Source organism: Telluria sp. ZT3P39, assembly GCF_059685935.1.
Window position 1 is genome coordinate 115344 of sequence record NZ_JCASIH010000004.1, and the last position, 57671, is coordinate 173014.

The following is a 57671-nucleotide window of genomic DNA, read 5'->3' on the forward strand; positions in this document are numbered from 1 at the left end:
CTGCGCACCGTGCCGGCCGTGTCCACCGTGGCCGAGTCCACCGCGCCCGACATCCCGCTCCACGGCGCCCCGTATGTCGAGCTCAGCGACCTGCATGAGTGCGCCGGCCTGGCGCTGGGCTCGCCTACCCGCTTCGGCAACATGGCTTCCAGCGTCAAATACTTTCTCGACGGCACCGCCGCCGACTGGGTCAACGGCACGCTGTCGGGCAAGCCGGCCGTGGTATTCACCTCCACCGGCAGCCTGCACGGCGGCCAGGAATCGACCCTGCTGTCAATGATGATACCCTTGCTCCACCACGGCATGCTGGTGATGGGCCTGCCCTACTCGCACCCGGAGCTGATGAACACGGCCAGCGGCGGCAGCCCCTACGGCGCCTCGCACTGGGCCGGCGCCGACGGCAAGAAGGGCCTCACCGAAGACGAGCGCGTGCTTGCCGTCGCGCTCGGGAAACGCCTGGCCACTGCCGCGGTCAAACTGCACGGGATGCAATGATGGATAGCGCAAAAGTCTTTCACGCCGGGGCCATTGCCAGCCTGATCTGGCTGATCTGCTGGCTGGTGGCCTGGGAAGTCTTCGTCGCGCCGCTGCGCCCGGGCGGGTCGCTGCTGGCGCTCAAGGCCTTGCCGCTGCTGCTGCCGCTGCGCGGCGTCATCAAGCGCGACCTGTACACGCTGCAATGGTCGTCGATGGTCATCCTGATTTATTTCGCCGAAGGCGCGGTGCGGGCCTGGGCCGACACCCTGGCCGCCTCGCGCATGATGGCGCTGGGCGAAGTCTGCTTCGTGCTGGTGTATTTCGCCTGCGCGCTGCTGTTCCTGCGCCCGTACAAGAAAGAAGCCAAGCGCCTGGCGAAGGAATTGCTCGACAAGGTCAAAGTACCGCATGACTGATCCGCTGCCGGCTGCGCTGGCGGAAATCGTCGGCGCAGCCCACCTGGTGCTCGATGCGGCCGCGATGGCGCCCTACCTGGCCGACTGGCGCGGGCGCTTCACCGGCCGCGCGCGCGCCGTCGTGCTGCCCGCCGATACCGCCGAGGTGGCCCGCGTCGTGGCCGCCTGCGCCGCCGCCCGCGTACCCATCGTGCCCCAGGGTGGTCGCACCGGCCTGGTGCTGGGCAGCGTGCCCGATGCCGGCGGCGAGGCCATCGTGCTCTCGCTGCGGCGCCTGAACCGCATCCGCGACATCGATCCGTTCAACCGCACCATGACGGTGGAAGCCGGCTGCATCCTGTACGACATCCAGCAGGCGGCCATGGAAGCCGGCATGCTGTTCCCGCTGTCGCTGGCCAGCGAAGGCAGCTGCACCATCGGCGGCAACCTGTCGACCAATGCCGGCGGCACCGCCGTGCTGCGCTACGGGAATATGCGCGAGCTCTGCCTCGGCCTCGAAGTGGTCACCGCCCAGGGGCAGGTATGGGACGGCTTGCGCGGCCTGCGCAAGGACAATACCGGCTATGCGCTGCGCGAGCTCTTCATCGGAGGCGAAGGCACCCTGGGCGTCATCACCGCCGCCGTGCTCAAGCTCTTTCCGCAGCCGAAGGCGGTCTTGACCGCACTGGTGGCGCTGGAGTCGCCGCAAGCGGCCCTGAGCCTGCTGGCGCTGATGCAGGAACGCTGCGGCGCCTCGCTCACTGGCTACGAACTGATGTCGGATTTCTGCCTGCGCCTGGTGGCCGCCCAGTTCCCCGACCTGCCCCGGCCCTTCGCCGCCCACTATCCGCAGTATGCGCTGGTCGAGCTCTCCAGCAACGAATCGCAAGACCACGCCGCCGACCTGGTCGAGAACGCGATCGGCGCGGCGCTGGACGCCGGCATCGCGCTCGATGCGGTGCTGGCGACCTCAAGCAGCCAGTCGCTCGGCCTGTGGAAGCTGCGCGAGCACATCCCGCTGGCCCAGGCCGCGGCCGGCAAGAACATCAAGCACGATATCTCGCTGCCGGTATCGCGCATTCCCGCCTTCATCGAGCAGACCGATGCGGCGCTGCAGGCCGCCTTTCCCGGCTGCCAGCTTGTGTGCTTCGGGCACTTGGGCGACGGCAACCTGCACTACAACGTCGCCCCTCCCGAGGGCATCGGCCACGATAGCTTCCTGGCCCACCAGGAGGCGGTCAACCGCATCGTCCACGACAGCGTCGCCGCGTTCAAGGGATCGATCTCGGCCGAGCACGGCATCGGCGCGCTCAAGCGCGACGAGCTGGCGCGCTACAAGAGCGCGGTCGAACTGGACATGATGCGTGCCGTCAAAGCCGCACTGGACCCGCTCGGCATTATGAACCCTGGCAAAATCTTGTGAGGGGGAAGGCGATGCGCAAGCAGGTTTCCATGGCAGTGCTCTGCCTGCTGGCCGGGATGGCATCCGGCGCCAATATCTATAAATGCACGGAGGGCGGCAAGGTCAGCTACCACGACCGGCCCTGTGGGACCACGGCGGTCGTACTGGCCGCGCCCGGCGCGCCGGCCGATGCCGCCGAGGCAGTCGAACGCCTGGCACGCGAGCGCGCCCTGCTGCAGGGAATCGAGAAGGAACGCGCAGAGCAGACAGCGGCCCATGCGCGCGACGCCGCCCGCGCCGAGCGAGCCGCTCTCCTGGAGCGCCGCCGCTGCGACAAGCTGCGCCTGCAGCGCAAATGGGCCGACGAAGACATCGCCCGCGCCGGCCGCGAGGAAGCGGAACGCGCGCGCATCAAGGCCAGGCGCCAGGGCGAGGCATTGGCGGTGGAATGCCCGGCCTGACTCTCCTGTCACGCTGGCTGCTGCTGGGCGAATGGCGCGCCCATCCGGTGCGCGCCCTGCTGGCAATCGCCGCCATCGCGGTCGGGGTGGCGATGGGCTTCGCCATCCACCTGATCAATGCCGCGGCCTTCAATGAATTCTCCGCCGCCGTCAAGAGCCTGTCGGGCCAGGCCGACGTGCAGGTGCTCGGTACCGAGCCCCTGTTCGACGAAGCCATCTATCCGCGCCTGGCCGGGCGCCCCGATGTCGTGGTGGCCTCGCCGGTGCTGGAACTCTCGGCCGGCGTGGCGGGTGCTTCCGGTGCGCTGCGGATCGTCGGCATCGATCCGTTTCGCGCCGGATTCATCTCGCCCGACCTGACCGGCGTGCCGGTTGAAGGCCGCATGACCGACGTACTGGCCGACGATGCGATTTTTCTCTCGCCGGCCGCCGAAAGCTGGCTGGGCAAGCGCCGCGGCGACACGCTCGTGCTGCGCGCCGGCACCGAGGACGTTCTGCTGCGCGTGGCCGGGCCGGTGGCGCGCGCGCGCGCCGGGCAGCGCATCGCCGTGATGGATATCGGCGCGGCCCAATGGCGCTTTCGCCAGCTCGGGCGCCTCTCGCGGGTCGACCTGAAGCTGCGCGACGGCGTCGACCGCGCCGCTTGGCTGGCCGCGCTCCGGCGCGAACTCGATGCCGCCTACCCGGGCCGCTTCGTGGTGCGCCAGCCGGACGACAGCGACCAGGAAGACCGCAACGCCAACCTGAGCCGCGCCTACCGCGTCAACCTGACCGTGCTGGCGCTGGTGGCCCTGTTCACCGGCGCCTTCCTCGTGTTCTCGACCCAGGCGCTGTCGGTGATGCGGCGGCGCGGCCAGTTCGCGCTGCTGCGCGTGCTGGGATTGGAACGAGCCCGGTTGCTGCGCCAGGTGCTGCTGGAAGGCGCGAGCCTGGGCGTGCTGGGCGCGGCGCTGGGCATCGCGGCCGGTTATGCGCTGGCCGCGCTGGCGCTGCGCTTTTTTGGGGGCGACCTGGGCGCTGGATACTTCCCCGGCATCCGGCCGCAGGTAGCGTTCACGCCCGTCGCCGCCGCCGTCTTCTTCATGCTGGGCCTGGGCGTCGCCCTGCTGGGCTGCCTGGCGCCGGCGCTGGAAGCGGCGCGGGCCCGGCCGGCCGTGGCGATCAAGTCGGGCGCCGACGAAGCGGCCCTGTCGGGACTTGGCCGCATCTGGCCCTCGATGGTCTGCCTGGTGCTGGCGTCCATGCTGGCGTTTGCGCCGCCGGTGTTCGAGCTGCCGCTGTTCGGCTATTTTTCGATCGCGCTGCTGCTCATCGGCGGCATCGGCCTGATGCCGCGCCTGGCCGCGAGCGCCTTCCGGCGCCTGGAAGGCGTGGCCCTGCGCATGCGCCGCGCGCCGCCGGTCCTCTCGCTGGCGCTGGCGCGGCTGGCCAACGCCCCCGGCCAGGCATCGATCGCGCTGGGCGGCGTGCTGGCCAGCTTCAGCCTGATGGTCGCGATGGGGATCATGGTGTCGAGCTTCCGGGTATCGGTGGACGACTGGATGGGCCATATCCTGCCGGCCGACCTGTATGTGCGCACTTCCCTGGGCGGCAATACCGGCTTCTTGACGCCGCAGCAGCAGGCCGCCCTGCGCGCGGCGCCCGGCGTCGCCCAGGCCCAGTTCCTGCGCACCCGGCCGGTATCACTGGCGGCTGATCGCCCCAACGTGATCGTCATCGCGCGCGACATCGACGCGGGTGCGCCCGGCAAGCTGCTGGCCCTGGTGGGCGACACGGCCCCGGCGCCGGCGGGCGGCCGGCCGGCCTGGGTGTCCGAGGCCATGGTCGACCTGTACGGCGCACGGGTCGGCCAGGAGCTGGCGCTGCCGCTGGGCGGCGGCCAGGCGCGATTTTTTGTCGCCGGCGTATGGCGCGACTATGCCAACCAGAGCGGCTCGGTCGTGATCCGCCTGGACGACTACCGCGCGCTCACCGGCGAAGCCGACGTCACCGACGCCGCCCTGTTCGCGGCGCGCGGCGGCAGCGCGCAGCAGCTCGAACAGTCGGTGCGCGCCCTGCCCTTCGGCGCGGCGCTGCAGACCATGTCGGCCGGCGACATCCGCGCCATGAGCCTGCGGATCTTCGACCGCAGCTTCGCCGTCACCTATTTGCTGGAGGCGATCGCGATCGCCATCGGGCTGTCGGGCGTGGCGGCCAGCTTCTCGGCCCAGACCCTGGCGCGCGCGAAAGAATTCGGCATGCTGCGCCATGTCGGCGTCACCCGCGCTCAAGTGCTGCAGATCCTCGCCTTCGAGGGCGGCCTGCTCACGCTGCTGGGCGTGGCCTGCGGATTCGCTTTGGGGCTGGTCATCAGCCTCATCCTGGTTTATGTTGTAAACCCGCAGTCCTTCCACTGGACCATGCAGCTGCACCTGCCGTGGAATTTGCTGGGCGGCGTGGCGGCGACCCTGGTGGGAGCCTCGGTCGCCACGGCGCTGGTGTCGGGACGCTATGCGCTATCGGGCGGTCCGGTACGCGCGGTCAGGGAGGATTGGTAATGCGCGCTGCGCTGTTGGGCCTTTTGCTGTTGATCTGCCAGTGCTGCCATGCGGCGCCGCCGGAATTCGCCCCCGTCACGCCGGGCGCGAAGCTCTCTTTCCCGCGCGACTACGGCGCCCATCCGGAATTCCGCACCGAGTGGTGGTATGCCACCGGCTGGGTCGACACGCCCGACGGCAAGCCGCTCGGCTTTCAGGTGACGTTCTTCCGCAGCCGCACCGAAATCGACCAGAAGAACCCGAGCGCTTTTGCCCCGCGCCAGCTGGTGATCGGCCATGCCGCCTTGTCGGACCCGGAACTGGGCCGGCTGGTGCACGACCAGCGCAGCGCGCGCGAAGGCTTCGGCCTGGCCTGGGCCCGCACCGGCAACACCGACCTGAAGCTCGACGACTGGCGCATGGTGCGCGAAAGCTCGGGCAGCTACCGCGTCACCATCCGCTCGAGCGAACTGACGCTGGAACTGCGCCTGCAGCCGACCCAGGCGGTACTGGTGCAGGGCGAAGGCGGCTATTCGCGCAAGGGCGCCAGCCCGCAGCACGCCAGCCATTACTACAGCGAGCCGCACCTGAAAGTCAGCGGCAGCGTGGGCCGTACGGGCAGCGCGCAGGTCGCGGTCACGGGCAGCGCCTGGCTCGATCACGAATGGTCGAGCGAAGCCCTGCAGCCGGAGGCCACGGGCTGGGACTGGGTCGGCGCCAACCTCGATGGCGGCGGGGCCCTGATGGCTTTCCAGATCCGCAAGGAGGGAGGTGGTAAACTATGGGCGCACGCGACCCATCGCGACGGCGCCGGCAGGATCACCCGCTACGCGCCCGACCAGGTGGTGTTTACGCCGATCACGCACTGGACTTCCCCGCGCACCAAGGCCGTGTACCCGGTCGCGATGGAGATCGCGCTTGGGGGCTTGCGCTGGCAGCTCAGTCCCCTGCAGCAGGACCAGGAACTCGATTCGCGCCGCTCGACCGGCGCGGTGTACTGGGAAGGCGCGGTGACCATCAGCCGCGACGGCAAGCGCCTGGGCCGCGGCTACCTGGAAATGACGGGCTATGTCCGCCCGATGAAGCTTTAGACGAACGCATTTTCGAACAAGAACGCGCAAGCAGACGATGACCTCACGCTCCACCGGCAGCACCGGAAATATTGACACCGACACCTCCCGCAAAGGCAGCCTCCCGGCCCTCAAGGGCCTGCTTCCCTTCCTGCGGCCCTACCGCCGCCAGTTCCTGCTCGCCGGCATCGCGCTGCTGCTGGCGGCCGGCGCCACGCTGGCCATTCCCGCCGCCTTCAAGCGCATGATCGACCTCGGTTTCGGGGCCGGCTCGGCGATCACCAGCATCGAGCACGTGGACGCGACCTTCCTGGCGCTGTTCGGCGTGGCCTCGGTGCTGGCGGTGGCCACCGCCGCGCGCTTCTACATGGTGTCGTGGCTGGGCGAGCGCGTGACGGCCGACGTGCGCTCCGCCGTCTACCGCCACGTGGTGCACCAGAGCCCCGAATTTTTTGAAACCACCCGCACCGGCGAAGTGCTGTCGCGCCTGACCACCGACACCACCCTGATCCAGAGCGTGGTCGGCACCAGCATCTCGCTGGCGCTGCGCAATACCCTGCTGTTCGTTGGCGGCCTGGTGATGCTGTTCGTGACCAGCCCCAAGCTCACCGCCATCATCCTCGGGATGCTGGTGCTGGTGGTATTGCCGATCGTGCTGTTCGGCCGCCGCGTGCGCAAGCTCTCGCGCGACTCGCAGGACCGCATCGCCGACGCCTCGGCCATGGCCGGCGAGATCCTCAACGCGATGCCGACCGTGCAGTCCTTCACCCACGAGGACATCGAATCCGGGCGCTTCCAGGCATCGAGCGACAGCGCCTTCCAGACCGCGATCCGCCGCATTCGGGCGCGCGCCACCCTGACCATGCTGGCCATCGTGCTGGTGTTCGGCTCGATCGTGTTCGTGCTCTGGCTCGGCGCCCACGCGGTATTACAGGGCAGCATGACCGGCGGCGAGCTGGGGCAGTTCATCCTGTATGCGGCCATCGTCGCCGGCTCGGTCGGCGCGCTGTCCGAAGTGATGGGCGAAGCCCAGCGCGCCGCCGGCGCCACCGAGCGCCTGATGGAGCTGCTCGCCGCCCGTTCCGATATCCAGAACCCGACCAATCCCCGGCAGCTGCCGCCGCGTACCGCCAACGGCGCGCGCGTGTCCCTGGAGGACGTCAGCTTCAGCTATCCCTCGCGCCTGCAGACGGCCGCCCTGTCGCACCTCAAGCTCGACATCCGCGCCGGCGAAACCGTGGCCCTGGTGGGACCCTCGGGCGCGGGCAAGACCACTCTGTTCCAGCTGCTGCTGCGCTTCTACGATCCGCAGGCGGGCGCGGTGCGCCTCGATGGCGTGGATATCCGCGACCTGTCCCTGCACACCCTGCGCGACGCGATCGGCATCGTCCCGCAGGACACCGTGATCTTCTCGAGCAGTGCGATGGAAAACATCCGCTACGGCCGTCCCGAGGCCAGCGACGACGAAGTGATCGCGGTAGCGAAAATGGCGGCGGCCCACGAATTCATCGAGCGCCTGCCGGAAGGCTATGCCTCCTTCCTGGGCGAGCGCGGCGTGCGCCTTTCGGGCGGCCAGCGCCAGCGCATCGCGATCGCGCGCGCCCTGCTGAAAAATCCACCGCTGCTGCTGCTGGACGAAGCCACCAGCGCGCTCGACGCCGAATCGGAACGCCTGGTGCAGCGCGCGCTCGAGGCGGCCATGATCGGCCGCACCACCATCATCATCGCGCACCGCCTGGCCACCGTGCAGCGCGCCGACCGCATCGTCGTGCTCGACGACGGCCGGGTGGTCGAATCGGGCACCCATGCCTCGCTGGTGGCGCATGGCGGCGTGTACGCCAACCTGGCGGCGCTGCAGTTCCAGTCGGCGGCCCCGGCGGAACAGCTGGGATGATCGGCGACGAGGCACCCGAAGCCGTGGCGCCGACCCGCCGTCCGGTGCTGACCCACGGCTGAGCTTCACCTTCCGGGGCGGCGCCCTTCGGTGTAGAGTAGCAGGCTCGCCAGAATCCCGGAGCCTGCCTTGACCGACGCCGCACTACAACGCCGCTGCCACACCGTCTTCCCCGGCCACCGCGCCCGCCCTCCCGCCGAACTGTTCGCGGCGATGGCGGCGTGGTGCGAAGCGAACGGCGTCGAGCACGACGTCTACGGGGCCGGCAGCCTGCTGCAGGAATTCGAAGCCAGGGTCGCGCGCCTGCTCGGCTTCGAGGCGGCCGTGTTTTGCATCAGCGGCACCATGGCCTCGGCGACCGCCCTGCGCCTGGCCTGCCAGGACCGCGGCCGCGACCTGGTGGCCCTGCACCCGACCTCGCACATCTTCGTGCACGAACGCTCCAACTACCAGCTGCTCGGCCACTTCAAGGCGCTGCAGGCGGGCGATCGCCATCGTCCCTGGCTTGCCGGCGACCTGGCCGCGATTCCCGACCGCCTGGGCGCGGTCGGCCTGGAACTGCCGCTGCGCGAAATCGGCGGCCAGCTGCCAGGCTGGGACGAGCTCGAGGCCATCAAGGCCCACTGCGCCGCGCGCGGCGCCCACCTGCACATGGATGGCGCGCGGCTGTGGGAAGCGGCCGCCGGCTACGGCAAGCCGGTGAACGAAGTCGCAGCGGGCTTCGATTCGGCCTACGTCTCGCTGTACAAGGGCATCGGCGGCCTGGGTGGCGCGATGCTGGCCGGCTCGCGCGAGTTCATCGATCGCGCGGCGGAATGGTTCCGGCGCGAGGGCGGTAACGTCATCCACCGCTCGCCCTATGTCGTGGCCGCGGCGATGCAGTTCGACGAACGCCTGGCGGCAATGCCGGACTACCTGGCGCGCACCCGTTTCCTGTACGACGCGCTGGCCGCACATCCCGTCATCCGCGTGAACCCGGCCGCGCCGCAGGTCAACATGCTGCACCTGCATCTGCCGGTGTCGCCCGAGCGCGCGCTGGCGATCCGGCAGGCGCTGGCCGAGCAGCACGGCATCTGGATGTTCAACCGCATCGCAAGCAGCACCCTGCCCGGCACCAGTTCGTTCGAGCTGTACGTGGGGGACAACCTGCTGGCCGCGTCGGACGAAGAGGTGCGCGAGGCGCTGGCCCGGTTTGCGCAGGCCTTGGCGGCCTGAATATTTCCCTTCTTCGTGGCCGGAATTATCAGGCGCCCTACGTTACAATATGGCATTGCACCCATTAGCTACCGCAATGCACCAATACCTGGAATTCATGCGCCATGTGAAAGAACATGGCGCCGTCAAGACCGATCGCACCGGCACCGGCACGCTGTCGGTGTTCGGCCACCAGATGCGCTTCGACCTGGCCGCCGGCTTCCCGCTGCTGACCACCAAGAAGGTGCACCTCAAGTCGATCATCCATGAACTGATCTGGTTCCTGCAGGGCTCGACCAACATCGCCTACCTGAAGGAAAACGGGGTCAGCATCTGGGACGAGTGGGCCGACGAAAACGGTAACCTGGGTCCGGTCTATGGCTGCCAGTGGCGCAGCTGGCCTGCTCCCGACGGCCGGCACATCGACCAGATCTCGCAGGTGCTGGACCAGATCCGCAACACGCCGGACTCGCGCCGCATGATCGTGTCAGCCTGGAACGTGGCCGACATACCTAACATGAAGCTGCCGCCCTGCCACGCCCTGTTCCAGTTCTACGTCGCCGACGGCAAGCTGTCCTGCCAGCTCTACCAGCGCAGCGCCGACATCTTCCTGGGCGTGCCCTTCAATATCGCCTCGTATGCGATCCTGACCCACATGATGGCCCAGCAGGCCGGCCTTGAAGTGGGCGAGTTCATCTGGACCGGCGGCGACTGCCACCTGTACAGCAACCACCTGGAGCAGGTGGACTTGCAGCTGTCGCGCACACCGAAAACCCTGCCGCGCCTGGTCATCCACCGCAAGCCGGATTCGCTGTTCGACTACCGCTTCGACGATTTCGAGGTCACCGGCTACGATCCGGACCCCGCAATCAAGGCGCCGGTGGCCGTATGAACCCGACACCGCACCTGACCCTGGTAGTGGCGATCGACGCCCAGCGCGGCATCGGCATCGACAACCAGCTGCCCTGGCACCTGCCGGAAGACCTGGCCCATTTCAAGCGCGTCACGCTGGGCAAACCCATCGTCATGGGCCGCAAGACCTTCGATTCGATCGGCCGTCCGCTGCCCAAGCGCCGCAACATCGTCATCACCCGCAACCCGGACTGGTCGCACGAAGGCGTGGAAACCGCGGGCTCGCTGCCGGCCGCGATCGCGCTCCTGGGGGGCGAGCCGGCCAGCATCATCGGCGGCGCCCAGGTCTTCGGCGAAGCGATGGCCGTGGCCGACGCCATGATCGTCACCGAGATCGACCACAGCTTCGCCTGCGACACCTTCTTCCCGCCGGTCGACCCGGCCGCGTGGGTCGAGACCGCACGCGAGACCCATCATTCGGAAAGCGCCGGCTACGGCTACGCTTTCGTGACCTATGCACGCAAGGAGCAGCGCTAAATGACGGAACAGGCAATTCGTACCCCGGGTACCCGCGGCGGCGACGGCTTCGCGGGCAAGGTGGCGGTCCTGATCGCCATTCTCGCCACACTGGGCACCATGTTCGGCTTCATCGGCAGCGCGTCGCACAACAATGCGGCGCTCTACAAGAGCAATGCGGCGATCGAGAAGACCAGCGCGGCCAACGCCTGGGCCCATTACCAGGCCAAGTCCAGCCGCCAGAACCTGGCCGAGCTGGCGTCGAACCTGCCGGGCGTGAACCAGGCCCATTACCGCGACGAGATCCGGCGCTACGGCGTCGAGAAGGATGGCATCCGCAAGGAGGCCGAAGCCTTCGAAGCGGCCACGACGAAATGGAACGAGCTGTCCGACCAGGAGCTGCACCGCCACCGCCAGTGGGCCGCCGCCTCGGTCGCCCAGCAGATCGCGATCTCGCTGGCCGCCATCACCCTGCTGTCGCGCCGCACCTGGCTGCTGACCCTGACCTGCGCGGTCGCCGCCTTCGGCATCACGCTCGCTTTCTTCGCCGTGATCAAGGCCGAACCGATGTCTTTCTCGGCCGTGCCGCTGCTGGCCGCGCTGGGCGCCGCCGGGCTGACCGAGATGTTCCGGCGCCTCGGGCGCAAGCTGACCAGCTAGAGTGCGCCGCGATTGCGGCGCAACCGTTAGTCTCTGGACTGGCTCGTCGAACAAGATTGCAAAAATAATCGCACCGGCGCCCGCGATTTCTGCGAAAATCCGTTTCCTCTTTTTCCCGGTGCCGTGGCCGGCGGATCGACCCATCCGGGCCGGCCGCTTCCACGGCGCTTCGCTTTGGAGCTGTCCATGAAATTTCGTTTCCCCATCATCATCATCGACGAGGACTTCCGTTCCGAGAACACCTCGGGTCTCGGCATCCGCGCCCTCGCAGCCGCGATGGAACAGGAAGGCATGGAAGTGCTCGGCCTGACCAGCTACGGCGACCTGTCCCAGTTCGCCCAGCAGCAGTCGCGCGCCTCGGCCTTCGTGCTGTCGATCGACGACGAGGAATTCGGCAGCGGCTCGATCGAAGAGACCGATACCGCGCTGACCCGCCTGCGCGCGTTTGTAAAGGAAATCCGCCACAAGAACTCGGACATCCCGATCTACATCTATGGCGAAACCCGCACCAGCCGCCACATCCCGAACGATGTCCTGAAGGAGCTGCACGGCTTCATCCACATGTTCGAGGACACCCCGGAATTCGTCGCGCGCCACATCATCCGCGAAGCCAAGTCCTACCTGGACGGCCTGGCGCCGCCCTTCTTCCGCGCGCTGGTGAACTACGCCTACGACGGCTCCTACTCGTGGCACTGCCCGGGGCACTCGGGCGGCGTCGCCTTCCTGAAGTCGCCGGTGGGCCAGATGTTCCACCAGTTCTTTGGGGAGAACATGCTGCGCGCCGACGTCTGCAACGCGGTCGAGGAACTCGGCCAGCTGCTGGACCACACCGGCCCGGTGGCCAAGTCCGAGCGCAATGCCGCGCGCATCTACGGTGCCGACCACTGCTATTTCGTCACCAACGGCACCTCGACCTCGAACAAGATGGTCTGGCACTCCACCGTGGCGCCGGGCGACATCGTGGTGGTCGACCGTAACTGCCACAAATCGATCCTGCACTCGATTATCATGTGCGGCGCGATCCCCGTGTTCCTGATGCCGACCCGAAACAACCTCGGCATCATCGGCCCCATCCCGCTGGAAGAATTCACCGCCGAATCGATCGCCCGCAAGATCGAGGCCAATCCGTTCGCGCGCGAAGCCGTCAACAAGAAGCCGCGCATCCTGACCATCACCCAGTCGACCTACGACGGCGTGGTCTACAACGTCGAGACCCTGCGCGAGATGTTGGACGGGAAGATCGACACCCTGCACTTCGACGAAGCCTGGCTGCCGCACGCGACCTTCCACGACTTCTACAAGAACATGCACGCGATCGGCCGCGACCGCCCGCGCGCCAAGGAATCGATGATCTTCTCGACCCAGTCGACCCACAAGCTGCTGGCCGGCCTGTCGCAGGCCTCGCAGGTGCTGGTGCGCGAATCCGATTCGGTCAAGCTCGACCAGGACGCCTTCAACGAGGCCTACCTGATGCACACCTCGACTTCGCCCCAGTATTCCATCATCGCGTCCTGCGACGTCGCGGCGGCCATGATGGAAGCGCCGGGCGGCACCGCGCTGGTCGAGGAATCGATCCTGGAAGCGCTCGACTTCCGCCGCGCCATGAAGAAGGTCGACGCCGAATTCGGCGACGACTGGTGGTTCAAGGTCTGGGGCCCGGACGTGCTGTCCGAAGAAGGCATCGGCGAGCAGAAAGACTGGATGATCCATGCCGACGACGACTGGCACGGCTTCGGTCCGCTGGCCGAAGGCTTCAACATGCTCGACCCGATCAAGGCCACCATCGTCACCCCGGGCCTCTCCCTGGACGGCAAGTTCGGCGACACCGGCATCCCGGCCTCGATCGTGACCAAATACCTGGCCGAGCATGGCGTGATCATCGAGAAGTGCGGCCTGTACTCGTTCTTCATCATGTTCACCATCGGTATCACCAAGGGCCGCTGGAACACCCTGGTGACGGCGCTGCAGCAGTTCAAGGACGATTTCGACCGCAACCAGCCGATGTGGCGCGTGATGCCGCAGTTCGCCGCGGCCAACCCGCGCTACGAAACCCGCGGCCTGCGCGACCTGTGCACCGAGATCCACCTGATCTACAAGGAGCACGACGTGGCGCGCCTGACCACCGAGATGTACACCTCGGACATGGTGCCCGCGATGAAGCCGTCGGACGCCTTCGCCAAGATGGCGCACCGCCAGATCGAGCGCGTGGCGATCGACGAGCTGGAAGGCCGCATCACGGCCATCCTGCTGACGCCTTACCCGCCGGGCATCCCGCTCTTGATCCCGGGCGAACGTTTCAACCGCACGATCGTGGATTACCTGCGCTTCGCACGCGACTTCAACGAGCGCTTCCCGGGCTTCGAGACCGACGTGCACGGACTGGTGAAACGCGAGGTCGATGGCAAGCGGGGGTATTTCGTGGACTGCGTGATGCAGGACGCGGCGTAAGAAAACAAAAAGGGGCGAAAGCCCCTTTTTTCATGCGCTCACCGCAGAGCTAGCGTCGCTTGAGCTCGACCGGCGCCGCCGGCGCCATCTCCCGCATTTCCCCGCGCGCCTGATTGATCACCGTGCGCGCCGCCGACAGCCCCAGCAGCCCCATGATGGTCGCCACCAGCAGATCCGGCACCCCGCTCCCCGTCTGGAACACGCCCAGCGCGGCGATCAGCACCGCCACGTTGCCGATCGCATCGTTGCGCGTGCACAGCCACACCGAGCGCATGTTGGCGTCGCCGTTGCGCCAGGCGTAGAGCAGCACGCCAACCAGGCAGTTGGCGGCCAATGCGGCCAATCCGATGAGACCCATGGTATGCGCCTGCGGCACGATGCCCGTTTGCAGGTGCCAGAAGGCCGTGCCGAGCACGAAGACGCCGTAGGCGCCCATGGTCGCGCCCTTGAACAGCGCGGTGCGCGAGCGCCAGACAGGCGCCAGGCCGAGGACGAACAGGGAGATGCCGTAGTTGGCAGCGTCGCCCAGGAAGTCGACCGCATCGGCCAGCAGCGCGACCGAGCCGGCCGCCCAGCCGCCGACGATTTCGACGCCGAACATGAGCGCGTTGACCCAGAGCGCGATCCAGAGGATGCGCCGGTAGCGCGGATCGGCGGGCGGCTTAGCCGAAGAACAGCCGCCGCTGCAACAATCGGACATGGCACTATCCTGTCAAAGCGAACCCATCAATATGATTCAGTTCTGACAGCCTAGCACGAAAAAATGTATCAGGTTTTCGGCAGCGTGACGCCGTGCTGGCCCTGGTATTTGCCGCCGCGGTCCTTGTACGAGGTTTCGCAGACTTCGTCGGACTCGAAGAACAGGACCTGGGCACAGCCCTCGCCCGCATAGATCTTGGCCGGCAGCGGCGTGGTGTTCGAGAATTCGAGCGTCACGAAGCCCTCCCACTCCGGCTCGAAGGGGGTGACGTTGACGATGATGCCGCAGCGCGCATAGGTCGACTTGCCCAGGCAGACCGTCAGCACGTTGCGCGGGATGCGGAAGTATTCGATGGTGCGGGCCAGCGCGAACGAATTCGGCGGGATGATGCAGACATCGCTCTTCACGTCCACGAAGGAATTCGAATCGAAGTTCTTCGGATCAACGATGGTGCTGTTGATGTTGGTGAAGATCTTGAATTCGTCGGCGCAACGGATGTCGTAGCCGTACGAAGAGGTGCCGAAGGAAATGACCTTACGGCCGTCGAGCTCGCGGACCTGCTGCGGCTCGAAGGGTTCGATCATTCCGGTTGATTCCGCCATGCGGCGGATCCATTTATCGCTTTTGATGGCCATTGTCGAAATTCCAAGAAATCAATTCCGCGATTTTAAACTAATTGACCGCCCCTGGTGATGTGCCGATGCTTGTCGGCAAACTCGAGCCCAGCAGACGCTCGATCATCTCGTGCGTCAGGCGCGCCGTCGTTTCCGGTTTTTCCAGCGGATACAGGTGGCCGCCCTCGATCATGACCAGGTTCTCGCCGACCAGGCGGCGCGTGGCCTCGAGCCCGGCCTGGCGCAATTCTTCCGACGTGGTGCCGGCGATGAAGCCGATCGGCAGCGGATAAGGCTCGCGCAGGAAGTCGCCCATGTGGTGCGGCAGCGTGTTGTAGATCAGGGTTTCCACCGCGCGGTCGAAGCGCAGCTGCACGCCGTCCGGGTGCGGCGCCAGGCCGTGGTCGAGATAGTCGTCCAGCGCGCCCGGCGACCAGGCCTGGAACATCGGCTTGGAGATGAAATGCTGGTAGGCGGCCTGACGGTCGGGCCAGACGTTGCGGCGGCGCTCGGAAAACTTCGCCGGCGAGAAGCGCGAGCCCATGCCGCGGCTTTTTACCAGGCGCCAGAGGAAAGCGCGCCAGCCCGCCACCACCGGCGAATCGAGCATGATCACGCAGCGCGCCAGTTCCGGCCGCTCCCGTGCCGCCATCATGCTCAGCATGCCGCCCAGCGAATGCCCGACCAGGATCGGCGGCTGCTCGTAGGCCTCGAGGTGATGAATCAGTTCGTCCACCAGCGCATGCCAGCCATCGCCCACCGGGAAGCGCGGATCGTGGCCGTACATGTCGTGGGCATGCACTTCGTAATGCGTACCCAGCGCCTGGAACAGCCGGTTGTAGGTGCCGGCGGGATAGCTGTTCCCGTGGGAGAAATGCAGCAGGGGTTTGCTCATGGACGGACTGGCTTCAATGACAACGGATTTCCATTGTAATGAAAGAAGCCGCTTTCAGAACTTTGTTTAGAAGGAAACACCTAGGGGCACGGGCCTGACAAACATCCGGTTCGCCGTCGCCGCGCTGGCCGGCGTGCTCGAAGGCGGTATCGCCTACACGCCGTTCGGCTGATTGCCGGTGTAAAAGCGGGTAAAACTTCCTTTTCCGCAACAGGCCGGCGGGTGCTGTTTGCTATCCTGCGTCTCATGAACCATGTGCTGCTGATTGACGACGACGTCGAACTCGTCGGGATGTTTTCCGAATACCTGGTCCAGGAGGGTTTCCGGGTCACGTGCGTGTACAACGGCGACGACGGTGCGCGCGCGGCGCTGGGCGGCGAGCATGCGATCGCCATCCTCGACGTGATGATGCCGGGGACGAACGGCATCGAGGCCCTGCGCCGGATCCGCACCACGAGCCGCATCCCGGTGCTGATGCTCACCGCCCGCGGCGACGACGCCGACCGCATCCTCGGCCTCGAACTGGGCGCCGACGACTACGTGGCCAAGCCCTGCACCCCGCGCGAACTGACGGCCCGCGTGCGCGCCATCCTGCGCCGCACCCAGGCCACGCAGGGCGACAGTCCGGCCGCGGCCATCACTGTCGGCAAGCTCACCATGTACCCGGAACAGCGCCGCGTGACCTGGGACGGCGTGCCGGTCGACCTGACCAGCACCGAATTCAACCTGCTGGAAGTGCTGGCGCGCCAGGCCGGGCGCCCGGTGAGCAAGAACGAGCTGTCCGAACAGGGTCTGGGACGGCCGCTGGCGCGCTTCGACCGCAACATCGACGTCCACCTGAGCAGCCTGCGCCACAAGCTGGGGCCCCTGCCGGACGGCCGCTCCTGCCTGCAGACGATCTACCGCCAGGGCTACCAGCTGATCCGGGACTAGCATGGGACGCCTGTTCTGGAAATTCTTCCTGAGTATCCTGCTGGCCCAGGTGGCCGCCACCATCGGCATCGGCGGCGCCTTCTGGCTGTATGACCAATCCCGCAGCCGCGCGGCCGAACTCGATACCGGCCCGCCCGCCTTCGTCGCCCTCGACGCCGCAGCCGCCACGCTCAAGCACGGCGGCATGCCGGCGCTGCGCGGCATGATCGGCGAACTCAAACGCCCGCAGGTGTTCGTGCTCGACGCGCGCCGTCATGAGCTGCTGGGACGCGTGGTGCCGGCCGAACTGCTGGCCGAAGTCGACCGCAAGCTGGCCTCCGGCGACGCGCTGCGCGGCATCCGCTATCTGAACGGCCCCAACGGTGCGCGCTACCTGGCATTCGTGCAGCGTCCCAACCACAGGATGGGCATGGGCGCACGCGTGGCCAGCTCTCCCGTGCTGGTGAGCACGGGCGGGCGCCCGTCGCCCGGTTTCGGACACGGCCTGAGCCGCGGCGTCGGCCAGGTGACCGGTATCGTCGCGGGCACCCTGGCCAGCCTGCTGTTCGCCGCCCTCCTCGCCTGGTATTTCTCGCGCCCGATCCGCGCCCTGCGCAGCGCCTTCGAGGCGGCATCGGCCGGTGACCTGGCGCCGCGCTTTACCGGCACCGGCCGGGGCGGCGCCCGCGGCGGCGACGAGTTGAGCGACCTGGGACGCGATTTCGACCGCATGAGCGCGCAGTTGCGGGCCGTGATGGACGGCCAGCGCCGCCTGCTGCACGACGTCTCGCACGAGCTGCGCTCGCCGCTGGCGCGCCTGCAGGCGGCGGTCGGCCTGGCCCACCAGCAGCCCGACAAGATCGCCTCCTCGCTCGACCGCATCGAGCGCGAGAGCATGCGCATGGATAAACTGGTCGGCGGCCTGCTGACCCTGTCGCGCCTGGAAGCCTCGCCCGCGATCGTGCGGCGCGAGCAGATCGACCTGGCCGAACTGATGGACGAAATGGTCGCCGATGCGCGCTTCGAGGCCGGCAGCGATTTGCCCGGCGCCCCCGCCTTGCGCACGTGCGTCGAAGCGCCCGGCCCGGTGATCGTGCAGGGCGACCCGGACCTGCTGTGGAGCGCGCTGGAAAACATCGTGCGCAACGCGGTCCGGCACGGCGGCAGCGGCGGCGAACTGCGCGCGGTGCTGCGCTGCGACGGGCAATCGGCCCAGGTCGAGGTGCTCGACCGCGGCCCCGGCATCGCCCCGGCCGACCTGGCCTCGGTGTACGAGCCCTTCTTCCGGTCGAATCCGGGCGGCGCCAGCGTCGACGGCCACGGCCTGGGACTGGCGATCGCCCAGCGCGTCGTGCTGGCCCACGGCGGCCAGATCCGCGTGGCCAACCGCGACGGCGGCGGCCTGCAGGTGACGGTCAGCCTGCCGATGGGAGCTTGACGCTTAGCGGCCGTGCCAGTACCTCGGATGCTTGCTTCGGAATTCCTCCAGCTCGACCGTCTTGTCGAAGCTGATCGTCACCGCTCCGGATTCGTCGGTCCGGATCCGGCGGATGCCGAGGGCATGGTAGCGTGCATAGACCTCGGTCTTCGGATGGCGGTAGCGGTTGCGGTAGCCGACCTGGAAGACGCCGACACCGGGCCGCACGGCCGAGAGAAAGCCGGTGGTGGACGACGTGCCGCTGCCGTGGTGCGGGGCCAGCAACACGTCGGCGCGCAGCGATTCCGGCGCCTGCGCCACCAGCTGCGCCTCCTGCGCCGCTTCGATATCGCCCGCCAGTACGATCGCCTTGCCGCCTGCACTCACGCGCAGCACGCAGCTGCGCGCATTGGGCGTCAAGCCGGCATCCGCGTACGAGCCGGGCGCGGGTCCCAGCATCTCGAAGCGCACGCCATCCCAGTTCCAGGCCTGGCCGGCGCTGCAGCGGGTGTGCTTGCGCGCCTCGCGCACGACAGGATGTCCGTTCGACAGCGAGGAATGCACTCTACTCACCTCGATTCCTTTCAACAGCGTGCGCGCGCCCCCTGCGTGGTCGATATCGCTGTGCGAGACCAGCAGCGCATCGAGCGCCCGGATCCCGCGCCCGCGCAGGTAGGGCAGGATGATGCGGCCGGCGGCGTCGGCGCCCGGCGCATACTGCGGGCCGGCGTCGTAAAGCAGGCGGTGCGCATGCGTCTCCACCAGCAGCGCCATGCCCTGCCCCACGTCGAAAGCCGTCACCGTGAAGCTGCCCGGATCGGGCGTGGCTGGCAGCTGGGTCAGCATCGGCGCCCAGGCCGTCAATCCGGCCCAGCGATGCGGCCAGCCGCGCGGCGCCAGCATCCAGGCGGTGCCGGCCATCGCCAGCACAAACACCCATGGCTGCGGCGCCGGCGCGCTCCACACGGCCAGCGGGCCGGCGGCGAGCCAGGCCAGGGCTTGCGCCAGCAGCTCGACGAGCAGGTGCGCCAGACCCAGCACCCATCCCGCCAGCGGCGCCGGCAGCAGTGCGCCACCGAGTGCGAGCGGCGTCACCACCAGGCTGACCACCGGAATCGCCACGGCGTTTGCGATAGGGCTGACGATCGACACCTGCGAAAACAGGAACAGCGTCAGCGGCACCAGGCCGACCGTGACCGCATACTGGGTCCGGGCAGCCATGCCCAGCGTGCGGCGCCAGCCTTCGCTAGCTTGCACGCGCCCGAGGTTCGCGTACACGATGACGGCCACCGCGCCGAACGAGAGCCAGAAACCGGCCGACAAGACGGCCCACGGATCGAGCACGACGACCACGGCCAGCGCCAGGCACAGGACCTGCGACAGCGCCGCCACCCGGCCGCTCCAGAGCGCGACGGCGACGGCCGCCAGCATGTAGAAGGTGCGCTGGGCCGGGACGCCGAAGCCGGCCAGCAGCACATACAGCAGCGCGGTGAACGCACCGGCCAGGGCCGCGGCCTTTTGCGCCGGCAGCGCCAGCGGCAGCGCCGCGCCCTCGATGAAGAAGGAGCGGCGCCACAGCCACGACATCGCCCATGCCGCCAATCCCGCCACCATGGTCACGTGCAGGCCCGAAATCGACACCAGGTGGCTGATGCCGGTGCGGTTGAAGACGTCCCAATCCGACTGGTCGATGCCGCGCTGGTCGCCGATGACCAGCGCGACAATGACACCGGCGTAGCGCTTGCCCTCGAGCTGCGCGAGGATGTGGCGCCGCAACGATGCGCGGGCACGCTCGACAACATGGCTGGCGGAAGGCACGAAGCCGGCGAGGCGCTGGTTTTTGCTCCCTGCGGGACGCACATAACCGGTCGCGCGCACGCCCTGCTCCAGCAGCCAGGCCTCGTAGTCGAAGCCGTGCGGATTGGCGTTTCCATGCGGGCGCTGCAGCCGCACCACGAGGCGCCAGCGTTCGCCCGGTTCGACCTGCGCGCCTCCGGCTGGCGCCGCCATCCGGCCGTACCACGACAGGGCGATACGCTTGGGGATCGCCGCGTTCGGCGTGACGACCTGCTCGACCTGGAAATTGAAGCGCGTGCCGCCGTCGAAGGCGTGCGGCAGGCTGGCGACCGTGCCGATGAGCTCGACGTCCTTGCCTTCGAGCGCGCGCGGCAGCCCGTCGGCGAGTGCCAGCGTTGCAATGAATGCGGCCCAGGCAGCGCCGAGCAGTCCGGCGGCAAGCAGGCTGGTGATGCGGCGTTTGAGGGCGGACAGGAGAAAGGCGATGGCGCTTGCCGCGAGGATTGCTTTTGGCGATGGCAGCGAGGCGGCCATCTGGAGCATGCAGGTGCCGGTCAGGAATGCGAGGGTGGCGCAGCGCATGGGCAAATGGGCGGTCGGGCGCTGCTTTCCGGCGCTGCCCTATTTCCCGAACTGGGTTGGCGGCCGCTCTAGCTGGCCCATCCGTTGCGGTGTTGCTGCGTGCAAGCGAATGCTGGACGTGATCCTATCCCATAGGTCAAGTGCGGCGCCGTCCGATAATGAAGATGGAACCGTTCCGGCAGTGCCGGTGCCCGTGCTCATCCTGAAAACAAGATGGGGAATGAGCACATCGTCCTCTCTTCCGCTTACTTCCCACCAGAAGCTGTGTACACGCGCCTTGTTTTCCTCGACAACCGATTCAAGTAATTCTTCGCCGGCCACGCCGTTAATTTGCCGCGGCGCCGCCCGTAAATTCGAAATGCGCATTCTTTCGCCAATGGACAGCCGACCAAGCGCGGACTTTGACCTGGCCAGAAGGCCATGCTCATCGGGCTTGAGTCCGGCTGACAACGTCAGCATGAGTTCAATATCGGGGTGGCTTGGCAAGCGAGCCAACATCATTACTCGTTCGCCCTGATTGGCCGTGAGCAGACCGCGGAAATAAGCGCGACCGACGCAAAAACCGGGCTCCATGGGAATGTCGTTCCTCGGGTTTGGAGCCAGCTGCACGACAAGCCTTGCGAGCTTGTCAACCTGGTCAGGGTAGTAATCGTCGGCCGCAAGGTCGATACTGATTCCGGAGACGTGTACAAGCGCCTCAGCCGCAACACCTTCATACCGGTAGCGCTCAAGTTGCAGACCATTCGTTGCAGTGCCTTCCGTCACAGCGCGGCTGTGAACAAATATTTTTCCGACAACACCGCTGTCGGTCCTTACGTCTTTTGCCGATTCAAGATTTCTGTTACCGCCAAGCCGGTCGGGTTTGGCCTTGATCTGCGCCTCTCGTTCGGCGAGGCGCTTTTGAAACTCGCCGGTGCTTTCAATGAAAGCCGCGATCTCAAAGCCATCAATGCGAGCCTGGGAAAGCTCCACCTGTGCTGCATCAGGTAGGTCAATGAGGAACCTGCCGACACAGGCCGACTTCATTTTCCCGGTCGCTCCGGCCAGCTTTTGTACCTCCAGGGGCGTCGCCTCATGCTTATCCAGCATTTGACCCGCGGCCCAAGTGGCGGCCAAGGCTGCACAGGCGATTCCGATCGATACTCTCACCATCTTCCTACGGAGAATCCGGTGCATTTCCGCTCCTCGAAATCGGTACGTGCAAACAGGCATTCGTCCATTTCCGCCGTCCCTCACCTCTTGTACAGGCGCGGCTCCGAATTACTTCGCTACGCGTTGCGCGTTGCGGCGTCGTCTGCGCGGTATGCGCCTTCGTCGCCGTTCTGTTCGTGTCGTACCAGTTGCCACGCGCTGCGCCGATGGATGTGTTCGGGATGGGAAGTTCCTTTCAGCGGCACCGGCGCCCGAAAGGTAGCTGGCGGAAGCAGACTTCCCGCGGCGAACCATCGTGTCCCATCGAGTGCGTGACTGTCCTCGCAACGCCACCAACCGGACGCAGGACAGGTCGTACCCGTCTTCGCAACGCTGCCGATGAGTGCTTGGGACAATCCATATGGCACGACGCCGGCAGGCACACTCCCGCTTTCCGACCCAGTCATCGCGTGCGCCAGCATTGGAGACGGTGGCAATCGCGCGGTGCTGCGTTTATCGGCCAACTTCCACATGGTCGGGCTGCTACTTTCGTAACTCGGTTGTACACCGCGCAATCGTTCCCAGAGCGTCTGGGGTGGCAGCAACAGCGCTTGCGGCATGTGCTGTCCGGCGCGGAGATACTGGCGCTGTCCGCCCAGGACATCCATGCCGCTTCCGCCGTCGCAGCATTGCCACCATCCGGTGTGTGGACAAGCTTCCCCCGAAAAGGCAGTCGTTCCCAGCGCCGTCACGACTGGCTTTGGCGCCGCGGCCTGGGAATCTTCAGTTGGTCTGGGTCTGATACTACCGGCGATGCGTTCCCATAACTCGAAGAGTGCTTCTTCCGATAGCGTCGACTGCACCGGTTTGCCGCCACTAATGGGATTCGTGCCCGAGTCAAGCTCCAGGGTCAGGAGCGGAGCGTAGATGTCCTTTAGCTTGCCAGCCATCTCCCATTGAAATGAATATCCGGTCGTAAGGTTCGGTTCACGTACGCGCAGCACAAGCTCCTGGCCTTCCAGGCCGTTTATTGCACGTTCACTTTCTCGCAAGGTCGTGAATGCAAGCCGCATATAGATCGGCTCTCTTTCAGCCGCTTTCGCATTACGCTCCAATAGCCCAGGCGCTGAGACCATTCGTGACATTGACGAAAAGACGATGTTGACGTCCGCATGACCCGGTAATCCAGCAAACAGCACCAGACTCTCGGTACCCAGATGTTCGTATGGGTCCAACACGATGGCACGGTCAAAACAAAATCCGGGCTGGCGCGGCACCTGTTCGGCCTCGATCGGGGCGACCTGGGCCAAGAGACGCGCCAGATCGCCTACCTGATCCGGATCGATCCAGTCGACATTGGCAGTGATGCTTACTCCGGGAAGCCGTAGCATGCTGCGAGCACTGACCGTCTCGCTGATGGTCATACGGTCACCTTCAGGAACCTTGGTGCGCTGGCGGTTATAGACGAATATTTTTCCTTGCGCCGTTCCGATCGCGAGCTGTTTTACGGATTCAAGGCTTGGACGACCGTTTTCTCCCTGCTGTTCCTTCAGATGGGTCTCAGTTTGGCGAAGACGAGCTGCAAACTCCTCGTCTGTTTCGTCGGCCGTGCTCGAAATGTCGTAACCTCCGACAAAACCGCGTCCGATACTCACCTGCGCTTCGGCCGGAAGATCAATCAGAAACCGCCCCAGACACACTGTTTTCATCTTCTTCGTCATTTGCGCGACCTTTTGCCTGTCTTGAACCGCTTGCATCGAACTTGCGAGAACGGATACAAACGTCATTACCAACGCCAGAAGTCCTGCAGTCCATCGTGCTTTCCGGCTGCCAGGCCACTTCATTGCACATCCTGCACAATCTTGACGATGAGATGACGTGTCAAGACGAGCATGTCTTCATGCTCGAAGCTCTCCTGGTGGCGAAACCCGTCTGCAGAAAAGACCTGGCGCACATGCGACTCTGGCCCTGCGCCCGATTGCACCGGTACTGTTTCATCACCGTGAGCATCCTGCGGCCAGACTTTGAAGCGCAGGCGCAGGACTTGATCGATCTCGACTTCCCGCGACCCGTCCTCGCCGAGGGCAATCAGCTTCCCCGAATTCACGCTGCCTTTCGTCAATGCAATCGAATTATTGCGGGACTCGCGCGCGACCCATCGAATCTGGCCGTACGTCTTGAGCGAACGATCGCTGCCGTGAAATGTGTAGGTATTCGGGTGGTAGTATGGTTTGCCGGTTTCCTTGCCGCTTCCGCCCACCGTCAGGGTTTGCGTGTGAAAGCGCTCAGCCGCATCGATGCTCTTCAGAATCGCTTGCCGGACACCGTTCTTTGATTTGGCATACTTGCCGGAGGGGTCGGCAAGCGCGGGATCGATCATGCGGTACCATGACTGCATGTCGCGGTAGAAGTCGTACGGATTACCGACGGGCAGCTCTATCAAGTCGCGCACTTCGTCATTCTTGTTCACAGTTCGCACTGTTTTAATCGTCAGCCACGGTTTCGGATAAAGGTGGTTTGGAAGCAGCTGCAGAACCCCGCTTGACAGCGCCATCACCGGTGTCGTTTCAGCACTCGTATCACCCGCGATCTCCGCAAATTTCGATGCCCGGATATTGTCGGTGAGTCCGTTAGCGAAATTTCCCCCTTCGGTGCCGCACGCAATTCGGCGATAAGCGACCGGAGCGCCCAATGCCGGCATGACACCATGAACAATGCCGGCGATATCTGGTGCGCTTCCATCCCCCGGCGGGCTTTGCCTGGCGCATGCGCGCGCCACTAGCCCTCCCATGGAATGGGTTACCAATATCACCTGCCGACAATCGTGCTTTCGATCAGTCCAAAATTTCTTGATCTTGTTGATACGCTGACGCAGGGCCACGGCGGAGAGTTCGCACGAGTCCAGCCAGTTGTAGCCAAAGGCGTAGACGGGGTACTGATACTCGGCGTATTTTTTTAGCTCCGGTTCGGTGACTCGGGCAATATTGCGTACGCCCCAGCGCTTTGGATCATACTGCATGACCTGGCGCCAGGATGGTCTTACTTCATATACTCCCTGAGGTGAACGCCAGTAGGTTTTGTCGAGATGGCGCTGCAATCCGCTGAGAAGCTTGCCGTAGGATGCTGCATGGATTTCGCCCCATCCGCGTTCACGCATGACTGAATCGTCCAGGGCGCAGGCCGGATAGTCCAGGTCACCACCATCGTCGACCTCGAGAATTCCAGCATCGAGAATGCGTTGCCGTTGCACAGGGTCGCGGCGCGACCATTTCCTGGCCTCGCGATACCCGTCCAGCGCCCCGCCAGGCGGGCGCCATGCAGGTTCGCCAGGTTGCAGCGCGTTGTTGGGACCGGGCTTCAGGTCGCTGCGGGCGCGCAAATTCGTACCCATCATCCCCGGCACGAAAATCACCGGAATCACCTTGCGCGACCCAACCGTGACGCGCGCGCGCACCTTGAATGAAGTCGGCGTCGCAACCGTATGTGCCACCAGGCTGCCATCGGGGTCGACTCTCGGCTGGTGGATGGGGCGGGTCGGCTCGCTCATGCCTGGCCTGCACCGGGAGGATCGTTGTCGTCGTCCGGCAGCAGGCGAACTTCGATGTCGCCCATCGCATAGGTGTGAAGGACGTCGGTGCGCCCTTCGTCGTCGGTCACGCCTTCGATGGTGGTGCCGTCTTCGTGGCGCGCGATGTAGCGCCGGCCCTTGGCGGGCATGCCGGTCTGGCGGTCGAGCACGATGACGCGCTCGTCGGTTTCGAGTTCCGTGGTGGGCAGCGACAAACCGACCGGCGCGCCTCCGCCGCCGACCACATGCTCGATCGTCGCGGCCTTGACCACATGGCGGTTGGTGGACTGGTGGGTGATGGTGCCGGCGTCCCAGTTGGTCTGGGTGCCTTGCGACACGATCTTGACGCTGGAGGCTTCGAGCTCAATGCCGCCTGCTGCGACCAGGCTGATACGGCCGGCCGACTTGATCTCGACGTCGCCGCGATGGGTCTGTACCACCACGTTGCCGCGCCCTGCGATCAGGCGCAGGCCCAGCTCGTAGGCAAACAGGCTCATGGCGCGCGAGGCCCGGAGGAACAGGCTGCGGCCGGCGGCCACCTCGGTATCGCCGGCGGATACCACGTCGATCTTTTGCTGGGCGCCGAGGGCGATGCTGTCTTCGCTACCCAGGATGATGCCGGCGGGACCGGTTGCCGCAACCAGCGGCGCGCCGCCGTCGGCGCCGCCCGGGGCCACGTTGGAGCCGGCGTGCCAGCGCCGCAGTTTATTGTTCAGCTCGGCCAGCCGGGGCTTGGCCTGCTCGTCTTCGCCGTGCTCGGTCGCCAGCCGGCCCAATTCGTCGAGCACGCCCTGCATGAGTTCACCTATGCCGACCAGGCCCTCGCGCTCCAGTTGCCCGGCGCCTTCGTTGTCCTTTCCGCCGGCGCTGATCAGGACGCCCTTCCCGCCGCGCAGTGCGACGGCCTCGTCGCTGCGCAGTTCGGCGCCCTCGCCGCGCGCCCCGGCCTTGCCATTCGTGCGCGGCTGGGCCAGCCAGCCGAGGTTCAGGCTCGATGCGCCGTGCTCGCTCGCGAGCTGGACGCCGATTTCGGCGGGGGTATCGTCGAACATGAGTTGCCCGGCGCGGCCGGCGCCGACCTCGCGGCTGCGCAGGCCTGACAGATAGCGGTTGCCGGGCAGCTCGCCCTCGCCGCCCAGCGCCGGCGGCTGCGCGCGCTGGTTGAACAGCTGCGACAGGATGACGGGCCGGTCCGGGTCGCCGCCCATGAAGGCCACCAGGACTTCGGTGCCCACGCGTGGCAGGCCGAGCGCGCCGCATTGCTGGCGGCTCCCGGGCCCATTACCGGCCCAGCTCGACGACACCCGCACCCAAGCCGAATCTGCCGGCGTATCCGACACCCCCGCCCCATGCGCATGCTTGTGGTCGGCCGCGCGCATGCCGGGAAAGCGGATCTTGACCCGCCCCAGCGAATCGCAATGCACTTCCTCGCCCGGCGGCCCGGTAACGATGGCGCTTTGCAGCTCCGGGTGCGGCAGGTCGACCCGCGGATCGAAGGCCGGCACCAGCGGGATGCCGCGGCGTACGGCGTCGAAGCGCATCCGCACGCGCACGCCGTCGCCGGCCACCGGCTGCTCGTTCGGGGCCAGCATGGCGCGGTCCGGGCTGTAGGGCCCCATCAGGCGGCGCACCCGGCTCGAGAGGTCCGCCGGCAGGTTGTTCTCGGCTTCCATCCACACCGCGGTAACGACGAAATCGCGCTCGGATTCCGTGTGGCTGTCGATCTCGGGATGGCCCGTGAGGGTGAAGTATTCGCCCGCGCACAGGTCGCGCACGCTGCCTTCGCCGTGGAAGCACTTGGTGTCGAATTCGTGGCGGTTCATGCGCACCTGGCCGAGGCGCCAGTGGTCTTCGACGTCGTTGCCGGCGTGCGGGATCTCGACCAGGTAGTCGTCGAGAGTGGCGGCCAGCGCATTGCCGCTGCGGCCCTGGTCGGCCATGCCGCGCGCGGTGGTGGTCATGAACTGGGCACCCAGGGGGTTGCGGTAGTCCCAGCTGTGGCGGGTGATGCTGCCCGGCTGCAGGCGGCGCGCGGCGCACCAGGACACGATGGTGTCGCGTTCTTCGGTGGCGTCAATGCGGTGGTAGCGCACGCTGCCGGCGGCGCTGCGCGGCAGCGAGGCGCCGTCGGAGAACATCACCAGGGTGTGGACGGGGGTGTCGTCGGATTCCTGCTCCGCGGCGCCGGCGCGGGCACGGCCGGGACGGAAGGTCCAGGCGATGCCGCGCCGCTTGAGCAGGCGCCGCACGAAGGACGCGTCGGACTCGTTGTATTGCATGGTCTGTTCGCGCGGCGGGAACTGGCGCATGTCGAACAGCGGGTCGAGTTCGTAGTCGAAGGCGCTGGCCATGACGCTGTTCGATTGGCGCCACTCGTCGAACAGGACCTGCACGATCTCCAGTTCGTTCTGGTAGCGGAACACCCGGCTGTTGACGCGCTTTTCCATGACCGCCAGCGCGTCGCGCATGACGAGCTGGTAGACGGCCAGGCCGCCGTCATGGTCGCCGGCTCTAGCCTCGGCCACGATGCCGCAGATGCTGCGCAGCTGGCCGCGGTCGGTCACCAGCTGGAGTTCGGCGGGAAGCGCGATGAGTTCCTTGAGCGGGATGCGTGGGGTTTCGGCGACGCAGGTAATGACATATTCGAATCCGCCGCAGACGGATTCATGGCCCTGCACGCGCTGGGGCAGCAGCAGTTCGTCGGAGAGGTGGTCGGCGTGGCCTAGGCGCAGCCGGATGGGCCGATGGGCGCTCGTCAGCGATTTCTCGTGCCTCAGCATCCGCAGGAATTCGCTCGCACTGTCCAAGTCCGTCTCCCGGTTCTCGTGGCTGCCGTCGCAGCGAAGAATGCATATTGGCAGAACGGAAGAGCGCGGGCATTGCGGCCCGTCATCAAGAAAAACGAACTTCCCGGCGGGTGGACGGTCGGGAAGCGGTCAGCCGGGCGACAGCCCCGGGAAGGATGCCAGCCGCGGAATCGCAGCGAGGCAATTGCGGTGCACGGCCTCGCGCAACTCGGCTTCGCCGATCCCGCGCAGTTCGGCCAGGGCGGCGCCGATGCGCGGCAGCTGGTCGGGGGTGTTCCGGCCCGGGTGAATCCAGCTCGGCGCGATGTCCGGCGAATCCGTCTCCAGCACGATGGCGTCCAGGGGCAGCTCGGTGGCCAGGCGGCGGATCTGGAGGGCGCGGGTAAAGGTCATGGCGCCGCCGAAGCCCAGGTGCAGGCCCAGGTCGATGAAGTTCGAGGCCTGCTGGAAGCTGCCGTTGAAGGCGTGGGCGATGCCGCCTGGTGGGCGGATCTGGCGCAGGTGCTTGAGCACCTGGTCCTGCGAGCGCCGCACGTGGGTCATCACGGGCAAATCGAAGTCGCGGGCGATGCGCAGCTGGGCGCGAAAAAAACGCTCCTGCTTCTCGCGCATGTCTGGCTCGCACAGCAGCGGAATGAAGTAATCCAGGCCGATCTCGCCGATGCCCACAAAGCGCGGGTCCTTCATTGCCGCCTCCACCGCCGCGCGCAGCACCTCGAGGTCTTCGTCCCGGGCCTGGGGCACGCAGATCGGGTGTATGCCGAGCGCATAGCTGACGTTCGGGGCCCTGGCTGCGAGATCGGCGACGGCGCCGAAATTGCCGCGCTCGACCGCCATCGCCACGATCACCGACACCCCAGCCCTTGCCGCCTGCGCCGCCACATCCAGCGACTGCGCGCCGAATTCACGGGCATCGAGGTGGCAGTGGGTGTCGATCCACATGGTTCAGGCCTCGGCCGGCTGCAGCCCGTGTTCGGTCAGGCGCAGCACGCGGTCGCAGCGGCGCGCCAGTTCCATGTCGTGGGTGACGATGACGAAGGCCGTGCCGAGGGTGCGCGAGAGCTCCAGCATCAGGTCGAAAATGGTCTGGGCGGTGCTGTGGTCGAGGTTACCGGTGGGCTCGTCGGCCAGCACGCAGGCCGGCTGGGTCACCAGGGCGCGCGCCAGGGCCACGCGCTGGCGCTCGCCGCCGGACAGTTCGCCCGGACGATGCACCACGCGCTTGCCGAGGTTCACTCGTTTCAAAATCGCCTCGGCCTTCTGCAGCGCCGACTCGCGCGCTTCGCGGCGGATCATCAGCGGCATCATGACGTTGTCCAGCGCCGAGAATTCAGGCAGCAGGTGGTGGAACTGGTAGACGAAGCCCAGCGAGGAGTTGCGCAGGTCGCCGCGGCGGGTCTCCGACAGCGTGGCGAAGTCTTCGCCCAGCAGGGTGACGGCGCCGGTCGATGGGGTGTCAAGCCCGCCCAGCAGGTGCAGCAGAGTCGACTTGCCCGAGCCCGAGGCGCCGACGATGGCGACCCGCTCGCCGCGGTGGATCTCGAAGTCGATCCCGTCCAGCACCTTGACCGTGTAGTCGCCCTGCTTGAAGGTTTTACCGAGGCCGCGGCAGGACAGCACAGGAGAATTATTCATAACGCAGGGCCTCCGCCGGTTTCACACGCGAAGCCGACCAGCTGGGATAGATGGTCGCCGCAAACGCCAGCAGCACCGAGACGCCGCCAATCCTGGCCACGTCCGGCCAGCGCAGCTCGGACGGCACGGCGCTGATCAGGTAGATATCTTTCGACAAGAACTGCACTCCCAACAAATGTTCAATAAACGGGACGATGGTATCGATGTTCAGGGCCACCAGCACGCCCCCGCCGACGCCCAGCAAGGTGCCGAGGATGCCCACCAGCGCGCCCTGCACCATGAAGATCTTCATGATCGAGCGCGGCGAGGCGCCCAGGGTGCGCAGGATGGCGATGTCGGCCTGCTTGTCGGTCACGGTCATCACCAGCGTCGACACCAGGTTGAAGGCGGCCACCGCGATGATCAGGGTGAGGATGATGAACATCATCTTCTTTTCGGTCTGTACGGCAGCGAACCAGTTGGCATTGAGCCTGGACCAGTCGCGCATTTCCAGGTCGCCCGGCATGCTCTTCTTGAGCTCCGCGGCCACGACCGGCGCCTCGTGCATGTCCTCGATTCGCAGGCGCAGGCCCATCGGCGCGTCCAGCCGCTCCATGCGCTCGGCATCCTCGATGTGCACGAACGACAGGGCCGCATCGAATTCGAAATGGCCAGCCTCAAAGATACCGGCGACCGTAAAGCTGCGGCTGCGCGGCAGCAGGCCGGCCGGCGTCACCTGGCCCTTGGCCAGCAGCATGGTCACCTTGTCGCCGATGCCCACGTTCAGCGCGCGCGCCAGCGCATAGCCCAGCACGATGTTGAACGAGCCGGGCTTCAAGGCATCGAGGCTGCCGGCCTTGATCTGCTTGCCGATACTGGATACCTGCGCTTCCTGGCCGGGCAGGATGCCGCGGATGACGGAGGGCCGCATCACGCCTTCGCCGACCAGCATGCCCTGGGTCTCCACAAAAGGCGCGGCGCCGCGCACGGCCGGGTTGCGGGCGGCCGCCTGCGCGGCCTCGCGCCAGTCCGGCATGCTGCCGCGGTTGTCGAACACCTCGATGTGGGCCAGCACCGACAGCATGCGGTCGGTGACTTCTTTCTGGAAGCCGTTCATCACCGACAGCACGATGATCAGGGCGGCCACGCCCAAGGCGATGCCGGACACGGAAATCAGGGAGATGAAGGAAATGAAGCTGTTGCGGCCACTGCGCTTGCCGGCGCGCGTGTAGCGCAGGCCGACCAGCCATTCATAGGGCAGGTTCTGGGTGATACTCATGCTGTGCAGCCTTGGTTTTCGAGGCCGCAGTGTGCCATACAAGCCGGGTCCGCGACAGGGGTCTTCGGGAGCTCATTCATAGCGCAGCGCCTCCGCCGGCCTGGTGCGCGAAGCCGACCAGCTCGGGTAGAGCGTGGCCAGGAAGGCCAGCAGCACGGCCACGCCGCCGATCCAGCCGACGTCGCCCCAGCGCAGTTCGGACGGGATCTCGCTGATCAGGTAGACCTCCTGCGACAGGAACTGCACCTTGAAGCTGCGCTCGATGAAGGGCACGATCACGTCGATATTCAGGGCCACCAGCACGCCCAGCCCCACGCCCATCAGCGCGCCCAGCACGCCCACCAGTGTGCCCTGCACCATGAAGATGGTCATGATCGAGCGCGGCGAGGCGCCCAGGGTGCGCAGGATCGCGATGTCCGACTGCTTGTCGCGCACCGTCATCACCAGGGTCGAGACCAGGTTGAAGGCGGCCACCGCCACGATCATGGTCAGGATGATGAACATCATGCGCTTTTGCGATTCCACGGCGGCGAACCACATCGCATTGACCTTCGACCAGTCGCGGATGAACAGCTCGCCCGTCATGCTGGCCTGGAGCTCGCTGGCGACCTGGGGCGCGCGCTGCATGTCGGCCAGGCGCAGGCGCAGGCCGCCTGGGGCGGTTACGCCGGCCAGCTCCTGCGCATCCTGGATGTTGGCGAAAGCAAGCGTCGAGTCGAACTCGAAATGGCCGGCCTCGAAGATGCCGGCCACGGTGAGAGGCCGCGTGCGCGGCATGGTGCTTGCCGCCTGGCCGGGCACGCCGCCGCCGCTCGAGGCCATGAGCAGCGTGATGCGGTCGCCCACGCCCACGTCGAGCGATTTCGCCAGTGCGCGGCCGATGATGATGTTGTAGGAGCCCGGCGCGATGACGTCGAAGCGGCCTTCGCGCATGTGTTTCGCCACGTCCGACACGGTGGTTTCCTGGACCGGGTCGACGCCGCGCAGCAGCACCGGCTTCATCACGCCCTCGCTGAGCAGCATGGCCTGGGTCTCGACAAACGGCGCAGCGGCGCGCACTTCCGGGTTGCGCAGGGCTTCCTGGCTCGATGCGCGCCAGCCCGGCATGGCGCCGCTGGCGTCGAATACTTCCACATGGGCCAGCACCGACAGCATGCGGGCCGTCACTTCCTTCTGGAAGCCGTTCATCACGGACAGCACGATGATCAGGGCGGCCGCGCCGAGCGCGATCCCGGCCACCGAGGCCATCGAAATGAAGGAAATGAAGCTGTTGCGCCCGCTGCGCTTGCCCGCGCGGGTGTAGCGCAGGCCGACCTGCCACTCGTAGGGCAGCTTGTGGGTGATGCTCATGAAATCCGGTTGTTGGTTTGCCAACCCGACAGTTTGCCAGACATCGGCGCTTCCTGTCGCAAAAACGTGTGCCCGGCCTCTCGCCGGGCCGCGCCGGGCCGCTGCACCGCCGTCGCGATGCGCGTATTTGCCTTAAAATGGCGGTATGTCCCACATAACGCTTGTCCTGCCCCACCTGCTCCCGCTTCCCGAATTCGCGCCCGACCTGGTGCGAGCCTTGCAGACCCCGATGCTGGCCTCCCTGCTCACCCGCACCAGTTCGCACGAGCGCAGCGCGGCGGTGGATACCGCACGCGCCTTGCCGCACGAGCAATGGCTGTCCCGCTCGCTTGGCCTGGCCCAGGATGGGCAGCCGGCCTTTGCCGCCGCGGCCATGCGCGGCTTCGGGCTCGATCCGGAAAACGGCACCTGGTTCATCGTCAACCCGGCCCACGTGCAGATCGCGCGCAGCCATTCGATGATGGCCGACCTGCGCCACCTGGCCTTGAGCGACGAAGAAGGCCGCGCCCTGTTCGAGGCGGCGCAGCCGCTGTGCGAGGAAATTGGCCGTCCCCTGCGCTATGGCGACGCCCAGACCTGGTTCCTGCGCGCCGACGACTGGGCGCATATCGAGACCGCCACCCCGGACACCGTGGTGGGCATGGACCTGACCGACTTCGTGCCGCGCGGTCCGCGCGCGCTGGCCTACCGCAAGCTGCAGAACGAAGTGCAGATGGCCTGGTACACCCATCCGGTGAACGCCGCGCGCGAGGCGAAGCGCCTGCCGGCCGTGAACGCCTTCTGGCTGTGGGGCGCCGCAGCCGCGGGCACGCATCCGGCCGCGAACATCACCAGCGTCGATGCGCCGGGCTGGATCCGGGCGCTGTCGAACCGCAAGACCGACGCGCTGGACGACATCGAAGGCGCGCTGGCGCAGGACGGCCTGCTCTACGTCGGCAGCCTGGCCGACGCGGCGATCGCCGCCGACTGGGGCGCCTGGCTGCAGCAGGTCCAGCACCTGGAAGACAAGCTGTTCACTCCCCTGCATGCGGCATTGGTGCGGGGCCGCGTCAAGCGCCTGCAGCTGGTACTGAGCCACCGCGACGCCCTTGCCGAATTCACTACCACCGCCATGGCCCAACGCAAGTTCTGGCGCCGGCCGACCCTGGATCGACTGATTTGAACCCTGCAAGCCTCGACAAAAGTACCAACACCGGCACCATGACCCGCATCACCACCCGCCCCTGCCCATTCCGCACCTCCGAGATGCTGCGCCAGGGCGGCGTGCACCCGGTGCTGGCGCGCATCTACGCCTCGCGCGGCCTGGTCGACGCGCGCGAGCTCTCGAGCGAGCTGACGGCCCTGGTGCCGCCCGGCGCGCTGATGCAGATCGATGCAGCAGCCGGGTTCCTGGCCGACGCCATCGCAGCGGGCAAACGCATGACCATCGTCGCCGACTACGACTGCGACGGCGCCACGGCCTGCGCGGTCGCCCTGCGCGGCCTGCGCATGATGGGCGCGAACGTCGACTACATCGTGCCGAACCGCTTCGAGTACGGCTACGGCCTGACCCCGGAAATCGTCGAACTCACGGCGCGCGAAAAGGCGCCCGACATCATCATCACCGTGGACAACGGCATCGCCAGCATCGACGGCGTGCTGGAGGCAAACCGGCGCGGCATCGAAGTGGTCGTCACCGACCATCACCTGCCGGGCGACGCCCTGCCGCCGGCGCGCGTGATCGTCAATCCGAACCAGCCCGAATGCGGCTTCCCGAGCAAGCACCTGGCCGGCGTGGGCGTGGTGTTCTACGTACTGCTGGCGCTGCGCGCCGAATTACGCAAGCGCGGCGTGTTCGATGCAGGGACCCAGCCCAAGCTCGACAGCCTGCTCGACCTGGTGGCGCTGGGCACGGTGGCCGACGTGGTGCGGCTGGACGCCAACAACCGCATCCTGGTCGCGCAGGGCATCAAGCGCATGCGTGCGGGCCGCATGCATGCCGGCGTGGCGGCCCTGTTCCGGGTGGCGGGCCGCGAAGCGCGCTGCGCCTCGCCGTTCGACCTGGGCTTTGCGCTCGGCCCGCGCCTGAATGCCGCCGGCCGACTGGAGGACATGTCGCTCGGGATCGAATGCCTGGTCACCGACGACCCGGGCCGCGCCTGGGCCATCGCCCAGCAGCTCAACGACATCAACCTCAAGCGCCGCGAAATCGAAGCGGACATGCAGGACACCGCCCTGCTGCACCTGGACAGCTTCGAGCCGGCCAGCAGCAGCACCATCAGCGTGTTCGACGCGGGCTGGCACCAGGGCGTGATCGGCATCGTCGCGTCGCGCCTGAAAGAAAAATTCTTCCGGCCGACGATCACCTTCGCACCGGGCATGGACGGCTGGATAAAAGGTTCGGGCCGTTCGATCCCGGGCTTCCACCTGCGCGATGCGCTCGACCTCGTGTCCAAACGCGTGCCAGGGCTGATCGACAAGTTCGGCGGGCATGCGATGGCGGCAGGTCTCACCATCCGGGCCGACCATTTCGACACCTTTTCGCAGGCCTTCGAAGCGGTCGGCAATGCCTGGCTGAGCGCGGCCCAGCTCGAGCGCATCGTCGAGACCGACGGGCCGCTCGAGGACGAGTATTACTCGACCCAGTTCATCGAGCAGATGGATAATCAAGTCTGGGGCCAGGGCTTTGCGCCGCCGGTGTTCTGCGACGAATTCCGCGTGGTCAGCCAGCGTATCCTGAAAGAGCGGCACCTGAAACTGCTGCTGGAAAAGAACGGCCGCCGCTACGACGCGATCTGGTTCGGGCATACCGACAGTCTGGCGGACCGGGCGCGGGTGGCGTTCAGGCTCGATGCGAATGAATACAACGGCGTCACCAAGGTTCAGCTATTGGTGGAACACGCGGAATCCGTGTAAATCGGATGGCGGGCGCGGGCCCGCCCTTCATTATTTTTTCGGCGGCGGCGGGCCGAAATCCGAGCCGCGGTCGAATACCACTTCCCATTGTCCCGGCGCCTTCAATCGCCAGATCGAATTGAAGCGCCCGATGCGCTTGCCCGCGGCATCGAGTACCGGCCCGCCGCTATACGCCAGCGTGCCCGACTCCACCACTTCGACTTCTTCCGGCTCCCACGAGAACGGCGCCTGCGGCCCGGTGTAGAACTGGCGCCAGCCCTTGACGATCGCGCCCTTGCCGCGCAGGTTGCCCTGCGCCGACATGAAAACCGCCTCATCGGCCAGGAACCGGGCAAAACCGTCGAGGTCGCGGGTTTTCATGGTCGCGGCGAAAGCGCGTTCGGCATCCATGACCTGTTTTTTCAGGTCGCCATTCGATTCGCGCGCGCCGGCGGCCGTGGCGGCAATCAGCATCAGACATACAGAAACAACAGACAGCAAACGCAGGCGCATTGGTTGATCCTTTCCTAAGCCTTTCCAATTTGCAAGATTAATAATTCTGTCACGGGACTCCCCACATGACAACCGGTAGTTGCCACTCTTCCGAAATCGGAGTATAAAGAATCCAATTACGGAGGATTCCATGAGCCTAGCCTACTGCTACCCGAAGAGCCGGTTTGAAACGGCGGTACTGGTCGACCTCAATTCGCGCAGCGAGCGCGAGCGGCTTTCCAGCTCGGCATTGAAAGGCTTTTTCAAGCTGGCATCCGCCTGGGGCGTGCGCGACGACGATGCGCGCGAGCTGCTCGGCGGCCTCTCGTCCTCGTCGTATTACGACTGGAAGAAGCATCCCGACAGGGTGCTCGAAGTCGACCGCATTACCCGCGTGTCCTACCTGCTGGGCATCTACAAGGCCCTGCACATCCTCTACGGCGACAAGCTTGCCGACGAATGGATCCACCTCCCGAACACCAATCCCGTCTTCGCCGGCCGCACGCCGCTCGCCTATATGCTGGGCGGCGGCCTGATCGCCATGCAGACCGTGCGCAAATTGCTGGACGCGCGCCGCGGAGGCCTCTGATCTTGAAGGTAGCGCATAAACTGACCCAGCTGCGCCAGATCGATACTTGCCGCCTGATCCCGTCGCGCTTCGCCGACGTCGAGGATTCCGTCCTCGCGCCGCTGGCCGAGAACAACGACATCCTGCGCGACCTGTTCGACCTCGACAACGCCACCAACGAGCGCCTGCGCGGCGAGTCCGGCCTGTTGCCCGGCATCGGCATGGACGAACTCGTGTTCGGCGTGCCGAACTTCCGTATCATCAACGCCGCCTATACCTATGCCCGCCCGGAAGGCAGCCGTTTCAACGACGGCGAGCGCGGCGCCTGGTATTGCGCCTTCGCGGCCGAGACGGCGCTGTGCGAAGTCATCTTCCACAAGACCGTCGAATACCAGGAAATCAAGCGCTTCGACGACAGCGTCACCTACCGGTCGCTACTGGCCGATTTTTCCGCTACCTTCCACGACTTGCGCGGCGTCGAGGCGCATCAAGCCTGCCTCGACCCAGGCAGCTATATCGCCTCGCAGGCCCTGGCCAGCCAGTTGCTGGAGGCCGGCTCGATGGGCATCATCTATCCGAGCGTGCGCCATCCTGGCGGCATCAACCTCGCCTGCTTCCGCCCCGCGCTGGTGGGGAATGTACGCAAGGCCCAGACCTATCGGTTAACATGGGCGGGTTCGCCGCACCCGGCGGTCGAGATCATTTGAAGACGTAGAACCTATGAAGACGAACCCAGAAAAAGACATCGAGCTGCACGACAAGATCAACCGCGAAACCGGCCGTGTGAAATGGAGCGAACTGGAGCGCCATTTCGCCAGCGGCTCGGTGATTTTCGTGAGCGCGGAGCTGGATTTGATCGACGTGGCGCTGCGCATTGCGCACGACGACAAGGAGAGCATTGCGAAGTGGATGGCGGCGGGGACGGTAGCGCGCGTCAGCGACCAGCAGGCGCTGTCATGGACCGAATCGGATGCGACGCTGTGGGCGTCGGTGGTGAGCCCGTTCGTGCTGGTGCAGGTGGAGAAGGGGTCGCTGCACTGATGTAGTTGGTGGCGGGGCGACGAACGAACCCCGCTACCGCTTCCCCTCACCCCGGTGCGTCAACGCATGCGCCGCCCTGCGCATCAACTGGGCCGCCTTGACCGGATCGGGTTCCAATAGCGCCAACTGCTGCCACGCCTCCGGATAATCCAGCTCCGCCGCCGCCTCCAGCCAGCGCCGCGCCTCCGCTTCGTCGCGCGGCACGCCCTGCCCGTCCAGCAGCATGTTCGCCAGCACGAACATCGCCTCCGGCATGCCGCGCGAAGCCGCCACGCCCAGCCAGTGCACCGCCAGCGCCGGATCGCCGCTGCAGTAGGCCAGGGCCCGACGGAACGCGATGTCGCCTTCGTCGCCATGCTGCGCCATCACGGGCTGGGCCAGCAAAAGCGCAGCCAGCGCCGCAATCACACCCCGCTTCATTTCGACAGGTCCACCGCGTACAGCGCTGTGCCCTTGCCGCGGCCGTCGTCGGCCGCCAGTTGCGACACGTTCTGCAGCCCTGCGTCACGCGCCAGCTTGAGCATGCCGGGGGCCGAGTAAAACACCACCGGCCCGGCCGTCTTCACTTGCGCGAAACGCCAGCTGCGGGCCGCTCCATTCGCCGCGCGCGTCAGCTGCTTCGCCTGCTTCACATAGGCGATCAGGATGTCGCGGTTATTGTCCGGCGAGGCGATCACGGTGCGGCTGCCGTCCAGCCCCGGGAAGTTGCCGCCGCCGCTGGCGCGGTAGTTGTTGGTCGCGACCAGGAATTCCTGCTCGCTTGACACCGGCCTGCCGCGCCAGGACAGCTTGCGGATACGCTCGCCCGGCGCCCGGGTCACGTCGATTTCATAGGCCACCTCAGGCGAAGTAATCGTGTCGAAGTTATAGCTCGGCACCGCCGGATTGACGAGCGGCTGCGGCTCAGTCTTCGCCGGATCGATCGTATTGAAACGCTGGGCCGCCTTTTCCAGCCACGCCCTGAGCTCCGCCCCATTGACCTTCACCGCATACAGCGCGTTCGGGTACAGATACAGGTCGGCCGCATTGTTCAGGGCCAAAGCGCCCGGCTGCACGTCGGTATAGTCGGCCGGGCCGGCCACGCCGCTCTTGAACGGCGCCGATACCGACAGCACCGGCAGATCCTTGTACTGCGGCAGGTTGGCCGCGACATAGTCCGTCACGTAGGCGGTTTGCGCCTGGTTGACCACTTCGATGGCCGAGACATCGCCCACGTCGGCGAAATAGCTCGACATGCGGAAATCGGTCGAGCCCACCGGCGTCTTCACGTAGCGGATGGTCGCCTCGTGCTCTTCCTTTACCAGCGCCATGACGGCGGGATCGGCATCGACGAAGGCCTTGTCGCCCGTCTGCGCGGCGCGTGCTTCGACAATCGTCTTGTCCTTCTCCACCATCCAGCGCTTGCCGTCGTGCCTGAGCTGCAGCTGGATCACGCCCAGGTGCTTGCCCCACAGGTTGGCCATCACGGTCGGCACCCCATGCACGGTTCCCCTGGCCTTGTCCACGCCCGGCAGGTTGAACTGCGGGACATTGCTGGAGGCATTCGGGAACAGCTGGTGCGAATGCCCGAGCAGCATGGCGTCGATGCCCGCGACCCGCGCCAGGTGCCAGTTGGCGTTTTCCATCGCCGGCGTGTACGCGCCGTTATCCAGGCCGCCGTGGGAGATGGCGATGACGAGATCGGCGCCTTTTTTTCGCATCTCCGGAACGTACTTCTGGGCCGCTTCGCGCACGCCCGTGGTATGGACGCGGCCCTCGAGCCAGCGCTTGTCCCAGGACATGATGGTGGGCGGCGTGAAGCCGATGATCCCGACGCGCACGGTCGCGGTGACCTTCCTGCCGCTCGCGTCCAATGCGCTGACCTGCTTGTCGATGATGGTGTAGGGGCTGAACAGCGGCTTCTTCGTCTTGCTGCTGTAGACGTTGGCCAGCACCATGGGGAAGGCCGGGCCGGCGCAGCGCTTCTTCTGGTCGACGCCGGCGACCCGGAAGCGGCTGCCCGTCACCTGGCCGAGGAAACCGAGCCCGTAATTGAATTCGTGGTTGCCGACCCCCGCGCCGTCGTAGCCGAGGCGGTTCATGATCTTGTAGATGCCCAGGGTCTCGCCGCAGCCGAGCGGTTTCACGAGGGCCTGGTAATCGGCCAGCGCATTGCCCTGGATGGTGTCGCCATTGTCCAGCAGGAGCGTATTGGCGAATTCCTTGCGCGCCTGATGGATCAGCGTCGCGGTGCGGTCAAGGCCGTGCGAAGGCTCGGCCACCAGCTTGTAGTAGTCGTAGCCGACCACGTTGGCGTGCAGGTCGGTGGTTTCCAGCACGGCCAAGGCCGCGGTGGTGCCGGCCTTCGGCGGCGTGGCCGCGAACGAGGAAGCGCTGATGAGCGCCGGCAGCAGCGCGATGCAGGTTTGATAACGCAGGAAGGTGGCCATGGCGATTCCAGGGTGGAGAACCGGGCGATGATAAGGCAGCGCCGGGCCATGGGGCAAGGCATGGCGGCGCCAGGGCTGTCGTGCTGCCGCTCCAGGAGCGTCCTGGGGTATAATCGAAGGTTCGATTTAACCTACTTACCGGATTGCCCAGACCATGGAAGCTGAACGCATCAACGCCATTTCCGCCCTGCTTAACGACCTGACCGGTCGTGAAGCCGAACTTCGGAGGTATCTTTGACTTCGATCGGAAGTCAGAGAAACTAGAGCAGGTCAACGAAGAACTCGAAGATCCGACCGTCTGGAACGACCAGAAGCGGGCGCTGGATCTCGGTAAAGAAAAGAAGGCGCTGGAAGGCGTCGTGCACACGCTCGAGAAAGCGAAAGCCGATCTCGCCGACGCAGCGGACCTGTTCGGCATGGCGCGCGAAGAAGGCGACGACGACACCATGGAAGCGGTGAGCAGCGACGTCGAAGCCGTCGGGAAGATCATCGAACAGATGGAATTCCGCCGCATGTTCAGCAACCCGATGGACCACGCGAACTGCTTCATCGACATCCAGGCGGGCGCCGGCGGTACCGAAGCCCAGGACTGGGCCTCGATGCTGCTGCGCCAGTACCTGCGCTATTGCGAACGCAAGGGTTTCAAGGCCGAGATCCTGGAACAGTCCGACGGTGAAGTCGCGGGCATCAAGACCGCCACCATCAAGGTCGACGGCGAATACGCTTATGGCCACCTGCGTACCGAGACCGGCGTGCACCGTCTGGTGCGCAAGTCGCCGTTCGACTCGGCCAACGGCCGCCACACCTCGTTCACCTCGCTGTTCGTGTATCCGGAAGTGGACGATTCGATCGAGATCGAGATCAACCCGGCCGACGTGCGCATCGATACCTATCGCGCGTCCGGCGCGGGCGGCCAGCACATCAACAAGACCGACTCCGCAGTGCGCCTGACGCACGGCCCGTCGGGCATCGTGGTGCAGTGCCAGAACGACCGCTCGCAACACCGCAACAAGGCCGAAGCCTGGGACATGCTGCGCGCCAAGCTGTTCGAGCTCGAAATGCGCAACCGCATGAGCGAGCAGCAGAAGCTCGAAGACTCCAAGACCGACGTCGGCTGGGGCCACCAGATCCGTTCCTACGTGCTGGACCAGTCCCGCATCAAGGACTTGCGTACCGGTTTCGAGACCGGCAACACCAAGAACGTGCTGGACGGCGACCTGGACGACTTCATCTCGGCTTCGCTCAAGCAGGGCGTCGGCGCGTGATGCAGGCCAAACGCGCTTTTGTTTTCGACATGGACGGCACCATCGTCGACAACATGGACTTCCATACGCGGTCGTGGATCACCTTCTTCGAGCGCCGTGGCAAGGCCATCGATGCGGACGCATTCTTCCGCACCACCGCCGGACGCCAGGGCAAGGAGATCATCCGTGCGGAGATGGGTGAGGATCTCAGCGACGACGAAGTCGCGGTGCTCAACCACGAGAAGGAATCGGTCTACCGCGAGATCTACGCGCCGCACCGCAAGACCGTCACAGGCTTCGATGCGCTCATCAAGCGTGCGCAGGCCGAGGGCATCAACCTGGCCGTGGCCACCGCCGCGCCACCAGCGAACATCGAGTTCACCCTCGATGGCCTCGACCTGCGCCGCCACTTCGGCGTGGTCGTCGGCGCCGCCGACGTCGCGCGCGGCAAGCCGCATCCGGACGTGTTCCTGAAAGCCGCCGCATTGTGCGGCGTCGCGCCCGAAGACTGCATCGTGTTCGAAGACGCGCCGCTGGGCGTGGAAGCGGCGCGCCGCGCCGGCATGCGCTGCGTGGTGCTCACCACCACCCTGCCCGCTTCGAGCTTCGCCGAATTCGACAACGTCATCGCCATCGCAGCAGACTTCTCGGCACTGCCGGCAGACCTGCTCTTCGCCTGAATAACAAAACTAACACTGCTATCCAATCATGACTACGGAAAACCAAGACCAGTCGCAGCTACCTGCGTTCGACGAAAACAAGATCATGGCCGAGCGCCGCGCCAAGCTGGCCACCATCCGCCAGCAGGGCATCGCCTTCCCGAACGACTTCGTCCCCCAGCACAAGGCTGCCGACCTGGTCGCGAGCTATGAGGGCAAGACCCGCGAAGAACTCGAAGCCGAGCCGATTCCCGTGGTGATGGCCGGCCGCATGATGCTGCGCCGCGAAGCGGGCAAGAAGGCGGCCTTCGCTACCTTGCAGGACAGCTCGGGCCCGGCCGCTTCCGGCCGCATCCAGATCTACGTCACGCTCGATTCCGCCGGCGAAGCCGCCATGGATGCGCTGCGCACCTATGACCTGGGCGACATCCTCGGCATCGAGGGCCTGCTCTTCAAGACCAAGGTCGACGAGCTGACTGTCAAGGTCACCAAGCTGCGCCTGATCGCCAAGGCCCTGCGCCCGCTCCCGGACAAGTTCCACGGCCTGGCCGACCAGGAGACCAAGTACCGCCAGCGCTACGTCGACCTGATCATGAACGAAGAGACGCGCCGCACCTTCAAGGCGCGTACCGCCGCGATGTCGTCGATGCGCCGCTTCATGGAAGAACACGGCTTCATGGAAGTCGAGACCCCGATGCTGCACCCGATCCCGGGCGGCGCCGCGGCCAAGCCTTTCGTCACCCACCACAACGCGCTGGACATGGAAATGTACCTGCGCATCGCGCCCGAGCTCTACCTGAAGCGCCTGGTGGTGGGCGGCTTCGACCGCGTGTTCGAGGTCAACCGCAACTTCCGCAACGAAGGCGTGTCGGTCCGTCACAATCCGGAATTCACGATGATGGAATTCTATGCGGCCTATACCGACTACAAGTGGATAATGAACTTCACCGAGCAGGTGATCCGCCAGGCGGCCATCGATTCGAACGGCAGCGCTGTCTTGAGCTATGGCGGCCGTGAGCTCGACCTGTCCAAGCCTTTCCAGCGCCTGACCATCGTCGAAGCGATCGACAAGTATGCGCCGGGCTATACGCCGGAGCAGCTGAACGATCCGGAGTTCATCAAGGCGGAACTGAAGAAATTCGGCGTCAAGCCTTTCGCCACCGCGGGTCTCGGTTCGCTGCAGCTGTCGCTGTTCGAAGAAACCGCCGAAGCCCTGCTGTGGGAACCGACCTTCATCATCGACTATCCGGTCGAAGTCTCGCCGCTGGCGCGCGCCTCGGACGCGCGTGAAGGCATCACCGAGCGCTTCGAGCTGTTCATGGTCGGCCGCGAGATCGCCAACGGCTTCTCGGAGCTGAACGATCCGGAAGACCAGGCCGCGCGCTTCCTGGCCCAGGTGGCCGCCAAGGATGCGGGCGACGAAGAAGCGATGTTCTTCGATGCCGACTACATCCGCGCGCTGGAATACGGCATGCCGCCGGCTGGCGGCTGCGGCATCGGCATCGACCGCTTGATGATGCTGATTACCGACTCGCCGAACATTCGCGACGTGCTGCTGTTCCCGCATCTGCGCAAGGAAGACTGATCCAGGGGCGTGCAGACGCCCTGTTCATAAGAAAGGCGGCCCGCGCGAGCAGGGCCGCCTTTTTGTTTTACTGGACCACCGTATAACAAGGCGTATACGCCTTCCCCGGCAACTTCATGCGGCTCTGCTCGACAAACGACGCCAGCAGCGCATCCATCGGTCCCATGATCGCGCTCTCGCCCTGGATCTCGTACTTGCCGAACTGCTCGATCGCGCGGATGCCCTCTTCCTTCACGTTGCCGGCAACGATGCCGGAGAACGCGCGGCGCAGGTTCGCGGCCAGCACGTGCGCCTCCTGGTTGCGGTGCAGTTTCAGGTTGCGCATGTTCTCGTGGGTCGGGCGGAACGGCTTCTGGAATTCCGGGTCGATCTTGAGCCGCCAGTTGAAGTAATAGGCGTCGCTGTGCGCCTTGCGGAAGGCCCGTACTTCGGTAATCCCGGCGGACATCTCCCTGGCCACTTGTGCCGGATCGTCGATGATGATCTTGTAGCGGCGCTGCGCCGCCGGCCCGAGGGTCAGCCCGATGAACTGGTCGATCTGGTCGAAATACGCGCGCGAGGTCGCCGGACCCGTGAAGATGAGCGGGAAAGGCGTTTCGGCGTTTTCCGGATGCAGCAGGATACCGAGGATATACAGGATCTCCTCGGCCGTGCCCGCGCCGCCCGGGAACACGACGATGCCGTGGCCCGTGCGCACGAAGGCTTCCAGGCGCTTTTCGATGTCGGGCATGATCACCAGGTCGTTCACGATCGGGTTGGGCGATTCGGCCGCGATGATGCCCGGCTCGGAAATCCCGAGATAGCGCCCGCCGCTCATGCGCTGCTTGGAGTGGCCGATCGCCGCGCCTTTCATCGGCCCTTTCATGGCGCCGGGACCGCAGCCGGTGCAGATATCGAGCTCGCGCAGGCCCAGCGCATAGCCGACTTCTTTCGTGTAGTTGTATTCGATGCGGCTGATCGAGTGTCCGCCCCAGCACACTACCAGGTTCGGGCTGCGCTGCGGCTGCAGCACGTTCGCATTGCGCAGGATATGGAATACGGCGTCGGTGATGCCGTCCGGGCGATTCAAATCGAAGCGCGGATTGTCGGTCACTTCGAAATGGACATAGACGATATCGCGCAGCACCGAAAACAGGTGCTCGTGGATACCGCGGATCATTTTGCCGTCGACGAAGGCGATGGCGGGAGCACCGCGGATATCGAGCTTGATGCCGCGTTCGCGCTGCAGGATGCTGATGTCGAAACTGCGGTAGCGTTCCAGCAGCTCCTTGCCGTCGTCGATCGAACTGCCGCTATTGAGCACTGCAAGTGCGCACTTGCGGAAAATATCGTACAAACCGCCCTTGCTGGTGTCCAGGAGCTTGGTGACTTCTGCTTTCGACAGGACTTCGAGGCGGCCTTCCGGAGAAATGAGGATATCGACTACTTCATGGGTCATGATTTTGTTTTCCCTATCTGGCGATGAAACGGTGTGGCTGGCTACCAATATACGCCAAAGCGCAAGGTTTTGCCCCCACGATAGAGGCAATACGCCGGCATCGCACAAGGGTAGATCGCGGCGGCTTCCGCACCAATTTGGACCGTCAATACCACAACCCGAAAAAGTTCGCTTGCGATGACCGATTTACACTAAAATGCGTGCCAGTTGGAATTTTCGGGCAACCGATCGCTCCAGTAAAAAAACGTCTATTCAGATAACTATTTCGGGAGGACCCGCATGAGCGGTGCAGCTGCTACACCTGGCAATAAGGCCATTCCAGAATTCAAACAGATCATGGGCCACCCGGCGCCACTGTGGATGCTGTTCATGACGGAGTTCTGGGAGCGCTTCGCTTTCTACGGCATCCGTTGGGCCCTCGTGCTCTACATCGTCGCCCAGTTCCACGGCGGCGACGCCGTCGGCCAGGCCGACGCCAACCTGATTTACGGTTCCTACCTCGCGCTGGTGTACGCCGGCGCAGTGTTCGGCGGCTATGTCGCCGACCGCGTCATCGGCTATCAGCGCTCGATCCTGGTCGGCGCCGTCTTCATGGCGGCCGGCCTGTTCATGATCACGCTGCCGAACGAAGATATCTTCAAGCTCGGCCTCGCGACCATCATCGTCGGTAACGGCATGTTCAAGCCGAACATCTCGGCCATGGTCGGCCAGCTGTATTCGCTGCACGACACGCGCCGCGACTCCGGCTTCACGATCTTCTACATGGGCATCAACGCCGGCGCCTTCTTCGCGCCGATCGTGACCGGCCTGCTGGCGCAGGAATTCGGCGACGGCACGACCCCGGCCTACAAGGTGGTGTTCGCCGCTGCAGGTGTCGGCATGCTGCTGGCACTGGTCTGGTTCTTCATCGGCCGCAAGCAGCTCAAGGGCATCGGCGCCCCGGTCGGCGAACTGGCCAGCCCGAAGCGCCTGATCGGCGTGATCGTCGGCGCCCTGGTCGTCATCCCCGTGGTCTACATGCTGCTGCGCCTTGGCGCCGCTACCCTGCAGATCGTGCTGTCGGTGATGTTCGTGATCCTGGCGCTGATGCTGATCGTCGAAGGCGTCCGCGAAGGCAAGGTCGCGCGCGACAAGACCATCGCCATGATGATCATCTTCTTCTTCAACATCCTGTTCTGGTGCTTCTTCGAGCAGGCCGGCAGCTCGTTCACCTTCCTGGCCGACCAGATCGTGAACCGCGACTTCCTGGGCTTCTCGATCCCGGTCGCCTACTTCCAGTCGGTCAACGCCGTCGCGATCATCATCTTCGCGCCGATCATTGCCGCAGTCTGGGTCATGCTGGGCAAGCGCAACGTCAACCCGTCGATCCCGCGCAAATTCGGCCTGGGCATCATCATCAACGGCTTGGCCTTCGGCCTGCTGATGTACGCGCTGTCGCAGCTGCTGGACCCGGTCGGCCAGATCCCGGCCTGGACCCTGCTGGCCGTGTACACGATCCAGTCGATCGGTGAACTGTGCCTGTCGCCGATCGGCCTGTCGATGGTCACCAAGCTCGCTCCTACCCGCCTGGTGGGCCTGGGCATGGGCGGCTGGTTCCTGTCGACCGGTATCGGCAACAACCTGTCGGGCATCTTCGCCTCGCACGTCTCGGGCGATGCCGGCATGTCGGTGGCCTCGGCGCTGGACGGCTACACCTCGGGCTTCTGGATCCTGCTGGTCGGCGGCGTGCTGCTGTTCCTGCTCGCACCGCTGATCCAGAAACTGATGCACGGCGTGAAGTAATCGTCTTGCGTATCAATGAAAACGGCGGCCTGCGGGCCGCCGTTTTTCATTGTCCGCCGTCCGGCGCCATCGTCGCCCGCAAGGCATCCATCTCCGCCACCATCCACTTCCGGAAACGCTGCACCTTGAGCATGTGCTGCTTGTGCGGGTTGGCAAGGAAGCGGTAGCCGTTCCCAAAAGGCGCGCTGCGGCAGGGTATCTGGCGCAGCGCGCCCGATTCGATGTCCTGGAAGGCGATCCCGTAGGGCACCAGGGCCACGCCCTGCCCCGCCACCGCCGCCTGCACCAGCACGCCCCAGTGGGTGTAGCCGCGCGAGAAATCGTACTTGCCCTTGAGCGCGCGGTTCTCGTTGAGCAGCTGCAGCCAGGCTTCGGGCGACTGCACCACCAGCAGGCTATGCTGCGGCAGGTCGGCCAGGGTCAAGGCTTCCTGGCCGGGCGCCAGCAGCTCCGGGCTGTACACCGGCACCAGCCGCTCGTGGAACAGCACCGAGGGGTCGCCGTCGCTCACCGGCCCGTAGCGCACCGCCACGTCGGTGCTGTCGGCCTGCAGGTCGACCGGAGCGTCGTTCGAATCGATGCGGATGTCGAGTTCCGGATACAGCTTGGTGAAGCGGTGCATGCGCGGCACCAGCCACTTGATGGCGAAGGAATGCGTGGTCGAGATGCGCAGCACCGCTTCCTCGTCGCCGCACTGGAGCGCCGCGACCTTGGCGCGCAGGTCGCCCAGCATGCGGGAAGTGGCAATCGCCAGCTCCTGGCCCTTTTCGGTGAGAGAGATATGGCGCGGATGGCGCACGAACAGCGCGAAGCCGACGTTCTCCTCGAGCTGCTTGACCTGCAGGCTGACCGCCGCCGGGGTCTTATGCAGCTCTTGCGCGGCCAGCTTGAAGCTGCCCCAACGGGCGGCGCAATCGAAGTCAATCAGGCCGGACAAGCTGCGTAGCGGCTTCATGGCGCCTCCATGCATAAGTTTTTCTTATTCAATGCCATGAGTTTTTCTCGGTTGATGGATTTTGCTGCTTTGCAGAAAATATACTCGATCCTACAAGGAAAAGTCATGCACAAGAATACGTTGGTGATTGGCGGTACCCGGTTCTTCGGCAAGCTCCTGGTCCAGCGCCTGCTGCGCGCCGGCCACCGCGTGACCATCGCCACGCGCGGCTATGCGCCCGACCCTTTCGGCGACCGTATCACGCGGGTGCGGGTCGACCGCCGTAGCGAAGCTGCGATGCGCAACGCCTTCCGCGATGCCTCCTTCGATCTGGTCTACGACCAGATGTGCTATTCGCCGCTGGACGCCGCCATCTCGGTGCGCGTCTTCGCCGGGAAGATCAAGCGCTATGTCATGACCTCGACCATCGATGCCTACCGCGGACTGGCGCCGTCCGATGCGGCCTTGCGTGAAGACGACCTGCAGGTGCGGGCGCAAAGGATCGATACGGCTTACCCCTGGCACGACCCGGCACTGGCCACCGACAGCTATGTCGCGGGCAAGGTGCAGGCCGAGGCCTACCTGGTGCGCGACGGCAGCCTGCCGGTGGCGACGGTGCGCCTGGCCCACGTGCTGGGCGGGCCGGAAGACTTTACCGGCCGGCTGGCGCACTACGTGGACCTGGTGCGCCTGCGCGCTCCCCTGCGCTATGCGAATGCGGCGGCGAAGGTGTCGTTCATGGAGGCCTCCAGCGCGGCGGACTTCCTGGCGTGGGCGGGGGCGCAGGAATTCGTGGGCGCGGTGAATGCGGGCGACGACGGGGCACTGTCGGCGCTGGATGTGCATGCGCGGGTGGCGCGGGTGCTGGATGAGGCGCCTCGTTCCGTCAAGGTAGCGGAAGCGGCGCAGGCGGGGGTGTTGTCGCCGTTTGATTTTTCACAGCCGCTGGTGCTGGATACGTCGCGGGCGAAGGCGCTGGGGTACCGGTTCGGGCATACGGATGAATGGCTGGACGATGTCGTTCGCCATCACGATCTCGCGTTCATCTGATCACGGACCGGTTGAACTCGGGGGCGGGAGGACCCGCCCACCCTACGAAAAACAAGGGCCCGGGATTTCCGGGCCCTTCTCTTATCGCTTCGCTTTTTCTCTAGCCACCCAGTACAGGATGGCGATGATCAGCGCATACGGGATCAGGGTCAGCAGGTTCGCGCTCTCTCCCGCGAAGAAGGGGTTCGATGCCTCCGCCCATTTCACCATGGTGCTGTCGAAATCGGTCAGCACGCCGGCGGTGATGGCGATGATGATGCCGGCCAGCGCGCCGCCGGCGATATAGCCGGAAGCCAGCAGCGTGCCGGAGCTGCGGTCGCCCGCTGCCTGGCGCTCCTCGGCGTTCATCGCCTGGTTCTGCGGCAGCTTGTCGTTGCGGCGGTCGGCCAGCCAGCGCACCATGCCGCCGACCGCGATCGGCAGCGTCGAGACCAGCGGCAGGTAGACGCCCACCGAAAAGGCCAGCGCCTGCACGCCCGCCATCTCCAGCACCACCGAGATCATCACGCCGAACAGCACCAGGGTCCAGGGCAGTTCCTGGTCGAGAATGCCCTTGATGATGTAGGACATCAGCACCGCCTTGGGCGCATCGTACTTCTTCACCTCGGTGCCGTCGGGACGGGTCTTGTGGGTGCCGTTGATGCCCGGGTCGACCAGATAGGCCAGCTTGCCCTCGTTCGTCACCAGGTATTTGCCGGCCGGGCCGCCGACGGTATCGCGCTTTTGCCAGACCTTGTAGGTATTGGCGTCAAGCGCCGCCTGCGGGCCCTGCAGCTGCGCGGTCTGGGTCAGCTTCGAGGCATCGACCGTGATGCCCGGGGCCACCTGGGCCGCCGGTACATAGACCGTGCCCGCGTCGTTGAGCTTGAGCAGGATCGGTCCCAGGATCAGGGCCGAGGCGAAGGCGCCGCACAGGATCGCATATTGCTGCATGCGCGGGGTCGAGCCGACCAGGTAGCCGGTCTTCAGGTCTTGCGAGGTGGTGCCGGCGTTGCTGGCGGCGATGCAGACGATCGCGCCCACCGACAGCGCGGTGACGTAATACTGGCCGCCGGTCCAGCCCATGAGCAGGAAGATCAGGCAGGTGAACAGCAGCGTGGCCACGGCCATGCCCGAAATCGGGTTCGACGAGGAACCGACTTCGCCGGTCAGGCGCGAGGACACGGTCGCGAACAGGAAGCCGAACACCAGGATCAGCAAAGCACCCAGGAAGTTCATGTGCAGCGGGGTCGCCACCGTGATGATGGCGATGATGGCCAGGCAGCCGATCACGACCCACTTGAGCGGGATGTCCTGGTCGGTGCGCAGGACCGGGCCATTGGACGAAGCTGCAGCGCCGTTCCTGGCTTTACCCATGCCGGACAGGCCCCCGGTGAGCCCCTTCCAGATGGTCGGCATCGAGCGCACCAGCGAGATCAGGCCGCCCGCGGCGACTGCCCCGGCGCCGATGTAGAGCACATAGGCGTTGCGGATGTCGTCCGGGCCCATGTCCTTGATGAGCATCGTTCCCGGCGACAGCGGCACGGTCATCAGCTCGCCGAAGAACTTGATCATCGGGATCAAGAGCAGATAGGACAGCACGCCGCCCGCCGCCATGGTGAAGGCGATGCGCGGGCCGATGATATAGCCCACGCCCAGCAGTTCGGGCGAGACTTCGGCGCCGGCCGAGCCGCCCTTGAGCGGCGCGGCGAATTCGAAGTTGACGTAATCGCGCCAGCCCTTGAACGACACGCTCAGGGTCTTGTACAGCAGGCCGATGCCGAAGCCCCCGAAGATGATCATGGCGCGGCGCTTGGCGTCGCGGGCCGCGCTTGACCCGGCTTCGCGCACCTCGCCGGCCGCTTCGCGCGAGGTCTCGGTGGCCGCGGCCTTGAGCACTTCGGCGCAGGCCGTGCCTTCCGGGTATTTCAGTTCGCGGTGTGCATCGACGATCATGGTGCGGCGCATCGGGATCATCATCAGGATGCCCAACAGGCCGCCCAGCACGCCCACCAGCATGACGCGCGAGATTTCCAGGTCGAAGCCGAGGATCATAATCGCCGGCATGGTCACGCCCAGGCCGAAGGCCAGCGACTCGCCGGCCGACCCGGCGGTCTGGGTGATGCTGTTCTCCAGGATGGTCGATTCGCGCGCGCCGAACTTCTTCGCGGTGTGGAACAGGGTGATCGCGATGACCGCGACGGGAATCGAGGCGCTGACCGTCAGCCCGACCTTCAGCACCAGGTAGAGCGAGGACGCGCCGAAGATCATCCCCAGCACCACGCCCATGAGCAGGGCGCGCAGCGTCATCTCGGGCAGTTGCGCGCTGGCCGGAATATAGGGCTTGAACGCGGCCGCGGCGTGATCGGGTGGTGGATCGTAGGGCATGGGCTTCCTTCGGAATGCAAACTTAGAGGGGGCTGAATCCGTGACTATCGCACATGCCGAAATGGAATGAAAGCGGTTTAAGGGGGTAAAATTGGGACCGACGGCCACCTGCAGCACCGGCCTTACCTCGAGAGCAAAGTAGTGAGCAAGCAAGTCAACAACAACGCCCGGCCGCCTGGGCAGCGTCTTCGCCGCCTGCGCAACGCCATTCTTCTGGTCCTCGCCGCGGTGATGCTGTTCGCCGCCGGCGCCGTGATCTACCTGATGTCCGCGATCCTGCCGAACGTGCCGGGGATCGACGCGGTGACCGATTACCGTCCCAAGATCCCGCTGCGTATTTATACGGCCGACAATGTCCTGATCGGCGAATTCGGGGTCGAGCGCCGCGACTTCGTGCCGATCGCGAAAGTCCCGCCCCTGATGAAGGCCGCGCTGCTGGCCATCGAGGACACGCGCTTTTACGAGCACGGCGGCATCGACTGGATCCGCGCGGCGGGTGCGGCCCGTTCCAACCTGCGCGGGGGCTTCCGCCAGGGCGCCTCGACCATCACGATGCAGGTGGCGCGCAACTTCTTCCTCTCGCGCGAAAAGCTCATTTCGCGCAAGCTCACCGAGATCGCCCTCGCCTACCGCATCGAGGATGCCTTGAGCAAGGACCAGATCCTCGAGCTGTACATGAACCAGATCTACCTGGGCAACCGTTCCTATGGCTTTGCCAGCGCGGCGCGCAGCTATTTCGGCAAGTCGCTCGACGAACTCACGCTGGCCGAAACCGCGATGCTGGCAGGCCTGCCGCAGAACCCCTCACGCCACAACCCGGTGGCGAATCCAAAACGCGCGCAGCTGCGCCAGCACGCGGTGCTCAAGCGCCTCTATGAACTGGGCGATATCGGCGAACCGGATTACCGCAAGGCCCTTGACGAGCCGCTGCGCATCAAGCGCGTCGGCCAGACCTTCGACACCAGGGCCGACTACGTGGCCGAGCTGGCGCGCCAGGCGGCGTTCGCGCAGTTCGGCGAAGCGGCCTACGAGCGCGGCATCGTGGTGACCACCACCATCCTCAAGGCCGAGCAGGACGCGGCCTACGAATCGGTGCGCCGCAATGTGATGGACTACGACCAGCGCCACGGCTACCGCGGCCCGGAAGCGCGCATCGAGCTGCCGCAAGACCTCGCCGAGCGAGAGGAAGCCATCGTCGAGGCGCTCCAGAAGCGCCCCTCGAGCGACGGCCTGCTGCCGGCGGTGGTCATCAGCGCCTCGCCCGACGTCGTGCGGGTTGAAACCCTGGCCGGCGACGAGATCACCCTGGAAGGCGCCGGCCTGAAATTCGCGGCGCGCGCCCTTCTGCCTACCGCCAAGGAATCGCTCGCCATCACGCCGGGCGCGGTCATCCGCGTCAGCAAGCGCGGCAAGGACGGCTGGGGAATCACCCAGGTGCCGCAGGTGGCCGCGGCCTTTGTCGCCATCGATGCCGACACCGGCGCCTACCACGCGCTGGTCGGCGGCTTCGACTACAACCTGCAGAAGTTCAACCACGTCACCCAGGCCTGGCGCCAGCCGGGTTCGGCGATCAAGCCCTTCGTGTATGCGGCGGCGCTCGACAAGGGCTATTCGCCGGGCACGCGCATCCTCGACGCGGCACTCGACATGCCGGGCGAGAACGCCGGCGCCACCTGGTCGCCGCAGAACGACGACGGCGTCTTCAGCGGGCCGATCACCATGCGCTATTCGCTGGCGCATTCGAAGAACGTCACCACCATACGCCTGCTGCGCGCGCTGGGCGTGGACTACACCCACGACTACCTGGGCCGCTTCGGCTTCGACCTGCCGCGCCACGCCAGGAACATGACCCTGGCCCTGGGCACCGGGGCCGTCACGCCGCTGCAGATGGCCGGCGCCTATGCGGTCTTCGCCAACGGCGGCTACCGGGTCAGGCCGTATTTGATCGCGCAGATCCGCGACGGCAACGGCAGCATCATCCTGGAGAACAAGCCGGCGGCGCGGCAGGAGGGCGACCGGGTGCTCGATGCACGCAACGTCTTCATCGCGGACAGCATGCTGCGCGACGTCACCCGCTACGGCACCGGCGCCGCATCGGTGCAAAAACTCGGCCGCACCGACATCGCCGGCAAGACCGGCACCACCAGCGACGCGTTCGACGGCTGGTTCGCCGGCTACGGCGGCAAGGTGGTCGCGGTGGCCTGGATGGGCTATGACGAGCCGCGCTCGCTGGGCGGGCGCGAGTTCGGCGCCACGCTGGCGCTGCCGATCTGGATCGACTACATGCGCGTGGCGCTGGCCAAGCTCGCGCCCCAGCCGGAGCAGGTCGAGCCCGAAGGCGTGGTGCGCGAGAACGACGACTGGATCTATGCCGAGTTTGCCGAGCGGCCGGATCTGCGCAGCATCGACATCGAGCAGGCAGCGGACAAGCCCGAGCCGGCCGAAGCGCCTGACACGATTGATGAGTCCGAAGACATGCCGGCCGAACCGGCCCCTGTTGCGCCGCCGCCACCGCCGGCGCCGTCGCCGCTGTTCTAGTAGGGTATCCTGCCATGGTTCCCGCAAGCGCCCTGCGCCTTGCGGGGAACCCGGGGGCTGCCCCGGGTCTGTCACTGAGCGGTTCGCTTTCTGCAACCAACCTGAGGAGATCAGCATGGCCTATGTCGATGGTTTCATCCTTCCCCTTCCCACCTCGAATATCGAGAAATACCGCGAGGTCGCCGCACGCGCCGGCGCCATCTGGCGCGAGCATGGCGCCCTGCAGTTCCGCGAGTGCATCGCCGAAGACGTCAAGCCGGGCAAGCTGACCTCCTTCCCGCAGGCGGTCAACCTGGAAGACGGGGAGACCGTGATCTTCTCGTGGATCGTCTACGAATCGCGCGAGAAGCGCGACGAGGTCAATGACAAGGTCATGAAAGACCCGCGCATGGCCGACCTCATGAAGCCCGAAGCGATGCCTTTTGATGGCAAGCGCATGGTGTATGGCGGCTTCGACATGATCGTGGACCTCTAGCCTCTCCTGACTGCGAAAACCGACGAGTCCTGCCGCCGCGGCAGGTCTCCCGCGGCGCGTCCGGCGCCGGTTGCGCACACGCGCCCTGTCCTTGTCAATCCTTGTGGGCCGCTTCCGTCAAAAGTGACATCCGACAACGGAAAATGTCAAAACCGGCGCGCATACAATTGACAAGCCGCCTGGTGGCATGTCAACATCAATTTCCTCAAATCAACTGATCTAATCCGGAGTCTTCATGCCTGCAGCCACCTTGTCGTTCTCGTCCGCCGACCTGGCATCACAGCTCGACAACTGCACCCCTGAACAGCTCGACGCGCTCGATTTCGGCGTGATCGGCTTCGACGCCGAGACTACTGTCCGCCTGTACAACGCCTTCGAATCGCAGGCGGCCGGCCTGTCGCCCCAGCGCGTGCTGGGCCAGCCGCTGTTCACCAACGTGGCGCCCTGCCTGAACAACTTCATGGTGGCGCAGCGCTTCGATGACGCCCTGGAAGATGGCTCCGTGCTCGACGACACCATCGACTACGTGCTGACCTTGCGCATGCGGCCGGTGAAAGTGGCCCTGCGCCTGCTGGCCAGCCCGGGTGGCGCGCACCGCTACGTGCTCGTGCAGCGCCAGCCGCGCTGAGCCGGCATGAGCGGCCAGGTCGACAATCAGGTGGACGACAGCGAACAGCTGCGCGCCGAGCATGAAGCGCTGATCCAGTTCCTGTACCTGGCGCCGGTCGGCCTGGTGCAGGCCGATATGGATGGCGGCATCGCGATGATGAACCCGATCTCGGCCCAGCTCCTGATGCCGCTCTCGCGCGACGGCGGGCTCGATAACCTGTTCGCCGCGCTGGAGACCGTGGCGCCCGAACTGCGCCACCTGTGCCGCGCCTACGACCGCCCGAGCGGCAAGATCTGCGACGGCCTGCACGTGCACCTGAACGCCGGCTCGCCGGGCAAGAACACCCCCCAGATCCTGGCGATCACCCTGCTCAAGCTCGACGCCCAGCGCCTGATGGCCGTCATCGACGACGTCACCCTGCAGGTGCGGCGCGAGCGCCAGCTGCGCCAGAGCGATGCCTGGCTCAACGCCATCCTGACCGGCATCACCGACTACGCGCTGGCCGCGATCGACGCCCGGGGCGCCATCACCGAATGGAACGCGAGCATCGGCCGCGTCACCGGCTTCGGCGAGGACGCCGTCGGCCAGCCCTATTCGATCTTCTGCCCGCCGGACGCGATGACACCCGAGCGCGTGCTCGACCGCCTGCGAGAGGCCGACAACGACGGCTGGAGCCTGGACGAAGGCAAGCGCATGCGCGCCGACGGCAGCAGCTTCTGGGGCAGCGCCCTGATCGCGCCCCTGCCCGACCGCGAGCCGGACGGCCCGGCCTATTGCCTGATCCTGCGCGACATCACCGACAAGCGCGAAGCGAGCGAGCGGCGCCGGCGCGAAGCCTTCGGCGACTACCTTACCGGCCTGGCCAACCGCCGCGCTTTCTTCGAGGCGGCCGAACAGGAACTCGCGCGCAGCCGCGTGGTGCCGCGCGCCACCTCCGTGATCACGTTTGATGCCGACAACTTCAAGGCCATCAACGACAGCCACGGCCATCCGGGCGGCGACAGCGTGCTGCAGCACCTGGCCGCGATCCTGGCCGAGACCTTCCGCGAAGTCGACGTGGTCGCGCGCATCGGCGGCGAGGAATTCGCCGTGCTGCTGCCCTCGACCGACCTGCCGCGCGCGGCGGTGGTGGCCGAACGCCTGCGCTCCCTGGTCGCCACGCAGGTCGTGCATTTCGAGGGCGCCCGCATCCGCTATACCGTCAGTGCGGGCGTGGCCTGCCTGGTCGATGCCGACGGCGGGATCGACCTGCTGCTCAAGCGCGCCGACCAGGCCCTGTACGCCGCCAAGCGCGCCGGCCGCAACCGCGTCGAACGCTGGCGTCCCGAATTGGCGGCCGCGCCTGCCCACCAGGCCCAGGCCCAGCCGGAAGGAACGAGCGATGCTGCCTGACCCGAGCGACGCCTACGAAGCCCTGGTCCAGTTCCTCTACCGCGCCCCGATCGGGCTGGCGCAGATGAACGTCGAGGGTACGGTCGACATGCTCAACCCGATGGCCTCGAACCTCCTGATGCCGCTGGCGCGCGAGGAAGGCCTGGACAACCTGTTCGCGGTGCTGGCGCCGATCGCGCCCCAGCTGCCGCAGCTGGCGCGCGACTTCCCCGGGCCCTCGGGCGTGATCTGCGAAGGCCTGCGCGCCATCCTGCCGCCCGGGATGACCGCACCCGGCGCCCCGCAGGTGCTGGCGATCAGCCTGATGAAGTTCGACGCCGACCGCCTGATGGCGGTGGTGGCCGACGCCACGCTCGAAGTGCAGCGCGAGCACGAAACCCTGTCGCGCCGCTTGCGCACCGCCGCCCGCACCGACCAGCTGACCCGCATGCCGAACCGCGAAGCGGTGCACGAGCAGCTCGCGCGCATGCTCGCGCGGCCGGCTCCGGGTCTTGAGCTGCAGGCCTCGCAGTTCGCGGTGCTGTTCATGAATTGCGACCGCTTCCGCCGCATCAACGACACCCTCGGCCAGGCCGCGGGCGACGCTCTCCTGGTGCAGATCGGCGAGCGTATCCGCGGCGCCCTGCGCCCGCCAAGCGACCGTATCGACAGCCTCAACGGCACCGGCCAGCTGGCCGCGCGCGTGGGCGGCGACGAATTCGTCGTGGTCCTGGACGGCATGCGTTCGCGCGAGGATGCCGAGCGGGTCGCCGGCCGCCTGCTCGACACCCTGGCCTTGCCCTACCGCGTGCAGGGCCATGAAGTGGTCTGCGGCACCAGCCTGGGCCTGGCCTGGGGCGCCGGCTGCGCGCATGATGCCGACGAAGTCCTGCGCGACGCCAGCATTGCCATGGCCGAAGCCAAGCGCGCCGGCGGCGCACGCCACCTGGTGTTCGACACGACGATGCGCGAACGCGCCGCGCACCGCGCCGGCATCGAGGCCGAGCTGCGCCAGGCGATCGCCGAAGAACAGCTGTTCGTGGTTTACCAGCCGGTGGTCGGCCTGCTGCCGGACGGCGGCACCGACCATTCGGCCGGCGTCGAGGCGCTGGTGCGCTGGCGCCATCCGCAGCGCGGGGTGGTGCCGCCGATCGAATTCATCACGGTTGCCGAGGAATGCGGCCTGATCGGCGCGGTCGGCGACTTCGTGCTGGAGCGTTCCTGCCGCGACTTCATGGACTGGCAGGCGCGCCTTGGCGAATCCGCTCCGCGCCTGATCGCCGTGAACCTGTCGCGCGCCCAGCTGGGCCAGCCCGGCTGGATAGACGGCGTGCGCCGCATCCTCGAGCTCACCGGGATGCCGCCCGAACAGCTGCAGCTGGAAGTGACCGAAAGCCTGGCCGCGCAAGACCAGGGCATCCAGCAACGCCTGCACGAGCTCAAGGCGCTCGGCATCCAGCTGGCGCTCGACGATTTCGGCACCGGCTATTCCTCGCTGTCGAGTTTGCACCTGCTGCCGGTCGACACCGTCAAGATCGACCGCTCGTTCGTCAGCCAGGCCGATACCAGCCAGCACCACCGCGTGCTGATCGAGGCAACGGTGAAGGTGGCGCAGAGCCTGGGCATGAAGACCGTGGCCGAAGGCATCGAAACCCAGTCGCAG

At 66.0% G+C, this 57671-nt stretch carries 47 protein-coding genes (2 of these 47 cut by a window edge); 29 read left to right on the plus strand and 18 right to left on the minus strand.

Going from position 1 to position 57671, the window contains the following annotated elements; all coding sequences use genetic code 11:
- From wrbA to AC56LR_RS06260, 12 genes are all read left to right on the plus strand, one after another.
- Positions 1-495: the 3' portion of an NAD(P)H:quinone oxidoreductase gene (wrbA, locus tag AC56LR_RS06205; RefSeq protein ID WP_497128958.1), read on the plus strand. The gene continues 117 nt to the left of window position 1, outside the view; only the last 495 of its 612 coding nucleotides appear in the window; the start codon falls outside the window, past its left edge; it ends in the stop codon at positions 493-495.
- Complete coding sequence (locus tag AC56LR_RS06210; RefSeq protein ID WP_497128649.1) at positions 492-893, plus strand: DUF2069 domain-containing protein; 402 nt, start codon at positions 492-494, stop codon at positions 891-893. The genes wrbA and AC56LR_RS06210 overlap by 4 nt, the downstream gene beginning before the upstream one ends.
- Positions 886-2295, plus strand: coding sequence for an FAD-binding oxidoreductase (locus tag AC56LR_RS06215; protein WP_497128650.1), 1410 nt, complete (start codon positions 886-888; stop codon positions 2293-2295). The genes AC56LR_RS06210 and AC56LR_RS06215 overlap by 8 nt, the downstream gene beginning before the upstream one ends.
- 29 nt (positions 2296-2324) lie before the next feature.
- Positions 2325-2735 carry a DUF4124 domain-containing protein gene (locus tag AC56LR_RS06220; protein ID WP_497128652.1) on the plus strand — a complete coding sequence of 137 codons (411 nt, stop codon included), beginning with the start codon at positions 2325-2327 and terminating at the stop codon, positions 2733-2735.
- Positions 2723-5272, plus strand: a complete 2550-nt coding sequence (locus AC56LR_RS06225) for an FtsX-like permease family protein (protein ID WP_497128653.1) — start codon at positions 2723-2725, stop codon at positions 5270-5272. Before AC56LR_RS06220 ends, AC56LR_RS06225 begins: the two co-directional genes overlap by 13 nt.
- The gene (locus AC56LR_RS06230) at positions 5272-6342 is read left to right on the plus strand and encodes a lipocalin-like domain-containing protein (protein ID WP_497128655.1); all 1071 of its coding nucleotides are present in this window, start codon (positions 5272-5274) and stop codon (positions 6340-6342) included. Before AC56LR_RS06225 ends, AC56LR_RS06230 begins: the two co-directional genes overlap by 1 nt.
- Before the next feature lie 37 nt (positions 6343-6379).
- Entirely contained in the window at positions 6380-8215 is a 1836-nt protein-coding gene (locus tag AC56LR_RS06235) for an ABC transporter transmembrane domain-containing protein (protein ID WP_497128657.1), read from the plus strand.
- 129 nt (positions 8216-8344) lie between these two features.
- The gene (locus AC56LR_RS06240; protein WP_497128659.1) at positions 8345-9430 is read left to right on the plus strand and encodes a threonine aldolase family protein; all 1086 of its coding nucleotides are present in this window, start codon (positions 8345-8347) and stop codon (positions 9428-9430) included.
- A gap of 76 nt (positions 9431-9506) precedes the next feature.
- On the plus strand, positions 9507-10301 hold the full coding sequence (gene thyA / locus AC56LR_RS06245) for a thymidylate synthase (RefSeq protein ID WP_497128661.1): 795 nt from the start codon (positions 9507-9509) through the stop codon (positions 10299-10301).
- Entirely contained in the window at positions 10298-10798 is a 501-nt protein-coding gene (locus AC56LR_RS06250; RefSeq protein WP_497128663.1) for a dihydrofolate reductase, read from the plus strand. The genes thyA and AC56LR_RS06250 overlap by 4 nt, the downstream gene beginning before the upstream one ends.
- Positions 10799-11437 (plus strand): DUF4337 domain-containing protein, encoded by a 639-nt coding sequence (locus AC56LR_RS06255; RefSeq protein ID WP_497128665.1) that lies wholly within the window; start codon positions 10799-10801, stop codon positions 11435-11437. It begins immediately after the preceding gene.
- A gap of 186 nt (positions 11438-11623) precedes the next feature.
- Positions 11624-13885, plus strand: a complete 2262-nt coding sequence (locus AC56LR_RS06260; RefSeq protein WP_497128667.1) for an Orn/Lys/Arg family decarboxylase — start codon at positions 11624-11626, stop codon at positions 13883-13885.
- A 49-nt stretch (positions 13886-13934) separates the two neighbouring features.
- On the opposite strand, the gene AC56LR_RS06265 is transcribed toward AC56LR_RS06260, so the two are convergent.
- From AC56LR_RS06265 to AC56LR_RS06275, 3 genes are all read right to left on the minus strand, one after another.
- Positions 13935-14585: a cation efflux transmembrane domain-containing protein gene (locus AC56LR_RS06265; RefSeq protein WP_497128669.1), complete on the minus strand. Its 651-nt coding sequence runs from the start codon at positions 14583-14585 to the stop codon at positions 13935-13937.
- A 68-nt stretch (positions 14586-14653) separates the two neighbouring features.
- Positions 14654-15220, minus strand: a complete 567-nt coding sequence (gene dcd / locus AC56LR_RS06270) for a dCTP deaminase (protein WP_497128671.1) — start codon at positions 15218-15220, stop codon at positions 14654-14656.
- Positions 15221-15257: 37 nt separating this feature from the next.
- Positions 15258-16094, minus strand: a complete 837-nt coding sequence (locus AC56LR_RS06275) for an alpha/beta hydrolase (RefSeq protein ID WP_497128673.1) — start codon at positions 16092-16094, stop codon at positions 15258-15260.
- A gap of 246 nt (positions 16095-16340) precedes the next feature.
- Here AC56LR_RS06275 and AC56LR_RS06280 point away from each other — a divergent pair, with 246 nt between their 5' ends.
- Both AC56LR_RS06280 and AC56LR_RS06285 read left to right on the plus strand, forming a co-directional pair.
- The gene (locus AC56LR_RS06280) at positions 16341-17027 is read left to right on the plus strand and encodes a response regulator transcription factor (RefSeq protein ID WP_497128676.1); all 687 of its coding nucleotides are present in this window, start codon (positions 16341-16343) and stop codon (positions 17025-17027) included.
- Position 17028: 1 nt separating this feature from the next.
- Positions 17029-18444: a sensor histidine kinase gene (locus AC56LR_RS06285; RefSeq protein ID WP_497128679.1), complete on the plus strand. Its 1416-nt coding sequence runs from the start codon at positions 17029-17031 to the stop codon at positions 18442-18444.
- A gap of 3 nt (positions 18445-18447) precedes the next feature.
- On the opposite strand, the gene AC56LR_RS06290 is transcribed toward AC56LR_RS06285, so the two are convergent.
- The 9 genes from AC56LR_RS06290 to AC56LR_RS06330 form a co-directional block, all read right to left on the minus strand.
- Complete coding sequence (locus AC56LR_RS06290) at positions 18448-20802, minus strand: DNA internalization-related competence protein ComEC/Rec2 (RefSeq protein WP_497128681.1); 2355 nt, start codon at positions 20800-20802, stop codon at positions 18448-18450.
- Between the two features lie 39 nt (positions 20803-20841).
- Positions 20842-21978 carry a T6SS immunity protein Tli4 family protein gene (locus tag AC56LR_RS06295; protein WP_497128683.1) on the minus strand — a complete coding sequence of 379 codons (1137 nt, stop codon included), beginning with the start codon at positions 21976-21978 and terminating at the stop codon, positions 20842-20844.
- 92 nt (positions 21979-22070) lie between these two features.
- A complete protein-coding gene (locus AC56LR_RS06300; protein WP_497128685.1) occupies positions 22071-23720 on the minus strand; it encodes a T6SS immunity protein Tli4 family protein in 1650 nt (549 codons plus the stop codon).
- A 53-nt stretch (positions 23721-23773) separates the two neighbouring features.
- Positions 23774-25480: an esterase/lipase family protein gene (locus tag AC56LR_RS06305; protein WP_497128687.1), complete on the minus strand. Its 1707-nt coding sequence runs from the start codon at positions 25478-25480 to the stop codon at positions 23774-23776.
- Positions 25477-28308, minus strand: a complete 2832-nt coding sequence (locus AC56LR_RS06310; RefSeq protein ID WP_497128689.1) for a type VI secretion system Vgr family protein — start codon at positions 28306-28308, stop codon at positions 25477-25479. The genes AC56LR_RS06305 and AC56LR_RS06310 overlap by 4 nt, the downstream gene beginning before the upstream one ends.
- Positions 28309-28437: 129 nt before the next feature.
- Positions 28438-29250: a TatD family hydrolase gene (locus AC56LR_RS06315; RefSeq protein ID WP_497128691.1), complete on the minus strand. Its 813-nt coding sequence runs from the start codon at positions 29248-29250 to the stop codon at positions 28438-28440.
- Between the two features lie 3 nt (positions 29251-29253).
- On the minus strand, positions 29254-29943 hold the full coding sequence (lolD, locus tag AC56LR_RS06320; protein ID WP_497128693.1) for a lipoprotein-releasing ABC transporter ATP-binding protein LolD: 690 nt from the start codon (positions 29941-29943) through the stop codon (positions 29254-29256).
- Positions 29936-31201 carry a lipoprotein-releasing ABC transporter permease subunit gene (locus AC56LR_RS06325; protein WP_497128695.1) on the minus strand — a complete coding sequence of 422 codons (1266 nt, stop codon included), beginning with the start codon at positions 31199-31201 and terminating at the stop codon, positions 29936-29938. The genes lolD and AC56LR_RS06325 overlap by 8 nt, the downstream gene beginning before the upstream one ends.
- Before the next feature lie 72 nt (positions 31202-31273).
- Positions 31274-32551: a lipoprotein-releasing ABC transporter permease subunit gene (locus tag AC56LR_RS06330; protein WP_497128697.1), complete on the minus strand. Its 1278-nt coding sequence runs from the start codon at positions 32549-32551 to the stop codon at positions 31274-31276.
- A 145-nt stretch (positions 32552-32696) separates the two neighbouring features.
- On the opposite strand from AC56LR_RS06330, the gene AC56LR_RS06335 reads away from it, so the two are divergent.
- Both AC56LR_RS06335 and recJ read left to right on the plus strand, forming a co-directional pair.
- Complete coding sequence (locus AC56LR_RS06335; RefSeq protein WP_497128699.1) at positions 32697-33713, plus strand: hypothetical protein; 1017 nt, start codon at positions 32697-32699, stop codon at positions 33711-33713.
- A 38-nt stretch (positions 33714-33751) separates the two neighbouring features.
- Positions 33752-35446: a single-stranded-DNA-specific exonuclease RecJ gene (gene recJ / locus AC56LR_RS06340; RefSeq protein WP_497128961.1), complete on the plus strand. Its 1695-nt coding sequence runs from the start codon at positions 33752-33754 to the stop codon at positions 35444-35446.
- 30 nt (positions 35447-35476) lie between these two features.
- Here the strand turns inward: recJ and AC56LR_RS06345 are convergent, their stop codons facing one another.
- Positions 35477-35899: a YybH family protein gene (locus AC56LR_RS06345; RefSeq protein ID WP_497128701.1), complete on the minus strand. Its 423-nt coding sequence runs from the start codon at positions 35897-35899 to the stop codon at positions 35477-35479.
- A 169-nt stretch (positions 35900-36068) separates the two neighbouring features.
- On the opposite strand from AC56LR_RS06345, the gene AC56LR_RS06350 reads away from it, so the two are divergent.
- From AC56LR_RS06350 to AC56LR_RS06360, 3 genes are read left to right on the plus strand one after another with little or no spacing between them, the layout of a single operon-like run.
- Complete coding sequence (locus AC56LR_RS06350) at positions 36069-36506, plus strand: MbcA/ParS/Xre antitoxin family protein (protein ID WP_497128703.1); 438 nt, start codon at positions 36069-36071, stop codon at positions 36504-36506.
- Positions 36507-36508: 2 nt separating this feature from the next.
- Positions 36509-37192 (plus strand): RES family NAD+ phosphorylase, encoded by a 684-nt coding sequence (locus AC56LR_RS06355; RefSeq protein WP_497128705.1) that lies wholly within the window; start codon positions 36509-36511, stop codon positions 37190-37192.
- A gap of 13 nt (positions 37193-37205) precedes the next feature.
- Complete coding sequence (locus AC56LR_RS06360) at positions 37206-37526, plus strand: DUF2288 domain-containing protein (RefSeq protein ID WP_497128707.1); 321 nt, start codon at positions 37206-37208, stop codon at positions 37524-37526.
- Positions 37527-37559: 33 nt separating this feature from the next.
- On the opposite strand, the gene AC56LR_RS06365 is transcribed toward AC56LR_RS06360, so the two are convergent.
- Together AC56LR_RS06365 and AC56LR_RS06370 are read right to left on the minus strand one after the other, a co-directional pair.
- Positions 37560-37946 carry a tetratricopeptide repeat protein gene (locus AC56LR_RS06365; protein ID WP_497128709.1) on the minus strand — a complete coding sequence of 129 codons (387 nt, stop codon included), beginning with the start codon at positions 37944-37946 and terminating at the stop codon, positions 37560-37562.
- Positions 37943-39955, minus strand: coding sequence for a bifunctional 2',3'-cyclic-nucleotide 2'-phosphodiesterase/3'-nucleotidase (locus AC56LR_RS06370; protein WP_497128711.1), 2013 nt, complete (start codon positions 39953-39955; stop codon positions 37943-37945). The genes AC56LR_RS06365 and AC56LR_RS06370 overlap by 4 nt, the downstream gene beginning before the upstream one ends.
- Positions 39956-40109: 154 nt before the next feature.
- On the opposite strand from AC56LR_RS06370, the gene prfB reads away from it, so the two are divergent.
- From prfB to lysS, 3 genes are all read left to right on the plus strand, one after another.
- A protein-coding gene (gene prfB / locus AC56LR_RS06375) for a peptide chain release factor 2 (RefSeq protein WP_489873803.1) occupies positions 40110-41220 on the plus strand; the annotation gives its coding sequence in 2 pieces (ribosomal slippage) (positions 40110-40190 and positions 40192-41220; 1110 coding nt in all).
- Positions 41220-41879: an HAD family hydrolase gene (locus AC56LR_RS06380; protein WP_497128713.1), complete on the plus strand. Its 660-nt coding sequence runs from the start codon at positions 41220-41222 to the stop codon at positions 41877-41879. The genes prfB and AC56LR_RS06380 overlap by 1 nt, the downstream gene beginning before the upstream one ends.
- A 28-nt stretch (positions 41880-41907) precedes the next feature.
- On the plus strand, positions 41908-43443 hold the full coding sequence (gene lysS, locus AC56LR_RS06385; protein ID WP_497128715.1) for a lysine--tRNA ligase: 1536 nt from the start codon (positions 41908-41910) through the stop codon (positions 43441-43443).
- 67 nt (positions 43444-43510) lie between these two features.
- On the opposite strand, the gene ppnN is transcribed toward lysS, so the two are convergent.
- Positions 43511-44881, minus strand: a complete 1371-nt coding sequence (gene ppnN, locus AC56LR_RS06390; protein WP_497128717.1) for a nucleotide 5'-monophosphate nucleosidase PpnN — start codon at positions 44879-44881, stop codon at positions 43511-43513.
- A 279-nt stretch (positions 44882-45160) separates the two neighbouring features.
- Between ppnN and AC56LR_RS06395 the strand changes: the two genes are divergently transcribed.
- Positions 45161-46663 (plus strand): peptide MFS transporter, encoded by a 1503-nt coding sequence (locus tag AC56LR_RS06395; protein ID WP_497128719.1) that lies wholly within the window; start codon positions 45161-45163, stop codon positions 46661-46663.
- Between the two features lie 46 nt (positions 46664-46709).
- On the opposite strand, the gene AC56LR_RS06400 is transcribed toward AC56LR_RS06395, so the two are convergent.
- Positions 46710-47618: a LysR substrate-binding domain-containing protein gene (locus tag AC56LR_RS06400; RefSeq protein ID WP_497128721.1), complete on the minus strand. Its 909-nt coding sequence runs from the start codon at positions 47616-47618 to the stop codon at positions 46710-46712.
- Positions 47619-47723: 105 nt separating this feature from the next.
- Here AC56LR_RS06400 and AC56LR_RS06405 point away from each other — a divergent pair, with 105 nt between their 5' ends.
- Complete coding sequence (locus tag AC56LR_RS06405; protein WP_497128723.1) at positions 47724-48647, plus strand: NAD-dependent epimerase/dehydratase family protein; 924 nt, start codon at positions 47724-47726, stop codon at positions 48645-48647.
- Between the two features lie 81 nt (positions 48648-48728).
- Here the strand turns inward: AC56LR_RS06405 and AC56LR_RS06410 are convergent, their stop codons facing one another.
- Positions 48729-51014: an OPT family oligopeptide transporter gene (locus AC56LR_RS06410; protein WP_497128725.1), complete on the minus strand. Its 2286-nt coding sequence runs from the start codon at positions 51012-51014 to the stop codon at positions 48729-48731.
- A 231-nt stretch (positions 51015-51245) separates the two neighbouring features.
- Between AC56LR_RS06410 and AC56LR_RS06415 the strand changes: the two genes are divergently transcribed.
- The 5 genes from AC56LR_RS06415 to AC56LR_RS06435 all read left to right on the plus strand — a co-directional run.
- Positions 51246-53552, plus strand: coding sequence for a penicillin-binding protein 1A (locus AC56LR_RS06415; RefSeq protein WP_497128964.1), 2307 nt, complete (start codon positions 51246-51248; stop codon positions 53550-53552).
- A gap of 115 nt (positions 53553-53667) precedes the next feature.
- Complete coding sequence (locus AC56LR_RS06420) at positions 53668-54027, plus strand: DUF1428 domain-containing protein (RefSeq protein ID WP_497128726.1); 360 nt, start codon at positions 53668-53670, stop codon at positions 54025-54027.
- A 235-nt stretch (positions 54028-54262) separates the two neighbouring features.
- A complete protein-coding gene (locus tag AC56LR_RS06425; protein ID WP_497128728.1) occupies positions 54263-54655 on the plus strand; it encodes a PAS domain-containing protein in 393 nt (130 codons plus the stop codon).
- A gap of 6 nt (positions 54656-54661) precedes the next feature.
- Positions 54662-56029, plus strand: coding sequence for a GGDEF domain-containing protein (locus AC56LR_RS06430; protein ID WP_497128730.1), 1368 nt, complete (start codon positions 54662-54664; stop codon positions 56027-56029).
- Positions 56019-57671 carry the 5' portion of a putative bifunctional diguanylate cyclase/phosphodiesterase gene (locus tag AC56LR_RS06435; RefSeq protein WP_497128732.1) on the plus strand. The gene runs 117 nt beyond the window's last position, so only the first 1653 of its 1770 coding nucleotides appear in the window; its start codon is at positions 56019-56021; its stop codon lies off the right edge, out of view. The genes AC56LR_RS06430 and AC56LR_RS06435 overlap by 11 nt, the downstream gene beginning before the upstream one ends.

Bases quoted from the DNA above. Each gene is read 5' to 3' on its own strand.
- AC56LR_RS06210 (WP_497128649.1), top strand. From the start codon at position 492: ATGATGGATAGCGCAAAAGTCTTTCACGCCGGGGCCATTGCCAGCCTG.
- AC56LR_RS06215 (WP_497128650.1), top strand. From the start codon at position 886: ATGACTGATCCGCTGCCGGCTGCGCTGGCGGAAATCGTCGGCGCAGCC.
- AC56LR_RS06220 (WP_497128652.1), top strand. From the start codon at position 2,325: ATGGCAGTGCTCTGCCTGCTGGCCGGGATGGCATCCGGCGCCAATATC.
- AC56LR_RS06225 (WP_497128653.1), top strand. From the start codon at position 2,723: ATGCCCGGCCTGACTCTCCTGTCACGCTGGCTGCTGCTGGGCGAATGG.
- AC56LR_RS06230 (WP_497128655.1), top strand. From the start codon at position 5,272: ATGCGCGCTGCGCTGTTGGGCCTTTTGCTGTTGATCTGCCAGTGCTGC.
- AC56LR_RS06235 (WP_497128657.1), top strand. From the start codon at position 6,380: ATGACCTCACGCTCCACCGGCAGCACCGGAAATATTGACACCGACACC.
- thyA (WP_497128661.1), top strand. From the start codon at position 9,507: ATGCACCAATACCTGGAATTCATGCGCCATGTGAAAGAACATGGCGCC.
- AC56LR_RS06250 (WP_497128663.1), top strand. From the start codon at position 10,298: ATGAACCCGACACCGCACCTGACCCTGGTAGTGGCGATCGACGCCCAG.
- AC56LR_RS06255 (WP_497128665.1), top strand. From the start codon at position 10,799: ATGACGGAACAGGCAATTCGTACCCCGGGTACCCGCGGCGGCGACGGC.
- AC56LR_RS06260 (WP_497128667.1), top strand. From the start codon at position 11,624: ATGAAATTTCGTTTCCCCATCATCATCATCGACGAGGACTTCCGTTCC.
- AC56LR_RS06265 (WP_497128669.1), bottom strand. From the start codon at position 14,585: ATGTCCGATTGTTGCAGCGGCGGCTGTTCTTCGGCTAAGCCGCCCGCC.
- dcd (WP_497128671.1), bottom strand. From the start codon at position 15,220: ATGGCCATCAAAAGCGATAAATGGATCCGCCGCATGGCGGAATCAACC.
- AC56LR_RS06275 (WP_497128673.1), bottom strand. From the start codon at position 16,094: ATGAGCAAACCCCTGCTGCATTTCTCCCACGGGAACAGCTATCCCGCC.
- AC56LR_RS06280 (WP_497128676.1), top strand. From the start codon at position 16,341: ATGAACCATGTGCTGCTGATTGACGACGACGTCGAACTCGTCGGGATG.
- AC56LR_RS06285 (WP_497128679.1), top strand. From the start codon at position 17,029: ATGGGACGCCTGTTCTGGAAATTCTTCCTGAGTATCCTGCTGGCCCAG.
- AC56LR_RS06290 (WP_497128681.1), bottom strand. From the start codon at position 20,802: ATGCGCTGCGCCACCCTCGCATTCCTGACCGGCACCTGCATGCTCCAG.
- AC56LR_RS06295 (WP_497128683.1), bottom strand. From the start codon at position 21,978: ATGCACCGGATTCTCCGTAGGAAGATGGTGAGAGTATCGATCGGAATC.
- AC56LR_RS06300 (WP_497128685.1), bottom strand. From the start codon at position 23,720: ATGACGTTTGTATCCGTTCTCGCAAGTTCGATGCAAGCGGTTCAAGAC.
- AC56LR_RS06305 (WP_497128687.1), bottom strand. From the start codon at position 25,480: ATGAGCGAGCCGACCCGCCCCATCCACCAGCCGAGAGTCGACCCCGAT.
- AC56LR_RS06315 (WP_497128691.1), bottom strand. From the start codon at position 29,250: ATGTGGATCGACACCCACTGCCACCTCGATGCCCGTGAATTCGGCGCG.
- lolD (WP_497128693.1), bottom strand. From the start codon at position 29,943: ATGAATAATTCTCCTGTGCTGTCCTGCCGCGGCCTCGGTAAAACCTTC.
- AC56LR_RS06325 (WP_497128695.1), bottom strand. From the start codon at position 31,201: ATGAGTATCACCCAGAACCTGCCCTATGAATGGCTGGTCGGCCTGCGC.
- AC56LR_RS06330 (WP_497128697.1), bottom strand. From the start codon at position 32,551: ATGAGCATCACCCACAAGCTGCCCTACGAGTGGCAGGTCGGCCTGCGC.
- AC56LR_RS06335 (WP_497128699.1), top strand. From the start codon at position 32,697: ATGTCCCACATAACGCTTGTCCTGCCCCACCTGCTCCCGCTTCCCGAA.
- recJ (WP_497128961.1), top strand. From the start codon at position 33,752: ATGACCCGCATCACCACCCGCCCCTGCCCATTCCGCACCTCCGAGATG.
- AC56LR_RS06345 (WP_497128701.1), bottom strand. From the start codon at position 35,899: ATGCTGATTGCCGCCACGGCCGCCGGCGCGCGCGAATCGAATGGCGAC.
- AC56LR_RS06350 (WP_497128703.1), top strand. From the start codon at position 36,069: ATGAGCCTAGCCTACTGCTACCCGAAGAGCCGGTTTGAAACGGCGGTA.
- AC56LR_RS06360 (WP_497128707.1), top strand. From the start codon at position 37,206: ATGAAGACGAACCCAGAAAAAGACATCGAGCTGCACGACAAGATCAAC.
- AC56LR_RS06365 (WP_497128709.1), bottom strand. From the start codon at position 37,946: ATGAAGCGGGGTGTGATTGCGGCGCTGGCTGCGCTTTTGCTGGCCCAG.
- AC56LR_RS06370 (WP_497128711.1), bottom strand. From the start codon at position 39,955: ATGGCCACCTTCCTGCGTTATCAAACCTGCATCGCGCTGCTGCCGGCG.
- AC56LR_RS06380 (WP_497128713.1), top strand. From the start codon at position 41,220: ATGCAGGCCAAACGCGCTTTTGTTTTCGACATGGACGGCACCATCGTC.
- lysS (WP_497128715.1), top strand. From the start codon at position 41,908: ATGACTACGGAAAACCAAGACCAGTCGCAGCTACCTGCGTTCGACGAA.
- ppnN (WP_497128717.1), bottom strand. From the start codon at position 44,881: ATGACCCATGAAGTAGTCGATATCCTCATTTCTCCGGAAGGCCGCCTC.
- AC56LR_RS06395 (WP_497128719.1), top strand. From the start codon at position 45,161: ATGAGCGGTGCAGCTGCTACACCTGGCAATAAGGCCATTCCAGAATTC.
- AC56LR_RS06400 (WP_497128721.1), bottom strand. From the start codon at position 47,618: ATGAAGCCGCTACGCAGCTTGTCCGGCCTGATTGACTTCGATTGCGCC.
- AC56LR_RS06405 (WP_497128723.1), top strand. From the start codon at position 47,724: ATGCACAAGAATACGTTGGTGATTGGCGGTACCCGGTTCTTCGGCAAG.
- AC56LR_RS06410 (WP_497128725.1), bottom strand. From the start codon at position 51,014: ATGCCCTACGATCCACCACCCGATCACGCCGCGGCCGCGTTCAAGCCC.
- AC56LR_RS06415 (WP_497128964.1), top strand. From the start codon at position 51,246: ATGCTGTTCGCCGCCGGCGCCGTGATCTACCTGATGTCCGCGATCCTG.
- AC56LR_RS06420 (WP_497128726.1), top strand. From the start codon at position 53,668: ATGGCCTATGTCGATGGTTTCATCCTTCCCCTTCCCACCTCGAATATC.
- AC56LR_RS06425 (WP_497128728.1), top strand. From the start codon at position 54,263: ATGCCTGCAGCCACCTTGTCGTTCTCGTCCGCCGACCTGGCATCACAG.
- AC56LR_RS06430 (WP_497128730.1), top strand. From the start codon at position 54,662: ATGAGCGGCCAGGTCGACAATCAGGTGGACGACAGCGAACAGCTGCGC.